Below are 48,675 nucleotides of genomic sequence, written 5' to 3'. Positions count from 1 at the left end.
GGCCCAAACGTCCGATAGCGTCCTAGCCATTTGTAGCCGTTCTTGCGTGAGATCCCGTAGGCCGCACAAAGCGCAACCATCGTCTCATCCCCAGAAAGACACTCCACAACAACCCGTAGCCGCTCGTCCATGATGCCAGTCTCTCGCCAAACCATAGCCGGTCCTCCGGCGGACAAGAAAACTGTCACCCATGCTATCGGTCCATTCTGTTACCTATCTATCCGGTTCGGACAGCATTTCCTCTCCCCCGTCGATCGGGGGAGAGGAAAGGTGCCAAGCCTGTCCCTGTTACTTCCAGTTCTTACGCCGCTCGAGCTCGGCCTCTGACGGCTTCTGCGTAGCGAACGACCCGACCTTGACCTCACCCCCGCGTTCGTAGGTCGCCATGATGACGCCTGTGGTAGTGGCCTGCGACTTGACCAGCTTGAAAGCGGCGGGCATCGCACCACCATCGAACAGCCGCTTGCCCTTGCCCAGCAGCAGCGGGAAGATCATCAACCGGATCTCGTCGATCAGCCCGTTGGCCAGCAAAGTCTGGATCAGCTCGCTCGAACCCTGGATGAGCAGGTCAGGCCCATCTTCCTTCTTGAGGCGGCGCAACGCCGCGACGATATCTTCTCCAAGCCATTGCGTATTTTCCCAGGTGAGCGAATCCGGCCGATGCGTCGCCACATATTTAGTCGCAGGGTTGAAGGCATCTCCGATGGCATCTTTCTGATACGGCCAGTAAGCGGCGAAGATGTCGTAGGTTCTGCGGCCGAGCAGCAGGGCGAAGGGTTTGGAGAACAATTCCTCCATGGCCACCCCCGCCACCTCGTCGAAGTAGTGGAACGTCCAGCCGCCGAATTCGAAGCCGCCAACCGGGTCTTCTTCCGGGCCGCCTGGCGCCTGCATGACGCCGTCGAGGCTGACGAAGGTGGAAGCGATGATCTTTCGCATTGGATTTTCCTTTTCCAGGATCCGCGCCGTCAGGGCCGGATTTCGATCTAAGGACGGACAGGCCGGCGGCCGCCCGACAGGCGTTGGCAAAAAAACGCTGCCGGCCGACAAGGGTACCTACCGCCGTCGCCCGCCGCCAAGCGCCTGCGACGAAAACCAGACGTCGCCGATGATGGCGGTGGCGGTCCGGTCCGGCGCCCTGTCTGACGTCAGCCAGATCGAACGGCTGCGCGCCGCCTTCTGGAGGTCGGGGATTTTGGCCGCCGAACCGGCCGCCGAGGCGCCGACGCAGGGGATGAACCACGAGCGCATGAAGGGGTCGCAGGCAAAGCCCTTGTCGTTGCGGGTTACCATCACGGCCAGGCCGACGCCCTGGGACGGACGCCAGGGAAAGATCATGCGGCCGCCCGCTTTCAGCGCCCGAAGCCAAGGAGCCGGCGGTGCGACGACACCGGCATTGACATAGATGATGTCGGACGGCGCCAGATCGCCGGTGACGGCATCGCCGTGGACGACGCTTACATTGCCGTAGGTCTCGAGATTCTTTGTCGCTCTGGCAGCAAGATAGGCCTCCATTTCGAAGGCGGTCACCGGGCCGGGCGCAACCAGCCGGGCCAGCAAGGCGGTGTAGTAGCCGGTGCCGGCGCCGATATGGGTGACGGCCTCGTCCGGTCTGGGAGCGATCCTGCCTATCCACATGGCGTGCAGGGAGGGTTCGCCATTGTTGATGCCCTTGTCGGCATCGAGCGCCACCAGCACGTCCTGATAGATGTGAACAGGATCGGCGCTCGGCGTCATGATCTTGCCGTTGCCGGTGGTGAGCGCCCTGCCGGCGACGACCGCCCAGGGTCCGGGACCGAGAAAGGCCTCGCGCGGCACGGTGGCAAACGCCTCTTCGAGGCGCGGGTCGGCCGAGCCGGCATTGGCCGCCATCAGTTGCGCGTAAAATTTCCTGGCGTCTTCGACACTTGTCATGATGGCGATCAAGATAGCGCAAGCGGCCGGTTTGTCGCGGTCGGGAATGAAACTCAGCCGACGCCGAAGACGGTGTCGTAGAGCAGCTTGAAGTTGAGCACCAGGATGACCGCCGCGACGACCCAGGCGAGGACCGCCACGCCGCGGGGAATGGCAAGGTTGCCCATCTTCTTCTTGTCGGAGACGAACTGCACCAGCGGGATGACTGCGAAGGGCAGCTGCATCGACAGTACCACCTGGCTGAAGACCAGCAACTGGCCGGTGCCCTTTTCGCCATAGAGCGCGGTGACGACCACCACCGGGACGATGGCGATGCCGCGCGTCAGCAGCCGGCGCGCCCATTGCGGAATGCGCAGGCGCAAAAAGCCTTCCATGACGATCTGGCCGGCAAGCGTTGCCGTAACCGTCGAGTTGAGGCCGGAGGCCAGCAGCGCCACCGCAAACAGGATGGAGGCGATGCCGAGGCCGAGCAGTGGCGACAAGAGCTCGAAGGCTTGGCCGATCTCGGCGACATCCTGATGGCCGGTGCCATGGAAGGCCACCGCCGAGACGATCAGGATCGAGGCGTTGACGAACAGCGCCAGGACGAGCGCGATGGTCGAGTCCGTCGTCGCCCATTTAATGGCGTCGCGCTTGCCTTTTTCGGTCCGTTCATAGGCGCGTGTCTGTACGATCGAGGAGTGCAGGTAGAGATTGTGCGGCATCACCGTGGCGCCGATGATGCCGATGGCGATGTAGAGCATCGCCGGATTGGTGACGATCTCCGTCGACGGCACGAACATCGAATGCAGGATCGAGCCGACCGGAGGGGCAGCGGCAAAGATCTGGATGGCGAAACAGCCGAAGATGATGATCAAAAGCGCGATGACGAAGGCTTCGAGATAGCGGAAACCCTTGTTCATCAAGAGCAGCACGATGAAGGCGTCGAGCGCCGTCAGCAACGCGCCGCCGATCAGCGGAATGCCGAACAGAAGCTGCAGCGCGATCGCCGTGCCGATCACCTCGGCGAGGTCGCAGGCGATGATGGCGAGTTCGCAGGCGATCCACAGCACGAAACTGACGGGACGCGGATAATAGGCGCGGCAGGCCTGGGCGAGGTCGCGGCCGGTGGCGATGCCAAGCCGGGCGGCAAGCGCCTGCAGCAGGATCGCCATCAGGTTGGACAGCATGATGATGAACAATAGCGTGTAGCCGAACTGGGCGCCGCCGGCGAGGTCGGTGGCCCAGTTGCCCGGATCCATATAGCCGACCGAGACCATGTAGCCCGGTCCCATGAAGGCGAACAGGCGACGGAACCAGACGCCGGACTGCGGCACCGCGATCGTGGAGTTCACCTCGCGCAGGCTGGGAGGATTGTCCTCCGGCCTGTCAAATCGCCAGGATGATCCCAAGGTAGCGTCAGCTTCGGACATGGAGGGCTTTCCACTGGGTGGATCGGTTGACGTCATCCTATCTATGCCAGGGCTCAACATTATGCAATAGGCTATATTTCATTGTATGTGCTTCCTGTTGCGCCGACCGGCAGGCCGGCCGGGGATCGCAAACGCCGGTTGCGCCTACCATGGAATGGAAATAAACGGCTGGAACAGTTAAGCCCGTGCTATGAATGGCAAAGGGCGATTGCTTTGCCCAAAGCCGATTCTTGTCAAAAGATAGGAAGGAGCGCGTGTTGGCGCTGAAGCACAGACCGGTTGGACGCGAGGAGCCGCTGCCTGACGCCGAGATTCATTCGAAAGGGTTCCGGCAGCAGCGCGAGGCGCGCCGCGGCGCGCTGGTCGAGGATTATGTCGAGCTGATCGCCGACCTGATCGAGGACGGCAATGAGGCGCGTCAGGTCGATATTGCTGCGCGGCTCGGTGTCGCCCAGCCGACGGTGGCCAAGATGCTGACCAGGCTGTGCGCCGACGGGCTCGTTTCCAGAAAACCCTATCGCGGTGTGTTCCTGACCGACGCCGGGCGCAAGGTGGCGGAAGAGAGCCGCATCCGCCACCAGACGGTAGAAGCGTTTTTGCGTTCGCTCGGCGTCAGCGCCGAGACGGCGCGCATCGATGCCGAGGGCATCGAGCACCATGTCAGCGCCGAGACGCTGGAAGCCTTTCGCAAGGCGATGATAGCGCCGCGCTGAGTCGCGTCGGCGCCGCACCACTGGAACCTCCGCACGTCAGGCTCGTTGCTCCTGACGATGCGCGTGATTGCTGCGCGCCAAGGAGGAAAACATGGGCGTCGAACAGGCACCGACCGCGAAGGGCAAGCAGGCGGCCGAGGGTTTGAGGCAGGCAGCGGCAAAGGACGAACGCAAGACCGAGGCCGAAGCCGGCCAGCCGCTGAAGAAGGGCGCCGCGCGTTTCGAGGAACGCTCCAAAAGCTCGGATGGCAGGAGCGCCGGCACCAAGCAGAAGATCTGAACCGGTTGAGACTACGGTTTATTCCTCCGTGTCCTGCGCCCAGCTGCTCGGATGGCCGTCGACGCGGAACTGGAAGATGAAATAGGGCGGAATGCAGGAGCCCTTGCCAGGCTTGGCTGCGGCCAGATCGTCGTAGCCAGCGGTGCAGATATAGTCCTCTCGGCAGGGATGCGCCTTGTCGCAGGCGCGCAGGCCGGCGGTCTTGGTGAATTCCTTGGTGCAGAATTTGTGGTCCTTGCCCGACGCGATGCAGTCGTTGAAACCGGTCTTGGCCAGGCGGCCGCAAGTCGCCTCGTCGGGAAGCTTGTCGCAGCTTGCCTTGCGCAGCATGCCCCCGGGAAAGCCACCGGTCTTCTGCTCGGGGTTGTCATAGCGTTGGCGCGCCGCGCCATAGCCGGCGAGCTTGATTACCGGTTTCTTGTCGCGCGCCGGATCGATGGCGCAGGCTTTTGCGGTGGCCGGCGACAGGCGGCAATATTTGTCGCTGCCCCAGCTCGACATCTTGATCTCGCCGAACTCGACGGGGTCGCCGACTGCGGTGGCCGCCTCGCTGACGCAGGTGCCGAAGCCCGGATGGATGTCGCTTTCATGGACGCCGGCGCAGCGCAGGCTTTCGCCGCAGTTCCAGTCCTTGAAGCTCGTATCCTCGCCACTGTAGCAGATCGACCCCCAGCCATTGTAGAGATCGGTGCCTTTCAGCGCTTCGGCGAGTTTGGCGTCCGGACGGGCGGCGAAGCCGCGTGAGAAATCCGGATGGCCGCCTGTGGCGAAGTCCTCGACGATCGCGCGGCGGCGCGGCAGGTCGGCGAAGAACACCGCCGAGCCGGGGACGAAGACGGCGTTGCGGCGCGGCTCGTTGGCCGGATCGGCGCCTGTATAGTGGAAGCCGGCAATGCCGTGCGTCTGGTGGCAGCCGGTGCAGGTCATTTCGTTGAGACGCAGATTGAACCCGGCCACCGATTTCACGCTGCGCAGCGTGTTGCCCCTGGCGACATATTCCTGCAACGCCCTGTCGATGTCAGCATCATCGAGCAGCCCATAGGCGATGTTGTTTTGCGATCTGGCCATGCCGCCGGGTGCGACCGAGACGGCGCTGGTCGCCAGGAATTTGTCGTCGATGACCAGCCGGCCGCGGTCGAGATCGTAGATGTTGCGGTCGGTGAGCAGCCATTTGGCGAAGGCCGGCCGGTCGGCCAGAACCACTTTCCGGTCGATCTGGTTCTCCATCTTCGATTCCTGGAAGGTGGACGTCGTTGGGTCCCATTTGAAAATCTTGAGGAGATATTCGGCGTGGCCACCGAAGTCGCGGCGGCTCGAGGCCGACAGCCGGAGAACCTGCATGTTCAGCTCAAGCCGCATGATCTGCGACGAATTCAGCATGGCGTTGGAGAGCGGCCCTTCGTCGGAGCGCAGCCAGGCTGCCAGTTGCTCGGGCGCAAGGTTCTTCTGGCCGGCGGCGAGCCAGCGCTTGGCGATTTCGGCACAGGAAACGGCGGTGGCGCTTGGACGGTCTCTCGAAGCGCGGGGGCGAGCCTCGCCGGGCCTGGCGTTGAAGACCAGACTCATGGTCAGCGGCAGCCGCGACGAGATGCGTTGCGCTGTCTTTCCCTTCGTGGGCTTCTCCGCCACCGAATAGTGGAAGCGGTAGATCAGCCTGATCTCGCCGCATTCGGTGTGGCCGAGATAGCCGCGGTCCATGCGGTTGACGACCCCGGTCAGGTCGAGCGTCGAGCCGTCATCGTCGATGTATTTCGGGTTGAATTTCTGGCTGGTGTCCTTCGACTTGGCCATGGCCGCGACGTAAGGATCGGGGCTATTGGCAGGCTCGTCGGCGATCTCCTGCTTTACGGCGTTGCGGACAGGGGTCAGCGCGCGCACCGAAAACAGGCCGCGATTGTCGACCTCGCGCGTGAGACCCAGCGCCGGGCCGAGCAGGCGGCTGATCGACAGGCCGCCACGCTCAAGCGCCTGCAATGTCTCGGGGTCGGTCACGGCGACGCTGGAATCGAGCGTCACGGCGCGCGCCGGCGACGGGCCGAGGCATAGCACCACGGCCAGCAGCAGAAATCGACCGATCGTCCGCAAGTCCCCGACACCCCCGTTCGAACCGGATGCTACAGCGCGCATGCCGCCTCGACCAGAGTGCGAACGCGATGCCGCCGCCACGAAAAATACTGTGACTTGGCGCAACCATTGCGATAATTGTCTGTTGGGTCGGACTGGGCCACGACAATCGGCCAGGCCAGCCGAAAATTTGCATACGGGGAGTTGCCATGCTCTGGAAGGGCCGCCGTCAGAGTGACAATGTCGAGGACGAGCGCAGCGACAGCGGCGGCGGTGGTGGTTTCGGCGGCGGCAGCCCTGGCCAGTTCCGCATCCCGATCGGCGGCCGCACCGGCGGCGGCGGCAGCATCCTGCTGGTTGTCCTCGTGGTGCTGGCCGGATGGTATTTCGGCTTCGATCCGTCGCAGATCCTGGGCACCGGCGAGGGCGGCGGCGTGCTGCCGGGTGGTGGTGGCCAGATTACCGACAACAGCGGCGGCCAGGACGACGGCGCCGGCACGCCTGCTTCCGACGAGATGAAGCAGTTCGTGGCGACCGTGCTGGCCGAGACCGAAGAGACCTGGACCGGCATCTTCCAGTCGCAGGGCCTGAAATACGAGGACCCGAAGCTTGTGCTGTTCAGCGGCCAGATCCGCTCGGCCTGCGGCTCCGCCTCGACGGCAGCCGGACCGTTCTATTGTCCCGGCGACCACAAGGTCTACCTCGATACCACCTTCTTCCAGCAGCTCGACCAGCAGTTCGGCGCGTCGGGGGATTTCGCCCAAGCCTATGTGATCGCTCATGAAGTCGGTCACCATGTGCAGAACCTCACCGGCATCCTGCCCAAGTTCAACCAGATGCGGCAGTCGATGGGTGAGGCGGAAGCCAACCAGATGTCGGTGCGCATCGAGCTGCAGGCCGACTGCTTCGCCGGCGTTTGGGCGCATTTCACCGCGCAGAAGGGCATTCTGGAACAGGGCGACATCGAAGAGGCGCTCAACGCCGCCAAGCAGATCGGCGACGATACGCTGCAGAAGAAGATGCAGGGCTATGTCGTTCCGGAAAGCTTCAACCACGGGACGTCGCAACAAAGGCAGACCTGGCTGGCGCGCGGCTACAAGAGCGGCAAGCTGTCGGACTGCAACACGCTGACCGGTCCGGTTTGAGGCGCTCGCAAGTTCCAGCCGACCGCGGTCCAAAGCGCATCCGTCGGCGGGCCGATTCACCACCGGCAACAGATGTCAGGAGGAGAACGCCTGAGGCGTTCTCCTATTGTTCCAAAGTGGCGCCTCGCCTATAACGGGCGCCCGCCCAAGGGCGGTCTCAGGGAGCAGACGCCATCATGATCGACCCCAAAACCGCCAGGCGGGGCCTTGCGCTCGTCTTCACCACGCTGCTGCTCGACATTATCGGCTTCGGCATGATCATGCCGGTGTTGCCGGCCTTTCTCAGGGAGCTTTCCGGCGTCGGCATCAGCGAAGCGGCGATCGAAGGCGGCTGGCTGTTCTTCGTCTATGCGGCGATGCAGTTCTTCTTCGCGCCAATCATGGGTGGATTGAGCGACCGCTTCGGGCGGCGGCCGATCCTGCTTGCCTCGGTGCTTACATTCTCGATCGACAATCTGATCTGCGCCATCGCCTGGTCCTATCCGATGCTGTTCATCGGCCGCGTGCTGGCCGGCGTTTCGGGCGCCAGCTATTCGACGACGTCGGCCTTCATTGCCGACATCTCGAACGACGACAACCGGGCGAAGAATTTCGGTCTGCTCGGCATCGCCTTCGGCGTCGGCTTCGTCATTGGGCCGGTGCTGGGCGGGCTGCTCGGCACGTTCGGGCCGCGAGTGCCGTTTTACTTTGCCGCCGGGCTTGCCTTCGTGAACTTCCTCATCGCCATGTTCTTCCTGCCTGAAACGCTCGATGAAAAGCACCGCCGCCGCTTCGAGTGGAAACGCGCCAACCCGGTCGGCACGCTGCTGCAGATGCGCCAATATCAGGGCATCGGCTGGATCGGGCTCGCCTTCTTCCTGATGACGCTCGGCCACATGATGTATCCTGCGGTGTGGTCGTTCGTGTCCAATTATCGTTATGGTTGGAGCGAGCAGCAGATCGGCTTCTCGCTCGGCGCCTTCGGCCTGTGTGGGGCGATCGTCATGGCGACGGTGCTGCCGCGCGTGATCCCCAAGCTTGGCGAATGGAGGACGGCGGTGATCGGCCTGACATTTACTGCGGCCAGCGCCTTCGGCTACGCCTTCGCCTCGCAAGGCTGGATGATCTATGCGGTGATCGTCGTCGGCTGCCTCGAAGCACTGGCCGATCCGCCGCTGAGAAGCCTTGCCGCCGCCAAGGTGCCGCCATCGGCGCAAGGCGAATTGCAGGGTGCGATGACGTCGATCTTCTCGATCACCTCGATCATCACGCCGCTGCTGTACACCGCGATCTTTTCCTGGTTCACCGGGCCGAATGCGCCCGTGGTGTTCGGCGGCGCGCCCTATCTGGTTGGCGCGTGCTTCCTGACGCTTGCCGTCATTGTCTTTGTAACGAAAGTTGCGAGGCCGACGGCGGTGAAAAGCGTTGCCACCGGCGCTGCGGAAGATGGAGCCCAGATATGAGCCATGACAGCCGCATAAAGCTGACCAAGGACGGTTTGTCGCTGTCGCGGCTGGTGTTCGGCGCCTGGCGCCTGCTCGACAGCGCCGCGCGCCCGGACGCCGATCAGGTCGCGCGGCTGATCGGCACTGCGGTCGATCTCGGCCTGACCAGCTTCGACCATGCCGATATTTACGGGCATTACCAGGTGGAAGCTGCCTTTGGCGCCGGCTTGTCACGCTGGAAGGGCAAGCGCGACAGCATCGAGCTGATCTCGAAATGCGACATCATTCTGGCATCGGCCAACCGGCCTCAGAACCGGCTGAAGCATTACGACACCAGTGCGGCCCATATTGCGGCCTCGGTCGACCGTTCGCTCGCCAATCTCGGCACTGACTATCTCGACCTGTTGCTGCTGCACCGGCCGGATCCGCTGATGGATGCCGACGAGACGGCGGCGGCCCTTGCCGGGCTGGTCAAGTCAGGCAAGGNCCGGCCGGATCCGCTGATGGATGCCGACGAGACGGCGGCGGCCCTTGCCGGGCTGGTCAAGTCAGGCAAGGTGAGGGCGGTCGGGGTCTCCAACTTCACGCCGTCGCAGTTCGACCTTCTGGCTTCACGGCTGCCGTTTGCCTTGGCCACCAACCAGATCGAGATGTCGGTGCTGAAAACCAATGCGCTGACCGATGGCAGCCTCGATCACGCGCATAGGCATGGTTATGCGCCGATGGTCTGGTCACCGCTCGGCGGCGGCTTGCTGTTCACCGGCAAGGAAGGGCGCGAGGCGCGGGTCAGGGCGGCAATCGCGGCGGTGGCTGCCGAGATCGGCGCCGGCGACCTCGCCGCCGTCGCCATCGCCTGGCTGCTGCGTCATCCGGCGCGGCTGGCGCCGGTGCTGGGCACGATGAAGCCCGAGCGGCTGGCCGCCATGGTCAAGGCGCTGGAGATCAGCCTCGACCGCCAGCAATGGTTCGCCATACTGGAGGCCAGCGAAGGCCGGCCGGTGGCGTAAGGTTACCCAGGCGCGAACTTCGAACCCGCCATAGGTGTGTGCTTCGTCCGTTAATGCGGCGCGCAAGCGAAGCGATGAGGAGGGCTTGGGCTCAGGGGATGCCGTCGGCGCTCTCGAAGCCTTCGTCGCTTCGCGCCGTCACAAACAGACCGGTTGACCGGTTTATTCCATTGACCCAAGACAAGGGCAATCGCGCCGCGTTTGTAACTCCGGCTATTCGGAGCATCACGATCTGGGCAACGGCTAGGCGAAGACCTGTAAAATCAAACCCGTTCGGCCAGCAGTTCCTCGCCGCGCTTTTCGCGGATCAGGTTGACGAAGCGGCGGAACAGATAGTGCGAATCCTGCGGGCCGGGCGAAGCCTCGGGGTGGTGCTGGACCGAGAACACCGGACGTCCGGTCAGCGCGATGCCGCAGTTGGAGCCGTCGAACAGCGAGACATGGGTTTCCTCGACGCCCTCGGGCAAGGAGTCGGCATCGACGGCAAAGCCGTGGTTCATCGAGACGATCTCGACCTTGCCGGTGGTATGATCCTTGACCGGGTGGTTGGCGCCGTGATGACCCTGGTGCATCTTGGCGGTCTTGCCGCCGAGCGCCAGGGCCAGCATCTGGTGGCCGAGGCAGATGCCGAACACCGGGATGTCGGTCTTCAGCAGGTTCTGGATGACCGGCACGGCGTAGTCGCCGGTGGCTTCCGGGTCGCCGGGGCCGTTGGAGAGGAAGATACCGTCCGGCTGCATGGCCAGGATCTCTTCCGAGCCGGTGCCGGCCGGAACCACGGTGACCTTGGCGCCGAGGCCGGAAAGCAGGCGAAGGATGTTACGCTTGACGCCGTAGTCGATGGCGACGACGTGCATCGACGGCTCGGCCTGTTCGCCAAAGCCTTCGTTCCACACCCAGGGCGTTTCACGCCAGACCGAGGACTGGCCGGAGGTGACTTCCTTGGCGAGGTCAAGCCCGATCAGGCCCGACCAGGCGGCGGCGCGCCGCTTCAAATCGTCGATGTCGAAGATGCCGTCGGGCACGTGCGCAATGACGGCATTGGGCATGCCCTTTTCGCGGATCAGCGCGGTCAGCGCCCGGGTGTCGATGCCCGACAGCGCGACGATGCCGCGCTTCTTCAGCCACTGGTCCAGCCCGGTGCCGGCGCGGTAGTTGGACGGGTTGGTGACATCGGCCTTGAACACCGCGCCGACGGCGCCGGCACGGGCGACCGGGTTCAAGTCCTCGATGTCCTCGTCATTGGTGCCGATGTTGCCGATATGCGGGAAGGTGAAGGTGACGATCTGGCCGGCATAGGACGGGTCGGTGAGAATTTCCTGGTAGCCGGTGAGCGCGGTGTTGAAGCAGACTTCGGCAACGGCGGAACCGGTGGCGCCGAGGCCGCGACCCTCGATGACGGTGCCGTCGGCCAGCACCAGGACGGCGGTCGGCTTTTCGGTTGCCCAAGGCGGGGTCAGTTCGGGGGTCATCTCGGCCATGGCGACGCTCCTGTCACGCTGCGCGCTTCGATGGCGGGCCATCTGCGCAGCAAACGGCGCGGCCGATCTCTCGAGCCTGCGCGCATCAATTCTTTGTCTTGTGCAAGGCCGAGTACATAGGGGAAGGCGCCAGAGCGGTCAATGATGCCCGTGCCAAAAACGGCGAGCATTTGTTTCGTCGAACGATATCAGGGCTTTGGCGCGTTTGCTTTGCGGATGGGCCGCGGTTATTGTCCGCGCCGTTCGAAGGAGAAAGCATCATGCGCGCAAAAATCGCCGAATCCCTGAAAAGCGCGATGAAGGCGCAGGACAAGCACCGCCTGCCGACGCTCAGGCTGATCCAGGCCGCCATCCACGACCGCGACATCGCCAATCGCGGCTCGGCCAAGGACCCCGCCAGCGACGAGGAGATCCTGCAGATCCTGGCCAAGATGGTGAAGCAGCGCGAGGAATCGGCCAAGGCGTTCGAGGACGGCAAGCGCCCGGATCTGGCCGCGCAGGAGCGTGGCGAGATGGAGATCATCCGCGGCTTCCTGCCGACGCAGTTGGACGACGCCGCCGTCACCGCGGCCGCGCGCGAAGCGATCGCAGCGACTGGTGCGGCGAGCCAGAAGGACATGGGCAAGGTGATTGCCGCGCTGAAGGCGAAATATGCCGGCCAGATGGATTTCGGCAAGGCCAGCGGCATCGTCAAGGGCCTGCTGCAGTAGCGACTTGGCTTCGGGCACTCGATGCCGATCAGGCCGTTGGCGCAATCTGGCGCAGGATCGAGGCGGTGACATCCTTGCCACCGGAGAGATTGGTGGCCAATACGGCCGGCGTGTAGATCACACCCCACGGGACACCCCACCATCCTGCGACCAGGGACAAAAGCGTATAGGGCAGATGATGACGGGAGGCGTTCTCCCCGGCTCGGATGAAGTAGACGTCGGTCGAGCGACGGAAGGTCAGCACGATGATCGAGAAGCAATATTGGAAACAGACGAACTTTCCGCCACGATTGATCTCGTCTAGGAGCTGCTGCCAGGTAAGATCGTCGATGCCACGTATCTTGGCCATGTAACTCGCCCTCGGTAAAGACCACAATGTTTACTTACAGAACGTGGCGGTGATCCGCAAACAGTCCCTCTCGAAAGGCGCCGCACACACGATTTTCGTTAAGCAGAGATTGCTCTATCATCTGATTCCGGCGCGCCCACGCCTCCTCCCTCCAGCGGGAAGCATTGTTCATGCGGGGCCATACGATCACCGAACCGACTGTTCGAGCACCATGCATAAGGAGGGGTTGCGAAGACTGCTCGCAATAGGAGGTTTTCGATGAGGCTGTCAGCGCCTGTCTACCATCTCAAGCGTGAAGCCAAACTCTTGTCGCGTAAAGACGATATTCCACTTCACGAAGCGCTCGACCGTATTGCGATCAAGGAAGGTTTTGACAGCTGGAGCTTGCTTGCGAGCAAAGCAGCCGCAGCGCCGCCTGCTAGAAAGATGTTTGCGCGGATGGCACCCGGTGACCTGGTTCTGATCGGTGCGCGGCCGGGCCAGGGCAAGACCCTGACGAGTATCAAACTCGCGGTCGAAGCCATGAAGGCCGGCAACAGAGCTGTTTTCTTCACGCTGGAATATACGCTGGCGGATGTCCTGGGCCGGTTCCACGCTATCGGGGTAGAGCCTGCGCAGTTCGATGGCCGGTTCGAATTCGACAGTTCCGACGCCATCAGCGCCGACTACATCATCGGCAGGCTGGGATCGGCGCCGCGCGGCACGCTGGTGGTCATCGATTATCTGCAACTGCTTGATCAGAGGCGGGAAAATTCGGAGCTGATGGTTCAGGTTCGCAACCTCAAATCTTTTGCGCGCGACGCGGGGCTGATCATGGTCTTTATCTCGCAGATCGATCGATCCTATGATCCGTCGAAGAAGCCATTTCCAGACCTTGCCGATGTCCGTTTGCCAAACCCGCTGGATCTCGCGCTGTTCGACAAGGCATGTTTCCTGAACAACGGCGAAATCCGGTTCAAGGCGGCACCGCAATTTCGGGGCTAAGTGGCCTCTGCCCGGTCGAGACCCACCATGATCGAAATCATCAAACCCACGCTCGAACATCTGCCCTCCTACAAGGCGGCGCTCGAGCGTGGCTGGTCGCCGGACAATGTCCGGCTGATGGAAGCGACGCGCGAGCAACTTGCGGCGATCGACGAGGATCCCGCGGCGTTCCTTGCCAGCCTCGACGATCCCGAGGCCAAAGGAGGCCCGATTACCTTGCCTAATGGCACGACAGTGCCGCGGCTGCCCGGCTTCCGGCGCTGGATCTGGGACGGCGAGGCCGCCGGCTCGATCGGCTTTCGCTGGCAGCCCGGTACGGCCGCACTGCCGTCGCATGTGCTCGGCCATATCGGCTATGCCGTGGCGCCGTGGAAGCGCGGACGAGGCTATGCGACCGAGGCGCTGCGGCTGATGCTGGACGAGGCGAGGGCTGTTGGTTTGCCATATGTCGAGCTCACCACTGACCTCGACAATCCGGCCTCGCAGAAGGTGGTGCTGGCCAATGGCGGCCGTGTGGTCGGTCCGTTCATCAAGGACGCCGCGTATGGCGGCGCCGAGAGTTTGTTGTTCCGGATCGATTTGTAGTCCGACGCTATTCGGCCGGTGCCGGCAGCGGCGGCGCTGCCCGGCTGCGCCCCTCCCAGATGTAGGAGGCAAGTGCCACCACCACCGCCACCAGCATGGCGGCAGCGCCCACAACCGGCAGGCTGCGATAGCCGTAGCCGGCATTGAGCATGGCAGCGCCCAGCGACGCGGCGAGCGCGATGCCGACATTGAAGCCGGAGGGGATGAGCGAGGAGGCGAGGTTGGAGGCGTCCGCCGTCCAGGCCAGGATGCGGGTCTGGATCGGCGTGCCTATGGCGAAGTTGAGGCCACCCCAGATAACGATGGCGATGACCATCGGCACGGGATAGGGGCTGACGGCATAGATCACGCCCAACATCACCGCCTGCAGCGCAAGCATGGTGATCAGCGACGGCATCAGCTTCCAGTCGGAAAGCTTGCCGCCGAGAAAAACGCCGACGGTGGCGCCGACGCCGTTGAGCAGCAGCACCCAGGGGATCAGGCTCTCGTCAAGATGGGTCACCTCAAGCAGGGTCGGGGTGATGTAGGTGAACAGGCCGAACTGGCCGATCATCAACATCAGCATCAGGATCAGCGAGGTCCAGACTTGCTGGCGCGCCAGCACGCGAACCTCGCTGCCAAGACTGGCGGATGGCCTTGATGCGCCTGTCGTGCGCGGCAAAAGCGCAGCCATGGCGGCAAACGCCACCACGCCCAGCGCGCACATCACCCAGAAGGTGGCGCGCCAGCCCCAGAGATTGCCGATTGCGGTGCCGGCCGGCACGCCGATGACATTGGATACGGTGAGGCCGGAGAGGATCACAGCCACGGCCATGCCGCGCTTGTCCTCGGGCACGAGGCCGACAGCCACCACCATGGCGACGCCGAAATAGGCGCCGTGTGCGACGGCGACCGCAATGCGCAAGAGCAGCATCGAGGCAAAATCGGGCGCCAGCGCGCAAGCGGCCTGGCCGATGGTGAAGGCGACGGTCAGGCAAAGCAGCAGCGTCTTGCGGGGAATGCCCTTGGTGGCGAGCGCCAGCAATGGCCCGCCAACCGCGATGCCGCCGGCATAGCCTGAGACGAGATAGCCGGAGGTCGGGATCGAAACGCCAAGGCCGTCGGCCACTTGCGGCAGCACGCCGGCAATGACGAATTCGGTGGTGCCGAAAGCGAAGGCGGCGATGAACAGGGCAATGAGCGGAAGCATGGCGCGGAAGCGATCCTTGAACGAGTTGGCCTCAAATCATGGATGGCGCTTGCCGGCAATGCAGAAATTTTTGCGGCCGGTTTAGGTTTTCTTGATCAGCTCGCCTTCAACCTGGAGCCGCCGAGCAGGCCGCGCTCTTCCAGCACCGGGTAGGCCATCGACGCCAGCAGCGAGTTGATCTGCTTCAGGTCGCGGATGGTGTCGAGGTGGATGGAGCTGGTCTCGACGCTCTTGGCGGTGCCGTCGCGCAGGCGCACGAAATGGCTGGCGCTGGTTTCCTTTTCGCGGTCGCGCAGCCGGTCCTTTTCCAGCACCAGCTGGCGGGCAGTCTCAGGGTCGCGCGACACCAGCACGTTGAAGGCAAGCCTGGCATTGGCCAGCACCGAGGTGTGAAAGGCGAGCAGCTCGCTCCAGCCCTCGGGCGTGAACTCCAGCCCGCGCTCGAACTTCTTCTTCACATGCACCAGCATGTTGCGCACGATGATGTCGCCGACCTGCTCAAGCTTGACGCAGGCGCCTATCAGCTCCTGGCAGCGCAGCGCCTCGTCCTCTGTGAGCGAGTTCCTGGTCAATTTGGCCAGATAGAGCTTGATCGCCGCGTGCTTCCTGTCGACGCGGTCGTCAAGGGCGGCCAGCGCCTTGATCTTGTCGCCGTCGGCGCTTTCATACAGCTCGATGATACGCTTGAGCATGATCTCGACCGTCTCGCAGACGCGGACCACCTCGCGGGTGGCGTTGGCCAGCGCCTGGCTCGGAACGTCGAGCGCGCCGTCGTTGAGGGCGGAGAGTTCGACCACATCGAGCTCTGTAGCCGGCGCCGGCTTGGTGCCCATTGCGACGATCTTCTCGGAAGCACGATAGATCAGGCTGGCAAGCGGCAGGCCGGCGAGCAGGATCAGCACATTGAACAGTATGTGGGCGTTGACGATCTGGTCGGGCACGGTGGCGCCGAGGAAGGCGACCGGTGGCTTCAGCGTCATGAACAGGATCAGCATCACCAGCGAGCCCATGCCGCGCATCAACAGATTGCCGATCGGCACGACGCGCACGCCAGGTTCGGCACTTCGGGTGAGCAGCGGCGCGATGATCGACGAGCCGAGATTGACGCCGAGCACCAGCACGATGCCGAGTTCGGGCGGGATGAAGCCGCGCCCGGCCAGCGTGACCATCAAAAGCACGGCGGCGATTGAGGAGTGGAAGAGCCAGGTAACGAGCGCGGCGAGCAGATAGGCGGTGACGTAGTCGCTGGAGAAATATTCGATGATGAGCGGCATCAGCGTGCTCTGGCGCAGCGGCTCCGAGGCCTGGCCGATCATCTCCAGCGACAGTACCAAAAGGCCGATGCCGACCAGGATGCGGCCGAACTGGCGCCAGTCGCGCCGCTCGGTGGCCATGAACATGACCGTGCCGGCGACGAGGCAGATCGGCACCAGCAGCGTCAGATCGAAGGTCAAGAGCTTGACCACCAGCGCCGAGCCGATCTCGGCGCCGCGCACAGCCAATTGGCCCGACATGCCCGAGACGATGCCGGCGCCGGCGAAGGAGCCGACGAGAAGCGTGACGGCGGTCGAGCTCTGCAGCGCGATGGACAGGCCGCAGCCGGCCAGCACCGCCATGATCGGATTGCGCATGGTGGAGCGCAGCCGGTGACGCAGCACGTCGCCATAGGCGCGCTCGACGCCTGTCTTGACCATGCGGGTGGCAAACAGCATCAGCGCCACCGAGCCCGNGAGCCCGCCAGATGCAGCAGAACGACGGAGCCGCTCATTTCGAAACCCGCACGCAGACAGCTACCGCGACGCGGAGGGCGCGCAGTGCAGGGATGAAAACGGGGCTGCGAATCATGGTCATGACAGTCTTGAACAATATCCGGAATATTTTAGCCGGGTAATAAAATCTTGTCGATTTCAAGAGCCGTCGCGGCGCGACAGGGCGTGTCGGAAAATGGACGGATGCGCAAATGGTTGCATGGCGGATCCCTGGTGATGGCAGCGGATCGTCCCGGTTTGCCGGACTCCCGGCAATCGCCTTTGCGATGATGTTCAAATATCCAGGATAAGCGCCGGATTTCATTGCGTAAATGTAATGCTAGTGTTCAGTTTCGGTTCATCCTTCGGGCGCTATTCCCTAGGCATCGACAACCAAGGAGCCCCGCTATGAAACGTGTTGTTCTTTCCGCCCTCGCTTTCTCGATGCTGGCCGCCACTTCGCTTACCGGCCAGGCCGCACCGGTGAACGCACCGGTCGCACCGCAGTCGAATTACACGCGGGTCGACTGGCAGAGGCCCGGCAAGCATGTCGATGTCAGGAAGCGCGTCGTGAAGAAGACGGTGGTCGTCAAGCGCAGCCATTGGCGCAATGGCCAGAAATATTCCAGCTGGAAGCGGCACCAGCCGATCCGCGATTATGGCCGCTACGGCCTGCATCGCCCCGGCCGCGGCCAGGAATGGATCCGCGTCGGCAACGACTATGTGCTGGTCAGCGTCCTGTCCGGCATCATCTTCGGCGCCATTGCCGCGCATTAAGCCCGGCCTCGCCGGCGCAATGCAGAGACTTGAAAGGAGGCGGCCCGAAAGGGCCGCCTTTCTTTTGGCTGTAGAACCGGGCTTTTTGGCTGTGGAAACCGGGTATGGTCCGCAATAAGGGTCGTCGGATTCCGCGAGCATGATTATATGAGGGACAAACGAGTTCCCCAATGCGCTTTCCGCCCGCCTTTCTCGATGAGATACGCGACCGTGTGCCGATTTCATCGGTCATCGGCCAGCGCGTCGCATGGGACAGGAAGAAGACCAACGCCTCGCGCGGCGACTATTGGGCCTGTTGTCCGTTCCATGGCGAAAAGAGCCCCTCCTTCCACTGCGAGGACAAGAAGGGCCGCTATCACTGTTTCGGCTGTTCGGTGTCGGGCGATCATTTCAAGTTCCTGACCGAGCTCGACGGATTAAGCTTTCCCGAAGCGGTCGAGAAGATCGCCGACATGGCCGGCGTGCCGATGCCGGTGCGCGACGAGCGGGAAGAACAGCGTGAGAAGGAACGCGCCAGTCTGACCGACGTCATGGAGATGGCGACTGCCTTCTTCCAGGAGCGGCTGCAAGGACCGGAGGGTGCAAAAGCCCGCGCCTATCTCAGGGATCGCGGGCTGACGCCGGCGACGCAGCAATCGTTCCGGCTGGGCTTTGCGCCCGACAGCCGCAATGCGCTGAAGGAACATCTTGCCGCCAAGGGTGTGCCCAAGGCCGACATCGAGGCCTGCGGGCTGGTGCGTCATGGCGACGACATCCCGGTCTCCTATGACTGGTTCCGCGATCGCATCATGTTCCCGATCCCGGATTCGCGCGGCAAGATCATCGCCTTTGGCGGCCGCGCACTGGCGCCCGATGCGCTGGCCAAATACATGAATTCGCCCGACACGGAGCTCTTCCACAAGGGCAACGTGCTCTACAATTTCGCCCGCGCCCGCAAAGCGCTGGCGAAAGGCGGCACGGTGATTGCCGTCGAAGGTTATATGGACGTGATTGCGCTGGCGCAGGCCGGCTTCGAGAATGCCGTGGCGCCGCTCGGCACCGCGCTCACCGAAAACCAGCTCGAACTTCTGTGGCGCATGGCGCCTGAGCCGATGCTGTGCTTCGACGGCGACCAGGCCGGGCTGAAGGCGGCGTGGCGGGCCGCGGATCTCGCGCTGCCGTCGGTGCAGGCCGGGCGGTCGGTGCGCTTTGCGCTGTTGCCGGAGGGCAAGGATCCCGACGATCTGGTCAAGGCAGAAGGGCCGGACGCGTTTCGTGCCGTGCTGGCGGAAGCGCGGCCTCTCGCTGATTTGTTGTGGATGCGTGAGACATCCGGTGGCGTCTTCGACACGCCGGAGCGGCGGGCGGGGCTGACAAAGACGCTGCGCGAACTGACCAGCCGCATCCGCGATGAGAGCCAGCGCTACCACTACCAGCAGTGGATGCGCGAGCGGGAGCTGACCTTCTTCAGCGCCCAGCGCGAAGTGCGGCAAGGTCGCCAGGACTGGAAACCGGGGCAGGGCAAAACGCCCGCACCCGGCGGACAGTTCGCCAAAGGCAGCGGGGCAGGCGCGCGCGCCGCGATCACCGAAAGCCTCGGCCGCTCCGCCATGGTCAAACGCGGTGGCGAGATGATGTCGGTGCGCGAGGCGACGATCATCGTAGCCCTCGTCAACCATCCGGCGCTGATCGACGAGAACTTCGCCCATGTCGAGTTCCTCGATCTCGCCAACACCGATCTGCAGCGGCTGCACGCCGCCATCCTCGATGCGATGGCGCACGACATGGCCAATGACCGTAGCGCGGTGATCGCCACCATCGAACGTGCCGGCTGCAGCGATATCTGGGGGCGCGCCGTGGCGCTCATCCAACGGGCCAGGCAATGGCCCGCGCTGGAAACCGCAGCGCTTGACGATGCCCGCGACGCCTTCAACCAGGCGCTGCACTTGCAGCGCAGCGCGCGCACCTTACATAAGGAGCTGAAACAGGCGGAAGCAGCGCTCGCCAGCGATCCCACTGACGAAAACTACCGGCACCTCATCGAGATTCAGGCGCAGTTCCGTGATGTACAAGCAACGGAAGCGCTGATCGAAGGCTTCGGTGTGTCCTCGGGCAGGGGTGGGCGCGTGTAGGTCGAAACCTGCGCAAGAATGGATGATGTACGTGCTGCGCGTCGAATCGACGCCTCTAAGTCGGGTAATTGATTCGCTTTTTTGATGCGAATCATGCGAGAGGCGCTTGACCTTCTGGCAGAATGACGGAATCAGGACGATTCGAAACCTTAACCCGTGCCGGCGTCGATGGAAATGCACTGACGCGAGGTGCTGATCACTGGACAGGCTGTCAGCCTGCCACAGATATCAGGGTTAATCTGGACTTAATGCATATCGCCCAAAAGTGAAAACCGGTTTTGGGGGCACGATATGAACAAACAAAAGAGTTGATTCGGTTACCGGCCCGGTTAAGCGCCACCAGCGCATGTAGTTTGACCGGTGCGGCAGCTACGCGGCTTCGATGCTCGGCCGCTAGGAGAAGATAAAGACTATGGCGACAAAGGAAAAGGAAGAGGTCGAGACCGAACGTGAAGGCGCCACCGATGGGCCTCTGCTCGACCTTTCCGATGATGCTGTCAAGAAGATGATCAAGGCCGCCAAGAAGCGCGGCTATGTGACTCTCGACGAACTCAACGCGGTGCTGCCGTCGGAAGAGACCGATCCGGATCGCATCGAAGACATCAATGCGATGCTGTCCGACATGGGCATCAACGTGGTCGAGGACGACGATCAGAGCGAGGAGCCCGAGGCCGCCGACAGCAATGCCGACGCCGAGGAAGACGCCAACGAGCTGGCCGAGCAGACCGGCACCGCCGTCGCCGCCACGACCACCAAGAAAGAGCCGACCGACCGCACCGATGACCCGGTGCGCATGTATCTGCGCGAGATGGGCTCGGTCGAGCTCCTGTCGCGCGAGGGCGAAATCGCGATCGCCAAGCGCATCGAGGCCGGCCGCGAGACGATGATTGCGGGCCTCTGCGAAAGCCCGCTGACCTTCCAGGCCATCATCATCTGGCGTGACGAGCTCAACGAATCCAAGATCCTGCTGCGCGAGATCATCGACCTCGAAGCCACCTATGCCGGCCCCGAAGCCAAGCAGGCGCCGGTGGTCGAGCGCATCGAGGAGGCGCCCAAGGCCGAGGACAAGCCGAGGCGTGGACGCGACGAGGAAGACGACATCACCAATGTCGGCGCCGACACGCGCGGCCTGGTCGATGACGACGAGGAAGACGAGGATGAGGCGAGCCTGTCGCTGGCGGCGATGGAAGCGGAACTGCGCCCGCAGGTGATGGAGACGCTCGACGTCATCGCCGACACCTACAAGAAGCTGCGCAAGCTGCAGGACCAGCAGGTCGAGAACCGTCTGGCCGCGACCGGCACGCTGTCGCCAAGCCAGGACCGCCGCCTGAAGGAGCTGAAGGACCAGCTGATCAAGGCGGTGAAGTCGCTGTCGCTCAACACGGCGCGCATCGAGGCGCTGGTCGAGCAGCTCTACGACATCAACAAGCGGCTGGTGCAGAACGAAGGCAAGCTGCTGCGCCTGGCCGAAAGCTATGGCGTGCGCCGCGAGGAGTTCCTCAAGGAATATCAGGGCTCCGAGCTCGACCCGAACTGGACACGCTCGATCGGCAATCTCACCTCGCGCGGCTGGAAGGAATTCACCAAGAACGAGAAGGACGCGATCAAGGATCTGCGTTCGGAAATCCAGAACCTCGCCACCGAGACGGCGATCTCGATCCTGGAATTCCGCAAGATCGTCAACCAGGTGCAGAAGGGCGAGCGCGAAGCCGCTATCGCCAAGAAGGAAATGGTCGAGGCCAACCTGCGCCTCGTCATTTCCATCGCCAAGAAATACACCAATCGCGGCCTGCAGTTCCTCGACCTGATCCAGGAAGGCAATATCGGCTTGATGAAGGCGGTCGACAAATTCGAATACCGCCGCGGCTACAAGTTCTCGACCTATGCGACATGGTGGATCCGGCAGGCGATCACGCGTTCGATTGCCGACCAGGCGCGCACCATCCGCATTCCGGTGCACATGATCGAAACGATCAACAAGATCGTGCGCACGTCGCGCCAGATGCTGCATGAAATCGGCCGCGAGCCGACGCCGGAGGAACTGGCAGAAAAGCTCGCAATGCCGCTCGAAAAAGTGCGCAAGGTCTTGAAGATCGCCAAGGAGCCGATCTCGCTCGAAACCCCTGTGGGTGACGAAGAGGATTCGCATCTGGGCGATTTCATCGAGGACAAGATGGCGATCCTGCCGATCGATGCGGCGATCCAAGCCAATCTGCGCGAGACCACCACGCGGGTGCTCGCCTCGCTGACGCCGCGCGAGGAGCGGGTGCTGCGCATGCGCTTCGGCATCGGCATGAACACCGACCACACGCTGGAAGAAGTCGGCCAGCAGTTTTCGGTCACCCGCGAACGTATCCGCCAGATCGAGGCCAAGGCGCTGCGCAAGCTCAAGCACCCGAGCCGGAGCCGCAAGCTGAGGAGCTTCCTCGACAGCTGATACCGGCAACAGACCAGCATTCGAAAAGGGCGCCGATGGCGCCCTTTTTGTTGCCGGGTGAAGGCTCTTGTCGCCCATCTCCGTCGGGAGGATACTTGCCTGGTCGGATGCATGTTCTGGGCGAAAAACCGGATGTCCGCCCCGGCTGATGTCCTCAGCCGTGCTCCGTGGCGCCGGAGGGAGGTGTGTGATGACAACCTACATCCTGCTGATGAACTGGACAGAACAGGGCGCCAGAAATATCCGAGAGTCGCCGAAGCGGCTCGATGCCGCCAAGAAGCAACTGGCCGACATGGGCGGCTCGTTCAAGGCGTTTTACCTGACTATGGGCGAATATGACATGGTGGCGATTATCGAGGCGCCCGACGATGCTGTGCTTGCTCGTTTCGCCCTGATGCTGGCAACGGGTGGCAGCGTCAAGACGCGAACGCTCAAGGCTTTCCCGGAATTTGCCTATCGCGAGATCGTCACTTCGCTTGGATAGCGCTGGGCGTGGGTCCGTGCGGCTCGGCGTCATATTGCGGGGCCGTGCCGTCAAGGCGATAGTCGCGCCATGTCCAAGCCTGCGCTGACCGTCTGGTACAACACACGCTGCCCGGTTTGCGATGGCGGCATCACCCGGCAGAAACGGCGGCTGATCGAGGCGATCAAGGCCGGGCGGATCGAATTCCGCGACATCAACCTCGAACCGGCGGCGCTCTCTGGCTACAGCGCCTCGCTGGAGGACATACGCCGCCGGCTGCATGCCACCGATGCCGAAGGCAGGCTGCTGGTCGGCGCCGATGTCGCGGTTGCCGTCTGGCGGGCGACGCCGGGCGAGGGCTGGCTGGCGACGCTCTTCGGCAATCCGGTCGCGCTGCCGCTGACGCGGTTCGCGTACAATCGCTTCGCCGATCTTCTCTATGCCTGGAACCGGCGCAAGGGCCGCTGGTAGCGAGGCAAGGCCCGAAGATATCTGCGGGCCTTACCGTCATGGGCGTTACCGGGACGCCGGCTCGCAAAGCCAGCCGACAATGCGGCGCACCGCCGGCAGCACCATGAGCAACGTTGGGAACGCTACCAGCCAGGACAGGCCCCAGGCAGTGAGCCAGACAGCCGGCAAATCAGGTTGCAGTCCAAGGCTTTTCAGCGTCGATATGAACGAGACGATGAAGGTCATCAGCAGCGACAGCACCAGCGGGCTGACGATCGCGGCATAGCGCGCCGGCAGCTTGCCGCGCTTACGGTTCGTGGTCATTTTTGGATTTTCCTGAAACATCCGGTCCGTCGCATTTGGCATCCATTGCGCCGGGTTTCCGGCGGAACTGCCCGGAAAGACCGGGGTGGATGCGTTGCTTGACGTCAGACGCTTACGGAGAGGTTTTGGCCCTCACGCGCTTTCTAGCTGCCGGCGGCGGCGAAATCAACCTTCTGGCGCCGCCTTTAGATACATCGTAAGATATATCTTGACTCGTCGGCGGGGCAAGCCTAATTAAGATGTATCGTAAGTTATAACTCAAGGAGCAATTCATGCACAGACATCATCCCTTTGGCGAGCGCGCCGAGCGCGCTTTCCTGCATATGGCCGGCAAATTTGGTGGCAGAGGGGGCGGCTTCGGGCCGTTCGGCCACGGCGGACGTGGCGGTGGACGCGGCGGCCCTGGCGACATGTTTCGCGCCGGGCGCATGCTGGCCGACGGCGATCTGAAGCTGATCACCCTGTCGCTGCTGGCCGAGGCGCCGCGCCACGGCTACGACATCATCAAGGCGCTGGAAGAGCGCACCAGCGGCATCTACAGCCCGAGCCCGGGCGTCGTCTATCCGACGCTGACCTTCCTTGAAGAGGCCGGCTATGCGGCTTCAGCCGCGGACGGCAACAAGAAGGTGTTTTCGATCACCGAGGCGGGGCAGGGGCATCTCGCCGAGAACCGCGAGATGATCGACGGCGTGCTCGAGCATCTGGAGCGCTTCGGCCGCAAGATGGCGAAAGCGCGGGACTGGTTCGGCTGGAACGACGACGGCGAGGAAGGCGGACGGCGTGGTGGACGGGGTCGCTCGGAAGCCCGCGAGGAGTTCCGCGCCGTGCGTCACCGGCTGCGTGCCGCGCTCGGCGATCTCGTCGACGCGCCGGCTGAAAAGCAGGCCGAGGCGATTGCAGTCCTGGAAGCCGCCGCTGAAGCCCTGGAAGCGCTATCGCGCGGTTGACCCCTGGCGAGAACGCTTGCCCGTTCGACTGAGGAACGGTACTGAAAATCATCCTGCACCGCGAGACGTGGTGCAGGATGATTGCCGTTGGAGGAAGCCCCATGTCTTTTCTGAAGCGTCTTTTCGGTGGTGGCGGTGAGGGGGGCGAGCCCAAGAGCGCAGCACCGGCAAAGCAGGTTGAGCACAAGGGATTTTTGATCAGCGCCACGCCCTACAAGGCGGAGGGCGGCCAGTACCAAACTTGCGGCGTGGTTTCGAAGGAAGTCGACGGCGTGATGAAGGAACACAAATTCATCCGCGCCGATCGCTTTGCCGGACTGGACGACGCCGTCGACATCTCGATCAAGAAGGGCATGCAGTTGGTCGACGAGCAAGGCGAGAGGATGTTCGGGTAAGGGCCGAACTGGTCGAGGCGCCGAACATAGGTTTTGCGCCGGTCATCCGTCGCCAGAATCTCGAATAACGGCAGTGGGCGGCAAGCAGAAAGTATCGACAATTGAGCGTAGCGTTTGCCAAGGAGGAAAGCGCCGAGGCAGCATCGGAAACCATCCTGCCGGCTCGCCCTGTCTCCGATCGGGTCAACCTTGTCACGGAAGCGGGCCTCAAGACGCTGCAGGTTGAATTGACTCGCGCCCAGCAAGCTCTCGAGGCCGCTAGCGTGCTGGAAGATGTCAATGAGCGGCGACGCCAGTCAGCGGTTCCGGTTCGAGATATGCGTTACTATGCCGAGCGCGTCCGTACGGCACAGCTTATGCCGGTGCCCACCTCTAATGAGGTGATCGCCTTCGGGCACACCGTTACCTTCAAACGTGATGATGGCCGCACTCAGACCTTCCGCATCGTCGGAGAGGATGAGGCCAACCCGTCTGAAGCTTCCATATCGCATGGTTCGCCGGTTGCCATCGCGCTGACCGGAAAAACCGTTGGCGACTTTGTCCAGCTAGGGCCGCGTTAACTTGAGATCCTGTCCATTTCCTAGGACGCAGGTATGATGCGCGACCGAGGCCGGTGCACCTTGAGACGTGATCAGATGCCCGCAATTGCCAAAAGCCAAGCCAGGATGTCGAGCAGCAGAAAAACCAGCGCAATCTGCAACGCCAGCCGGAGCCGCTGGATAATTCGCCAGTTGCCGGCCATGTCCGCCTTGATCCGAAGGGCAAGCGCGCGGCGCATGGCCGACATTGTCGTCGGCCTGTCGCCGTCGACATATTGATCAAGCAGATCTTCCGGATCGAAGCGGAATGTATATTGGTGATAGGGCCAAAGCATGAAGACGATCAGCCCGCCGATGCCGAACAACAGGGCCACTGCGGTCCAATCCCAAAGCCCAAGCCCGTTGGAAAGCGCCGCACCGCCGAGTAGCGAGTTGGCAAATGCGATGGCAAAGACAAGGCTGCCGGCGCGGGTGCTCATGTTCTCCACAAGCGTCTGCTGTTGAGTGAGACCTCTCACCGCCTCCTGATAGATGAACGCGAGACGCGGATCATCGTCGGCAACAGCGCTTGCGACAATTCCGTTGTTCTCTCCTCCACTCGGACATTCGGCCATAAGTTGCCTCTCTGTTTTGACAGGGTTGCACGAGTTTAGCCCGATCCGTCGGTGCAAAAACAGATTGGCCGTGGACCAACGGCAAATCCGATGGCGATGCCGGGGGCTCCAAGCCTATGAGGGCCAGCTGATGAACGGGCAAGAATAGTTGGCAGCCATCGAAAACCCCGCCACGAACACCACGCCATCTGCCGGTGGACCCTGCTCTCGGCCCCGGACAGCAAGAAGGCAGGCGCCGAAGCGCCCGCCTTTTCAATGCGAATGACGGGGTGTGCTTACGCGGCGATTTGCGCGCTCGCGGTCTTGGCCACCACGGCATCGACCTTGGCGGTCGCCTTGGCAAGTGCGGCGGTGACGGCATCAGGGCCCATGCCGACGCCTTCGATGCGGATGACGTCGACATCGGTCATGCCGAGAAAGCCGAGCACGCCGCGCAGATAGGGGATGGCGTGATCGAACTGCACGGCCGCACCTTCGGAATAGATGCCGCCCGAGGCGAGTACGATATAGACCTTCTTGCCGGTGACGAGGCCCTTGGGACCACCCTCGCCATAAGAGAAGCTCTTGCCGGAGCGGGAGATGTGATCGACCCAGGACTTCAGGGTTGAGGAGATGTTGAAGTTGATGAAGCCGGTGGCCAGGATCACGGTGTCGGCTGCGAACAGTTCGTCAAGCACGATGTCGGAGACGCCGACGACTTCGGCCTGGCGCGGCGTGCGGGCTTCAACGGGGGTGTAGATGCCGGTCGCATAATCGGTGTCGATGTGCGGCAGCGGGTTGGCCACGAGGTCGCGTACGACGAGCGTATTCGACGGGTCGGCGGCGACGAGCTTTTCAGCGAATTCGGTAGCGATACGGGTCGAGTGCGAGGCAGCGCCGCGCGGGCTCGAGGTTACAAGCAGGATAGACATAGCGGTTCTCTCCAGTGGGAATTGATTTCTCCCGACTGATATGGGCCTACCGACCCATTCAAAAAACTGGTATATTATCTATATGATCCATCCATAAAGTAGGTATACCGTGCAGCCCAATCCGACGCTCGACCAATTGCAGATCCTGGTTGCGGTCGCCGACACCGGCAGCTTCTCAGCCGCAGGCCGCAAGCTTAACCGCGCGCAGTCCGTCATCAGCTACGGCATCGCCAATCTTGAAGCGCAGCTTGGCCTGAAACTGTTCGAGCGCGAGGGCACGCGCGAGCCGCAGCTGACCGAAATCGGCCGGGCGATGCTGGAGGACGCCCGGCGCATGGTCGGCATGCTGCAGCGCATCCGTTCGCGTGCCGACGGTCACCATCAGGGGCTGGAGGCTGAAGTTGCGCTGTCGGTTGACGCGGCGCTGCCCTCGCCAGTGCTGGTGCGGGTGCTGAAGGCGTTCGAGGCGCAGTTCCCGACCGTGATGATGCGACTGCATATCGGCACGCTCGGTCTGATCCCCGACCATGTCGTCAGCGGACAGTCGGATCTTGGCATCGGTGGCTTGCTGGGCGAGGTCGACGTGCATCTCGTGCGCATCGGCTTCATGTCGATCGTGCTGGCTGCCGCCCCCACCCACCCTCTGGCACTGCTGCCGAAACCGGTGGCGCTCGAGGATGCGCGAGAGCACACCCAGCTGGTTGTCAGCGACCAGTCGGAACGCACCAAGGGACGCGACTTCGGCGTCTTTGCCTATCGTACATGGCGGCTGACAGATGTGCGTATCAAGCATACGTTGATGCGCGAGGGGCTGGGCTGGGGCGGGTTGCCGCGCTGGCTGATCGCGGACGATTTGGCCAGCGGCAGGCTGGTCGAACTCGACCTTGAACCCTTTAGCGAGGTGCGCTCATCGCTCTATGCCATGCACCGCGCCGACCGCAGCCCGAAACCGGCGGCGGCCTGGCTGATCGACCAGTTCAAACGCCAGCTCGGCTGCTTCAACGAGTTCGACCCGGACGACCTGCCTGAGGATGAGCCGGAGACAGCCCATCGATCAGAGCCATGAGCACGGCGCGATAGTCTTCGGCCGAGGCGCCGGCCTCGACGGCAAGTGCTGCGCGGTCGAAGGCAGCGGCGAGCAAAGCGGTCAGCGCATCGGCCGGCAGTCTGGTCATCGACTGTTCGCGCATTGCCGCAACCAGGCCTTCGCGCAGCGACCGGTTGCCGTGGCGATTGTCGATCGCATCCATGGCGGCGCGGCCAAGCACGGCCGGCCCGTCGAGCAGCAAAAGCCGCGTGCGGCCGGGCGCGCGCATGGCGGCGAGATAGGCGTCCGAGCCGGCAATCAGCGCATTGCGGGCAAACAAAGAAGGCGGCGAGGCGCGCTCGATCTCTTGCGCCACCGCCGCCGCCTCCTGCTCGACCACGGCGGCAAACAGCGCCTGCTTGTCGGCAAAGTGGTGATAGAGCGCGCCGCGGGTGACGCCGGCGGCCGCAACGATCTCCGGCGTGCCGGTCTCGGCATAGGACTTTTCGATGAACAGTTTGCGCGCCGCAGCGATCAGGTCGGCGCGCGTCGCTTCGGTGCGGTCGCGGTTGGAGCGGCGCGGGGTTTCTCGTTGCATACATGCAGCCTGTATGTTATTTCGAATTACATGCAAACTGTATGTTGGCTAACGGGAGAAAGAAAGATGAAGACGACGAGCTATTATCCGGTGCTGATGACGGGCGACGTAGCCGGCACAAAAGCCTTCTATATCAATCACTTCCGCTTCAAGCCGCTGTTTGCGAGCAACTGGTATGTGCATCTGCAGTCTGCCGAGGATCGCCGGGTCAATCTCGGTATCGTCCAGGGCGACCACGAGACGATCCCCGAGGGGGGGCGCGGCCGCACATCGGGGCTGCTGCTCAATTTCGAGGTGAGGGATCCTGATGCTGTCTATGAACGGATCGTTGCGGCCGGCCTGCCGATCCTGTGCCCGCTGCGCGACGAACCCTTCGGCCAGCGCCATTTCATCACCAGGGATCCCAATGGCGTGCTGATCGACGTCATCAAGCCGATCCCGCTCAGCCCGGAATTTCAGGCGCAATTCGCGGCGGGCGCGGCGGGCGCCTGAACAATGGCAGCAAATGTCGGCAGCGGCTCCGGCCGCTGTGGCCGGACCCGCACCATGCGGTCTATGTTGGTGATGTTGAAGCTGGGCCTGCCGCATGCGTGACATCTGCCTTGTTCGTGCGCCATCCAATCTCGGCCTTCGGCCCTTGGAGCCGGGCCATGTGCCCGGCACCTGGCGTGCGCCGCAGGCGCTGAGCGAAGCTGGTTTGATCGAGTCGCTGGCGCCGGGGCGGGTGGTCGATCTCGACAGACCCGCCTACAGTACCGAACCGCAACCGGGCACTAGGCTGCGTAATGGTCCGGCGATCCGCCGCTTCAACCTCGATCTTGCCGAGATCGTCACCCGTGCGCGTGGGCAAGGCGAGTTCCCGCTGATCATCGGCGGCGACTGCTCGATCCTGCTTGGCGCACTGGTCGCCGCGCGGCGCTCGGGCGCAGTCGCCCTGATCCATTTCGATGGCCACAGCGATTTCCGCCATCCCGGCAACTACGATGTCAATGCCTCACTCGGCTCGGTTGCCGGCATGGATCTGGCACTTGCCACCGGACGCGGCGAGGCTTTGCTGGCGCAATGGCCAGGTGTTGTCGGTCCGCTCGTCGCCGACGAGGCGGTGGTTCAGATCGGCGAACGCGAGAGCCGCGATGCCGATTTTGCCTGGCCCGACATCAATGCGACCGCCGTGACGCGCATCGACGTCTTTGCCGCGCAGGAACTCGGCGCGGCTGGAGTGTTGCAAAAGACAAGAGCGACGCTGGCGCGCGCCGGCTGTCCCTACTGGCTGCATCTCGATGTCGATGTGCTCGACCAGACGGTGATGCCGGCGGTGGATTCGCCCGGCAGCCCCGGCATCGACCCCGATGAACTCGTTGCCATTCTGTCGGCGCTGGCAGCGGACCAGCGCTGCACCGGCTTGGACATGACGATCTACGATCCCGACCTCGACCCGACCGGTGACCTTGCGCGACTGCTGGTGTCGCTGCTCGGGCGGGTGCTCAAGCCTCGATAAAGGCTCAGCTCGCCCTTGCTACCGGCGTCACCGTCACCTGGCTGACGCCGGTGCGGCGCACCACTGTGCATAGCGTCTCGCGGCCGATGCGTTCGGCGTCGAGCATGCGCACGAGGTCGTCGACGCCGGTGACCGGGCGACCGTCTATCGCCGCGATGATGTCGCCTTCCCTGAGGCCGGCCTTCGCCGCGGGTCCGTCTTTCTCGACGCTGCGCAGCCGCACCGCAGTACTGGTGGTCACCTGCGACAGGAGCGCTGCGCGGCGCGGCAAACTGGTGGTGTCGGCCGAGATGCCGATGAAGGCGCGCCGCACGCGGCCGAAGCGGATGATCTCCGAAATGACGAAGTTGGCGGTGTTGGAAGCGACCGCGAAGGCGATGCCTTGCGCGCCGTGGATCATGGCGGTGTTGACGCCGATGACTTCGCCTGCCGACGACACCAGCGGTCCGCCGGAATTGCCGGGATTGAGCGCGGCATCGGTCTGGACGACATCGTCGATCAGCCGCCCGGTCGAGGCGCGCATCGAACGGCCAAGTGCGGAGACCACGCCTGACGTTACGGTCCATTCGAAGCCGAGCGGATTGCCGATGGCAATGGCGATCTGGCCGCGCCGCAGCCGCTTGGAATCGCCGAGCGGCGCGACTTCGGTGAAGCTGCCATCGGCGCGCACCAGCGCGATGTCGGTGTCAGGGTCGCGGCCTAGCACGCGGCCTTCGCTGGAGGCGCCGTCGGGCATAGAGACGCGCACCGTTTTGGCATCGCCAACGACATGGAAATTCGTAACGACCAGCCCGTCCGGGGTGATGACGAAGCCGGAGCCATGGCCACCTTGGCCACCGACGCGCTCGATGCGGCAGACGGCTGGGCCGATGCGGTCGACGGCGTCGGCGACTGTCGTCGAATAGGCGTCGAGCAGTGTGTCGTCGGTCTCGAATTTGTGGGCGGCGAGGGCCATTGGCGGGGCTCCGTGTTTTCAGGCGCGATGATGACTATATGTGCGGAGCGGCTCGAACTGCCGCGACCTGACCAGATGGCCAGTCAAACCAGTAACTAGCCGTCAGACGAGTACCTCCGGGCGCACTGCCGAGCGATATCTGGGGCATGAGAAAACCCAGGAGATCATCATGAGTGACTTCAACCTTAATGCATTTTCCGAGGCCATCGCCGATCTCGCCGCCAAGGCTGCGCCGGCAACGGCAAGTTTCACCACCCATCACCATCGCACCGCCAGCGTCTTCCACTGGCGTGACGGCTATTTCGTCACCGCCGAGGAAGCTGTCGAGGCCGGTGAGGAGATCGAATTGACATTGGCTTCGGGCGAAGCGGTGAAGGCCGAACTGGTCGGTCGCGATCCGTCGACCGGCGTAGCGCTTCTGAAGCCGGCCGGCGCGGTCGCGGCGCCTGCGCTCGCCAAGGCTGACGCGGTACGGCCCGGCAATCTTGCCATCGCCATCGGCAGCAGTCAGGGTTCGGCGCTGGCCGTCTCGGGTTCGGTCGGCGAGGTCGGCCCCGCCTGGCGCTCGATGCGCGGCGGCACCATCGATCGGCGCATCAATCTCGCCGTCAATGCCGGCGGCCGTTTCGAGGGCGGGCCGGTGCTTGACGCCAAGGGCGCGCTGATCGGCATGCTGCTGTTCGGGCCGCGTGGTCGTGCGCTGGTCATGCCTTATGAGACGGTCGAGCGGGCCGTGGCGACGCTGCGTGAAAAGGGCCATGTCGCGCGCGGCTATCTCGGCGCCGGCCTGCACCCGATCCGTGACGGCGCGGCGCGCGGCGCCATGGTCATGAGCCTCGACGACAATGGTCCGGCCAAGGCCGCCGGCCTTGCGCTGGGCGACATCATCGTGGCGTGGAATGGCGAGGCCGTGCACGGCCCGCGCGAACTGATCCGAAAGCTCGGGCCGGATAGCGCGGGTGCCGCGGTGACGCTCGGCGTGGTGCGCGGCGGCGAGCAGCGCGATGTCGCGCTGACCGTCGGTGAAAAGCCGCTGAGCTGAGAGGGCCGATGGAAAGCGAGACGCTGACAAGGCCGGAGGCGAGTGGATCGGAGGCGGGTGGGCCGGAGGTGGCGGGCGGCGGACGCCAGCTCGTGGTGCTGATCGCGCTGCACGATGCCGCGCGTGCCGAGCGCCTGTCGGCTTCGCTTGCGATGGCGGACGATCTGCTTCCGGTCGTGGCCGGCAGCGGGATTGTCGACGTCGCTGTCGTCGATGACGCTGTTGCGAACAGTGCGGCCTGGCTCGATCGGGCCGATGGTGGCAACAGCGCAATCCCACGGGTGCTGCTATCCGCGAGCGCTGGCCGGCCGGAAAACCGGGTGCTTGCCGTGCTGCCTTTGGCGTCGGATGCGAATCTGATCGCGGCTGCCGTCAGACTGGCGGCGGCCGGCTACCGGGTGTCAAGGGATGGGCGTTCGACGCCGGATCGTCATGGCGGTTTCGATCACATAGCGAGCGGAACTGAAACCGATAGCGGGCTGTTTGGCGAGGAATCTTTTGACGACGGCGCCGCCCTCCGACCAGCGCTGTCACCGCGCGAGACGGAAGTGCTGGCGCTGCTCGCCGAAGGCGCGCCCAACAAGGTGATCGCGCGGCGGCTGAACATCTCCGTGCATACGGCAAAGTTCCACGTCGCCGCGATCCTGATCAAGCTGGGTGCTGCGAACCGCACGGATGCCATCGCGATCGCGATGCGGCAGGGCCTGGTGCTGGTCTAACCCCCTTTTCCGTTTGAGCCTACGTTGCGTAACCCGTTGCAGGCTGCCGAGGCCTTGCGCAGTGCATTGCCGCCGCGCAATGGTTCGCGTCAGTGATGTAGCAAGGGAGGTGCCAAGACATGTCGCTCAAGGGAAAGACGCTGTTCATCTCCGGCGGGTCGCGCGGCATCGGTCTTTCGATCGCGCTGCGCGCTGCGCGCGACGGCGCCAATGTGACGATCGCGGCCAAGACCGCCGAGCCGCACCCGAAGCTGCCGGGCACGATCTACTCGGCAGCTGAGGAGATCGAGCAGGCCGGCGGCAAGGCGCTGCCTGTTTTGTGCGACATCCGCGAGGAGGCGCAGGTGGCCGAGGCGGTTGCCAAGACCGTCGAAAAGTTCGGCGGCATCGATATTTGCGTCAACAATGCCAGCGCCATCCAGCTCGCCAGCACGCTGGAGACCGACATGAAGCGCTACGATCTGATGCACCAGATCAACACGCGCGGCACTTTCCTGGTGTCGAAAATGTGCATTCCGCACCTGAAGTTGGCTGAGAATCCTCACATTCTGAATCTGGCACCGCCGCTCGATATGAAGGCCAAATGGTTCAAGAACCACGTCGCCTACACCATGGCCAAGTTCGGCATGTCGATGTGCACGCTGGGGATGAGCGCCGAGTTTGCCAAGGACGGCATCGCGGTCAATTCGCTGTGGCCGATCTCGACCATCGACACGGCGGCGGTGCGCAATCTGCTCGGTGGCGCGACGGTCGCGGCGATGAGCCGCTTGCCCGACATCATGGCCGATGCCGCACACGCCATCTTCCTGCGGCCATCGCGCGAGACATCAGGCAATTTCTACATCGATGAAGAGGTGCTGCGGGCCGAGGGCGTGACCGATTTCGCGGCCTACGCGCCAGGCGCGACCGGGCCGCTGGCCGGAGACTTTTTCGTGCCGGACGCGGTATTTGCCAATTCGCCGACGAACGTCAAAAGCATCTACTGACGGAAATCACGGGCCGACGGCGCTGCTTCCTCATCCACCTGCCGGCGTTGTTCGAAAAACCAAGCAATTGGCTTTTCGCCCGCTGTGCGGACCAGCCTCACCTCCCCATGAACGGGGAGAAAGGGGCTCATCACTCCTCGCCCTTCTTGCCTTTGCTCAGTCCCATCAGCCGGTCGATATAGGCCAGCATCAGCGCCGAAACGACGAAGGCGAGGTGGATGATGGTCAGCCACATCAGCTGGTCGATCGTATAGGAAGACGAATTCAGGAACACCTGCAACAGGTGGATCGAGGAAATAGCGACGATGGTCGAGGCGACCTTGACCTTCAGCGAACCGACATCGATCGTACCCAGCCAGTGCACACCGCCATCCTGGTCGTCGAAGCGGCTGACGAAATTCTCGTAGCCGGAGATGATCACCATCACCACCAGCGAGGCGACAAGTGCGGCGTCGATGAGGCCGAGCATCTTCAGGATGGTGTCGGTGTCGTCGAGTGTGAAGGCGACCATGACGAACTCGTAGAGTTTTTTGCCGAAGGACAGCGCATAGACGGCGAGCGCCAGGGCCAGCCCGATGTAGAAAACCACCAGCAGCCAGCGTGAGGCGAGGATGATCGATTCGATGGCGAGTTCGAGACGTTTCATGCAGCGGTTCCGGTCAGCTTTCTGAGGTCGACTGGGGTATTTCGGTCAGCTTGCCGCGGTTTGCAAGGCAAATTGCGGCGCAAAAAACCCCGCCGGGAGGGCCGGCGGGGTTCAATGCATCCCGCTGGAGTCGGGACGGGGCAGGGAACGCCCAGCCTCGAATCTGGGGAGGGCGGCCGCTCTATTCAATGAGCCGGTTCTAATACCAATACAATTCTTGTTGAACCGGGATTGCTGTCCGCAGCTCGACCCATCCCGGTCTGCCGGGATGGGTCCTTGTTGTTGATCTGATTCCAGAAAGCTGCTCAAGCCATTGGAAAGCAGATCAATTGTTACTCGCCACCGGTGCCACCAGCGAGGTGATGCGACGGATGCCGACGCGGCGGTTCTCGCGGTTGGGCGCCGTGGTGTTGACCTTGAGGTATTCCTCGCCATAGCCCTGAGTGGTCAGGTTTTCCGGCGGGATGCCGAAGGCATTGGTCAGCGCTTCGGCGACAGACTCAGCGCGCCGGTCGGACAGAGCAAGGTTTGCCTCCGGCGTGCCAACCGCATCGGTGTGGCCTTCGATCAGGAAGGTTTCGGCCGGGTTCTTCTTCAACAGTTTCTCCATGGCCGTGGCGACGCCTTCCAGTTTCTGCACTTCGGTGTCGGATATCGAGGCCGAGCCGAACTCGAAGTTCAATGTGTCGAGGTCGACGCGACGGGCAATGTCTCGCACGCGCGCCGAACGCTTCACTTCGTCGATGGAATAGAGGCGCTGGACCTTCTCCACCGGCGGTTGTTCGAGGAACTCGTAATAATCGTCCGGGCTTTCGACATCTTCCGAATCGAGGATGTACTCGCGGCGCGGGATGGTGAGCCGCATCGGCGGCAGGTCGTCACCGGGATCGCGCCAGTCATTGTCGTCGTCATAGCTGCGCTCGTCGACATAGCTCAGCACATATTCGTGCCCATCCGGCGTGATGCGCGATCGCCTGATGACGTCGCCATTGCGGTTGCGGATGGTGACGATCTGGATGCCATTGTCGCGCTCGACGATTTCCCGAGAGCGATCGCCCGACAGTTCCTCATAGTAAACATTCCTGGCGCCGCGGTGCATGCGCGGAGCGTCATTGCTTTCCACGATCGTCTGGTTGTTGAACTGCAGGATGACGCGGTCGCCGAGTTCCTTGACGACGTCGACGCCTTTCGGACGCCGGCGGTCGCGGACGTTCTCATCGGGTGCACGCTCGACGCGTTTGCCTTTTTCCTCCGTCACCGGGGCGATCTTTTCTGGCTGAATTGCCTGCTGAGCTGACTTGTCGTCGGTGGGCGGCGGTCCCTGGTCGACCGGAGCCGGCTTCGGGGCTTGCGCCTCGGTGCCGCCCTGCGCGGGCTGCTCGCCCGTCTGGCCGCCAGCATTCTGGCCGTTCCCATTCTGGCCGTTCCCATTTTGGCCGTTCCCATTTTGGCTGTTGCCGCCCTGGTCCTTGCGGTGCTTGCGCCTGGCATCCTTCTGGCTGTCCAGGATGGGTGCTTCGTCGGGGTTGGCCGTGGCTTCGCCTTGCGCCGGCGTCTCACCTTGCGCTGGCTGCTCGGCATTGGCCGGTTGCTCCGCAGGCTGTGGTTCACCGGTCGCAGGCTGCTGTTCGCCCGTCACCGGCTGTTCGCCGACAGTTTTTTTGCCGTGCTTTTTCGCCTGATCCTTCGGCTGTTCACCTTCGGCGGGAGCCGCTTGCTGATCGGCCGGGGGCTGAATCGGCTCGGCCTGCGGCGCGGGCTCTCCGGCAGGCGCAACTTTGACGTCTGGCGCTTTGTCGGCAGGCGCGGCCTCAATCTGCTGATCCTGCTTGCGCTTTTTCTTGCCCGACTTGTTGTCGTTTGCCGGCGCCACCTGTTCGGTGGGCGCTGCCTGCTCGGCAGGCTGCTGGGCCGGCTGTTCAGCGGGCGCCGCTTCGATCTGCTGTTGGTCGCGCTTCTTCTTGCGTGGCTTTAGCGGCTGTTCTTCATTTGCCGGAGCTACCTGTTCGGCCGGTTGTTCAGCCGGTGCTGCCTCGATCTGCTGCTGGTCACGCTTCTTCTTGCGTGGCTTGAGCGGCTGCTCATCGGTCGCCGGCGCTGCCTGGGCGCCGCCCTCATCCGCAGGCGCCGCCTCGATCTGCTGCTGTTGATTGCGCTTCTTTTTGCGCGGCTGCTGTTCCTCGGCGGCAGGTGCGGCCTGTTCGGCCGGGGCCTGCTCGGTCTGCTGCTGATCCCGCTTCTTCCTGCGCGGCTGTTGTTCCTCGGCGGCAGGGGCGGGTTGCTCTGCAGCCGGTGCAGGCTGCTCGGCGGCCGGCGCTGCCTGTTCGGCCTGCTGGCGTTTCTTTTTGCGCGGCAGTTCCTGGTCGGTCTGCTGACCATCTGCAGCAGGGTCGTCCTGGACCAGGATCAGTGGCGCGGCCGTGTGCTGCAAGGGGCCGAAAACGGCGTTGCCCTGCAACGGGGATGCGCCCAACGGCGCGGATGCCATAAGCAGGCCAAGTGCCGTACCTGCCAGTACCCGTGGTTGGCGTTTCATCTTAAATTCTCCTTGTGGGGTCCCATCCCTGCCCAAACTGTCCTTGACCGGATTGGTTCCGGTTTGCGGGCATTACCCGCACCCAAGGACGATTGACCGGCGTTTTGAAGGCAACTTCATGTTTTTCCTATGGTGCGGCCGGAATTTGAAGTCACACAACAGCTTGACCTTGCCGCATGCGGAGGCCACATCTCGACCCATAATGGAAACGCCGTTCTGGAAGACCAAGACGCTGGAAGCGATGACGCCCACCGAGTGGGAATCGCTGTGCGACGGCTGCGGAAAATGCTGCCTGTCTAAACTCGAGGACGAGGATACCGGCGAGATCTACTGGACATCAGTCGGCTGCCGGCTGTTCGATGGGCAAAGCTGCCGCTGTTCGGACTATGCCAACCGGCTGGCGCGCGTGCCGGACTGTGTCGGGCTGACGCCGCAGAATGTGCGCACCATCACGTGGCTGCCGAAAACCTGTGCCTACCGGCTGGTTGCCGAGGGGCACGACCTCTATTGGTGGCACAGGCTGGTGTCGGGAAGTGCCGAGACTGTTCATGATGCCGGCATCTCCATGCGCGGCCGCGTCCGCGCCAGTGAGACCGATCTGGCCGAGCCGGACGACTATTTCGACTATATGCTCGATGACGAGCCCTGAGCATTCTGGAACGGACGCTGCCATAGGGCGTTCTGCGCCATTGGACGTTTTTGACGGTCAGGATCGTTTGCAGCGGTGGAAGGGGCGGTTGCTTTCAACCTGTCGGGCAGATTAACCGAAAATGAACGGCCGGTTCGCGAAGAGTTCAGATTGCAAGGAGCATTCTCCCCCCATCGGTTCGACCAAGACGGGCGCAAGCCCTCAACAAGGAGAGAAGACAATGTTCAACTCATTCAAGACGGCAGCCCTTTCGGGTCTCGTAGCTCTCGGCACGCTTGCCGCAGTGCCCGCCCAGGCGGACTCGATCTATCTCGGCTTCGGCAACAACCATGACCGCCGCGTCGGCGTCTACACCGGCGACGATGAGGACGGCTTTCGCCGTGACCGCAATTGGCGCCGCTGCTCGCCGGATCGCGCCCTCGACAAGGCCGAGCGCATGGGCCTGCACCGCGTCCGCATCGTCGATGTCAATCGCCGCGTGGTGAAGGTCGCCGGCCGTCAGTATGGCGATCGCGTTGTGATCGTGTTCGCCAATGAGCGCGGCTGCCCGGTTATTTATCGCTAACAGAACCAGACTGATCTTCTGCGAAGATCAGTCTGGGATACGACCTTCTGCGAAGGTCGATCCGGAGGCATGTTCCTCCGCGAGGATCAGCCTGGAGTAGCGGCATGACCCTTCTAGGGTCAGCCAGGAGCCCCTTTCCCTCCGCGGAAGGGTGCGGCTCGAAAAAACCCCGGAGGCCAGTCCTCCGGGGTTTTTCATGTCGGCGATAGCGGTTCCGGCCGACGGGTTCAGCAGAACCGCACCCGGCCCGGCGGCCTGCTACTTAAGCTCGAATGTCACTGTTACCTGCACGGCGTAGGCATTCTCGCCGGCCTGCACGGGAACCGCGGCGCCTGCCGCATCGAAGGCCTTGGCATTGATCGGCATCGGCGCCGGCGCAACGTTCTGGTCGGTGATTTCCAGCACCCGGCCGATGCTGACGCCGGCGGCTTCGGCCAGCGTCTTGGCCTTGGCCATGGCATCGGCGACCGCCTTCTTGCGGGCTTCGGTGACGGCAGCCTTCGGATCCTCGTTGGAGAACGAAATGCCGCCGCCCTGGTTGACGCCGAGCGACACAGCCTTGTCGAGAACCTCACCTGTTTTGTCGATGTCGCGAATGCGCACCGAGAGTGTGTTGGTCACCTGGTAAGCGACAAGCTCGGCTTCCTGGCTGCCGTCGGGCTTGTTGGTGTAATTGTAACGCGGGTTGATCTGGATGCCGGCGGTCTGCAGGTCGCGATCCTTGATCCCTGCCGACTTCATTGCCGCGATCACGGCGGCCATGGCGTCGTTGTTGGCGTCGAGTGCCGCGCGTGCGGTCTTGGCCTCGCGCATGACGCTGAGCGTCAGCAGCGCCAGGTCGGGCGCCACGGTCGACTGGCCTTCACCCGACACGATGATCCGGGGCGGGGGCAGCGAATCGGCAGCGCTTGCCATCGCCGGAAAAGCGATCGCGGCGGCAAGTGCGAGCGGCAAAATATGTCTGGTCATGAAAATCTCCTCGATGTGCGATCCAGTCGCGCCTGTCGACTAGGGCGCGAATATGGGCTGATTTGGGCGATCTCGGCCAGCCCGTCCGGAAAGCCTTGTGCCGCGCAAGGAAAAACACTAATCCAGCGCGCGTGGGGCCTGTAGCTCAATGGTTAGAGCCGGCGGCTCATAACCGCTTGGTTGGGGGTTCGAGTCCCTCCGGGCCCACCATTCAGTCCGCCCGATTTCCGGGTTTTTCATCCGTCTCAGGATAGCGTCGACATTTCCGTAGGTTAGCGGCGGGTTGTCCGCAACACTTGGCTGAGACGCCGGGGTGAGCGCGCAAAACACCTGATTTTTGGTGATCCGTCTCAGTCGGGTGAATTCCGTAGCCAAGTGTTTGGCAGAGCGATGGTTTAGGCTTTGGCTTGATGCTTGCTCGATGGTGCTAGAAGCCCAGGAGCGCAGCCTGGCTGATCCAAGCGTGGGGCAGGTCAGAGGCGCGCGAGAGCCTGTGCGCCGTTAGTTCGACAGGTTGATCACCTGCAACGATGCTAGCCGCAATTTTCGGGGCAAGGAAAGCGAAGGGCAGCAGGCGGCTTACCTCAGATGTATCTGTGCCGTTGAGCATGGCAACATCGGTGAGGCTGCGGTTGGCTCCGTCCGTAAGCTGATCTAGGTACAAGTGGGCTCGACGCAGAAGGTCGATCAAGGCGCCATCGGGTTCTCGGCTGCTTCTAGATCCATCTGTAAGCACGATGCGTGTTTCGACGCCGCGCCGCCTCATACCGATTGGACATTCGATGGAAGTCAATTGCGCCCCATCGCTGTGCGGCAGAATCCGGTCGAGAAGCAATTCCGATAGCGAGCGGCAATCCAGTTCGATGGTCAGTGATCCCGGCTTGAGGGTGATCTTGCGAACGATCTTTTGGAGCAGGGATCGCTTTGCGTTCGCAGTGGCCGATGCCCAGCACGTCCGCATCACTTCGGCTCGCCGGATCGCCGCCCCGATTTCGCCAGCGTCGACCGATTGCCGAATCCAATCGGACAGTTGGGCATGATCGCTGAGAATACGATTCAGGCGATGCTCAACAACTGACTCAACGGCCTGAGCGGGAAGACGCCAACCCTCGGACCCGTTTCGCCGCCGGTCGACGAATTGCTTCGAGACATAGTAGCGGTTTTGGCGTGAACCGATCGCAATTTCTCGCCCGCTTCATCAAAGAGCAGACCGGAGAGCAGATGCGGTTGCGTGACATTGGAATCGCTTCGCCGCGGCGGCGCCTGCGAGGCGAGCAGCGCCTGGGCCTCTTCGAACGTGGCCGACGTGACGATCGGCTTATGCTCTCCATCGTAAACCTGACCCTTGTGCCTGATCTTGCCGACGTAGACCGGGTTCGAAAGCAGGTGATAAAGATTGCCGCGACCAAACGGCATGGTGACTGCAACTGATCCGTCTTTGCGCTGTCGCGATCGTGTCGAGAGTCCCTCGCTCGCCGCCTCATCAACGAGGTCCCGGACCGACTTCAGAGTGAGATAGCGGGCGAAGAGGTGTCTGACTGTTTGTGCCTCGGTTTCGTCAATCACCAGCTTGCGGCTTTCGACGCGATAGCCCAGTGGCACCACGCCGCCCATCCACATGCCTTTCTTCTTCGATGCAGCAATCTTGTCCCGGATACGCTCGGCTGTGACCTCTCGCTCGAACTGAGCGAAGGACAAAAGCACGTTGAGGGTGAGCCTGCCCATCGAGGTCGTGGTGTTGAACTGCTGGGTCACCGAGACAAACGAGACGGAGCTGGCATCAAAGATCTCGACGATCTTGGAGAAACCATCAGCGAACGGGTGAGGCGGTCGATCTTGTAGACGACCACCACATCTATCTTTTTGTCCCGGATGTCCTGCAGGAGACGCTTCAGGGCAGGGCGCTCCATCGTGCCGCCCGAAATGCCGCCGTCGTCGTATTGGTCTGGCACCAACTTCCAGCCAAGACCTACCTGCGAAGCAATGAAGGCCGTACAAGCTTCGCGCTGTGCATCCAGCGAATTGAATTCTTGTTCCAATCCTTCTTCGGTCGACTTGCGAGTGTAGATCGCACAGTTGAGGCGAGGGGTCGCTGTCATAGCCCAAAGAACCTCGGGCCAGACCAATGGGCGCCGGTGATACGGCGAGCGACAGCTGACAGCGATCCGTAGGTCTTGCCATCAAGCACGAAACCGTAGTCGACAACTTCGACGATGTGCATCCGGCCATTCCACTCCCGCATCAGGCGGGAGCCGGCCTTGGGTGGAATAGATCGCGGCGGCGAGGCGGATGCCTGATCCGATGATGCGGGCCGGAGCGACGGAACTCCGTCTTGGCGATCCGACCTAGTGTTGCCCGGTTGGAAAGCATTCACTTTGGTCCTCCGCGCGTTGCCTGTCGCGACTGTTTTCTTGACGGTCGAAGTCAAACCACCCAAGCGCTTGGCTTGAAGATGCCAGGCGGCCGACCGTTCAAGCAGCCCACGTTTGACCCCTTTGGGCGGCGGGCAGCCATAGGCCTTTGTCCAAGCTGCTGTGAGTTCATCACGCGTGAGATCGCCGACCTCGGCGATCTCACCATCCAAATCAAGTCGCTTGCGCATAGAGATCAACCGGCGGTCTTCGCCTCGGCGATGCGGTATCGTCGTTGTCCGTCCTTGCCGGTTTCGCTGAGGATTTCGTGGCCGAGCTTCTTCTTGACGGTGCCGGAGAGGAAGCCCCGCACCGAGTGCGCCTGCCATCCCGTCGCTTCCACGATGGCTTGGATCGTAACGCCCTTGGCCGACTTCAGCTTCTTAATGACAACGTCGGTTTTTGTCGGCGCCGCTGGCGGCTCGTCCTTAGCTTTCTTGGCCATCACAGAGGTGGTCATACCGGACCTTTGGCGCGGCTTGCGGGTCGAGCTGCTCTGGTTGAGATTAGTTGCCGTTTCGCCGGACTGGGCGTCGTCGGCATCGGTCGTCATGTCATTGAGGATAGCCATTTCAAATCTCCGTCAGTTCGAAGCCGCCCGGACCATTCCGGCGCTTGTACTGACCGAAGCCCGCTGTCCTGGCGGGCTGGAGATTCTGCTCGGTCTTAATCCGCTGCTCTTCTGCTGCGCGGAAACAGCAATGCTTCCTTGCCGTATGAAGTCCAGTCGAACGTCGCTCCCTCGTGGTTATTCGACAGGTCCCCGAGAGCACCTTTGCGTCTCATCCCAGACGTTCGAATGATCATTTGGTGATCCCAAGAGCGGTCGTCGATCAGCAGCGGCCAGTTTGGCAACTATGACAGCGCGCATTTTATGAACCGGTCCGCTATGTCTCCTAGGAACATCTGATTCACATAGTGCCCGGTCGCTTCAGCGTGCGAGCGGGCCAAACGCGGCAGCTCCGTTACCGCGCGCTCGACATCATCGAGACCGATCGGCTTTTCCGACTCTGGCGGATCGATGCGAATGACATTCTGCTTGCCGACGAGAAGGTAGGCCTGGCCAAGGGCGTTGTGAGACTGCGCCTTCGCCGCTGCGCGAAAGATCATCGGCGCCTTTCCCAGGCCGGGAAAGATCCAGCGCCACAGTCCACCGTTCCGAACGCCTTCGTCCAGCCCAAGGACCTCGTCACCGGTGCCGATGGACAGAATGCGAATGTTTTCTCGCGGAAGATCATAACAGGCGAGCGCATCGACCACGGCGTTCATGACAGGGTTGTTCGCCCAGATGCCCCCGTCGATCATTATGTGGCCGTCGTTCTCGACCCCCGGGTAGTATCCCGGAGCCGCTGAAGTGTGGAGTGCCACGTACGCTGCCTTCGCGTGCCGATCCTTCTTGTAATCGGGGTGGTGCGGGGTCTTGTAGATGTAGGGCTCGCCGTAACGGCCCTCGAAGCTCGGAATCACAAGACGCGTCGTCGCATCATCCAGAAGACGCTCGCCGAACACGTTCAGAAGTTCGTCCTTCAGGACGCTCTGGTCGTGCTTCGGACGCTGCAACCACCGTGGGAGATCGAAGATCCCTTTGCCCTTCGGAAAGATGACAGATCCCCGCTCGGTGTAGATCGCGGCAGCCTGCCGAGCCGTCATGCCTACGGCGAGTGCCAGCGCGATGATGCCGCCAGTTGAGGTGCCGGTGATCATGTCGAAATGATTGGCGATCGACTGCCCGTTCAGGAAGTGCCTTTCAATCTCGGCGAGATAGGATGCGCCGAAGACGCCCTTGATGCCGCCGCCATCGATTGACAGGATGCGGAAGATCCGACCTTCCGGCCACGGCTCCCTTTTCCGCGTTTGCTGAAGAGTGCCGTCTGAACGGCGAGGCGGATGATAGGTCATGGTGCAACTCCTGCTGTAAGAGGGGTCGGGTGACGCCCACCGCCGGTCCAGCGCCCGGTCATGAGCCACAACTCGTAGCAGGCGAGCCAATCGGCACTCCAGGGGACGATCGTCTGGGACAGGTGCATGGTTGCATCCCATTCACCCGCAGGCGGGTCGTAGAGGCAGAGTCTCGGGTCGCTGTCACGGTCATAGACATGGGGAAGCGAGCCTCCGGATTTTCCGGCAGCCTGATCAAAGCCGGAGACAGAACCCGCACCTCGGGCGCATAGTCCACCCGGTAACGGATCTCGATCCGATGGATCTGGAATTGCTTCAGGTCACCGGTCCAGCGAGCCGCCCTGTCGCGGCGGGAAAGGTGACTGACCCGAAAGCCGGGCCAGTCACGCTTCATTGAAGCGACCTGCTCCTCGATCGAGATTGGTCGACTATTCATCAACCGGATCTCCGAAGAAGGTGTGCGGCTTGGCGACGACCGGAGCCACCGATGTGACGATCGTGGCCGCAGCCGGCAGGAGAATGCTGCCCTTCTTGCTGTAGACCTGCGACCCTGCCACGATCCCAGCGCCGGTGGCGTCCGCCATTCTGTCAGCCGCGCGCGTCACCACGCGGTCGCCAAACATCTCGCGCAGCCAGTTGCGAAGCTTGACGGGGTCCAACTCGCCGCGCTTGGCGCGCTCGATGCCGGCCACGAGATCGTGGAGATAGCGGGCGAACTGGTTCTGCTGATCCAAGTTCTCGGGCCAGCGGTCGGTGAAGACGTCGGCGCTGTAGGTCGGATTGACGACGTGAAGCTTCTGACGGTTGATCGTCGCCCGCTCGATCTCGCCGATGATCCACCGGCAGATGCGGATCAAGATGTCCGAGAGATTCATGTCGGGAAGCGCCGCCGCGCCGGCAAAGTACGACAGCATCACCGACGGCGGGATGCGGCCACTGTAGTTTGCATAGCGAACGTTACGATAGCGCTTCAGCAGTTGCAGTGCGACGGTTGCCATGTTCTTCACAACGAACTGCGTCTGATCGGGAACTTCGTCGACATCGGCGTCCGCGCGGATCCTCATACGATCGTCGCCGGACCAGCGGTCCTTGAAGGCTTCGATCACACGCTCTTCGTTCGGAGTCGACGCCATGTACCATTCCGCATGGCCGTATGCGTTCATCGGTACCATGCAGTCGTCATTCGACGGCAGCGGCCCTTTCGCATGGGTGATCGCCGACTGGCGATCGGTGGTGCCGTAGTCGCGAAGCGCCGGCGTCACATCGAGATGCATGTTGTCGGCGTAGAACAGCGTGATGCAGCGGGTCTGCTGAACGATCTTCTGAACTGGATAGTCCTTCAGGGCCGCGGCGAGCGCCTTGAGGATCCCGAGCGGCGTCATGTGACGATATTGACTGCCGAGCTGGGCTACGATGTCGATATCGTATTCATCGTCGGTACCGCGCGTGGAGATAGTCGCGTCGATCGCCATCGATCCCTGTACATAGAAGTGCTCGATCTGATCATGGAACGACGTCGTGCCTTCCAGGTACTCGCGCACAGCCTTGTAGCGCTGGCAGGCCTTGCCATGGAGGAACGGCGGCAACTGAACGCTGAAGGCGATTTCCGCCAGGATGCGATCAAGCGGATCTTCAAAGGGGTTCTTCCCCTGGTATGCGAATGTAGTCATAGTTATGTTCCTGAATTCGAAGGTTTCGGAAATGCTTGGGGGCGCTCTAAAAGAAAGGCGCGGGACCTCGGAATTCAGACAATTTTATTTTTTGTCTGAATCCGTTTTGGTGCGCGCATAACATTCATGAGGAGAGCCGACGGGATGTTGTGGGAGACGTCGAATGGATGCCGAAATCGGCATTAAGCGCATACCTTGCTCGGAAGAGGAGGTAAGCGAGTTCTTTGATCGGATGACGTCTGTCCAAAAGCGGGACGCTTATCAGTTTGCCGTCAATGTTCGGCGGCGTGCCTTGCCGACGCTCACGAACTGATCAACGAGGCCTTCGTGAGGATGTGCGACGGGCGCCGTACGCGCCTAAGCGACAATAACGACCTGTTTCCGGTTCTGATGGGCACGATCAAGAGTCTGGCTTCCGACCGTCACTTCGTCACGGAACGCGCACGGATCCGGCGCATGGGTTCCGGGAAGGAAAAGGGCAAGTATGGCGTCGTCGAACACGACGCCGATCATGGGAGCATTAAGATCGACAAGGCCATCGCCGATACCGACGAAGTCACCGATCGAATGGATCCAGACGAATATCGGAAGGCGCTGCTTGCCGACATCGCCGGCGATGCGGAGTTCGAGTTGCTTTTCGAGGGCATGTCCGCCTCGTTCATCGGAAAGGACTTGGCCGAATGGATGGGTATGGACACAGTTGCGCTGGCGACGGTTCGCAGGCGCTTCAGGAGGCAGATGCTACAACTCGGTAAGAGGCTGTCAAGGGTAGCGCGCTAGCGCTAAGCAGATTGGAAGGTCCGCATGTCAGGGAAAGATAGAGAGTGGCTCGGCCACCTGCACGAGTTCCTGATCGACGAGATCGTGCATGGCAAGGATGACGAGCCGGTAGATGAAGCCGAAGTCAGAGCCTTCGACGCTGCGGTTGCAGCCGGACGCTCGCAGCTGGCCAAACGTAAGCTCGAAGCGGCACGACAGGCAGTTCGTTCGGACGTGTTCGCGTCCGCCCCAATTTCCGACTCGGAAATGGGACACGCAAAGCGGCGGCTCACCTCGCTGAGGACCGGAGCCAATGATGACGACGCTAATCTGACGCTCGCCGCCCGCTTTGGTCAGGGTGGCAATGAGGACGATGATGGTATGCTCGAAGACATTGCCGAGCTTGAGCGCGATCGCGACGACAATAGCGGCAAATGATGAAACGGCCAACAAGAGCCGAAGGCCTGCTTCAGTCTTTGGGCATCGACGAGCCCAAAGATATTGATCTCGAAGCGATCGCGTGGCACGTCGGTGCCAAGATCAAGGTTCGTCCCTTGGTTAATTGGGAGGCCCGCATCATCGGGCTTGACGACAAGGCGATCATCTCTGTGAACGCCGCCTCGCCTCCAGAGCGGCGGCGATTCTCGATCGGACACGAACTTGGGCATTGGGCGCATCATCGCGGACAGTGTGCCGTGTGTCGCGCGGCTGATATCGGGAACTACAGGAACGAACAAGCGACAAAAGAGCGGGCCGCCGACGCATACGCCGCCGATCTTCTCATGCCGTGGTATCTCTTCAAGCCTGCGGTGCGCCTGCACAAGCGCTTGGACATCAATGCGCTGCGGGCCGTAGCCGCGCTCTTCTCAGCGAGCCTGACCGCAACCTTAATCAGGATGATCGATAGCGATCAGTTCCCTTGCAGCATGGTCGTCACTCACCGCGCATCCGGCAAGCCTTGGGTCACGCGGGCTCCCTCGATGCAGCGTCGCTGGTTTGCTCGCGAGGACCTCGATTCGGGCTCGTTCGCGTTCACAATGATGTACGGCAATGATGCTCGAACAGAGGGTTTCCCGCGGAAGATCGGCGCGGACGCATGGTTCGATCATCACTCGGCAGCTGAGTTCGAGATCACCGAGCAATCATTCAAGCTACCAACTGGCGACGTGGTTACGATCCTGAATCTGCCCGAAAGGATGGCTGGCTGACCGAGTGCCAATTATTCGGTGGTTGACCGCATTTCCAGGATGATGATCAGTTATTTTCTAAGCTACGGTACCAAAAGCGCACCTTCCGCTGACGGCCCCACCCAGTCATGGCCGCGGGACATCACATTCATCGGCATCGACTATGGCGGCCATAACCTCGGACCGATGAGGTCCGGGATCCGCCGCCCTCGAAATCTAGACGCGGAAACCGTTCTCCGCCGCCTCCGCGAGCTCTCTTCGGATGCTTGATCGGATTTCCGACGCTAGCCGGTCTTGCAGGCCTTCGTCGACGTCGTCGAAGTAGATGCGATGGATGTTAAAGCTGGCGGCGCTGGCGACGATCGGCGAGATCGACGCGATGTCGACGATCTTGCCGCCGACTTCCACGTTGATCTGCTGCGGGTGCCCGCCTTCGGCGCCAAGCGGCTTGTAGATCGGGCGCGGATACCTGTCGTAGTAACATGCTTCCGTCCACAGCCCGTCCTTCTTGCGAAGGTCTTGCGAAACTTTCTCGCAGACCTTGTGCAGCACGCCCACGCGCTTGGCGGCGTCGAGACCTTTCATCGTGCCGTCCTTGGCTGCGACCTCGTCCGCGAGTTTCCAGACATCGAGCATGGGGTAGAATTTGCGCGATGTGATGCGGTCGGCAACCGTGCTGATCGACTTGTCCCTCGCTTCCTGGAAGAGGTGCAGCGAGCCCCAAAACAGTGTGTCGTCGAGAAGCAGTGCATTCTCGAGCCGCTCGGGATCCCTGAAGAAGCGGACAAGCGGGTGGCTCGACGACAGGCCGGCGAGCTTTTCGTCGCCCTCCGCGAAACGCTCAAATACGCGACTCATCAGCAGTGAGAACATGTATTCAAGACCCCGCGTCCTCTTGTGCAGGTACAGGGTGGGATACAGTTGGAACAACGTCACTGTGAACTGTTCTAACGAGATGTAGGCTTTGCTGTTTACGTACAGGAATTGGCCGTTCTCTCCGGAGCCGACCTGGAAATTGCGGATCAGCCAGTCGAGATCAAGGCCGCCCGAGGAAACGCCGGCAAAATAGGGGTCGCGCTTGGCGTAGTCGAGGCGATCGGCGTCCAACTGGCTGGAAACGAGCGAGGTGTATACGCACCTCTTGTCTGCCTTATTGATCATGCCGGCCACCATGGAAGGAAAGTCGGGGCCGCCCATCTCGGTCAGCGTCATGGCGATGGAAGAATCCGTGATGATCTTTTGACCGACCTTTTCGTGGTTCACCGCGGCTTGAAGGGCGCCGTCCTCCGGTTGTGGATTGCGCTCCACGAACAGCTCCATCGCACTTTCGAACGCATGGCTGAACATGCCGTGGCCGATGTCGTGGAGAAGAGCAGCCGCCAAGCAAGCCCGTCCTTTCGGGGTCCATTCGCCGTTCCGTGCCTCCGGCTCCACGACGGACAACATGCGCTTGGCTACCGAGTAGACACCCAGCGAGTGGGCGAACCGGGAATGGGCGGCCGAGGGGAAGACGTAGTCGGAAAAGCCGAGTTGCTTGACACGGCGCAGACGCTGGAAAAACGGGTCGGCGAGCATTGACTTTAGCT

General features: G+C 62.5%; 54 protein-coding genes, 1 tRNA gene and 1 pseudogene (1 of these 56 running past the window's edge). 31 read left to right on the top strand and 25 right to left on the bottom strand.

What is annotated here, in order from left to right; genetic code table 11:
• From X757_RS1000000169465 to X757_RS140735, 4 genes are all read right to left on the bottom strand, one after another.
• Positions 1 to 155 (bottom strand): helix-turn-helix domain-containing protein (locus X757_RS1000000169465; protein ID WP_023727459.1); only part of this gene is annotated, 155 nt, incomplete at its 3' end.
• 133 nt (positions 156 to 288) lie between these two features.
• Positions 289 to 939, bottom strand: coding sequence for a dihydrofolate reductase family protein (locus tag X757_RS140725; protein ID WP_023727458.1), 651 nt, complete (start codon positions 937 to 939; stop codon positions 289 to 291).
• Positions 940 to 1,056: 117 nt separating this feature from the next.
• Positions 1,057 to 1,914 (bottom strand): protein-L-isoaspartate O-methyltransferase, encoded by an 858-nt coding sequence (locus X757_RS140730; protein WP_023727457.1) that lies wholly within the window; start codon positions 1,912 to 1,914, stop codon positions 1,057 to 1,059.
• A gap of 53 nt (positions 1,915 to 1,967) precedes the next feature.
• Positions 1,968 to 3,326: an Nramp family divalent metal transporter gene (locus X757_RS140735; protein WP_023672432.1), complete on the bottom strand. Its 1,359-nt coding sequence runs from the start codon at positions 3,324 to 3,326 to the stop codon at positions 1,968 to 1,970.
• 257 nt (positions 3,327 to 3,583) lie between these two features.
• Between X757_RS140735 and mntR the strand changes: the two genes are divergently transcribed.
• Both mntR and X757_RS140745 read left to right on the top strand, forming a co-directional pair.
• Positions 3,584 to 4,039 carry a manganese-binding transcriptional regulator MntR gene (gene mntR / locus X757_RS140740; protein WP_023672433.1) on the top strand — a complete coding sequence of 152 codons (456 nt, stop codon included), beginning with the start codon at positions 3,584 to 3,586 and terminating at the stop codon, positions 4,037 to 4,039.
• Positions 4,040 to 4,130: 91 nt separating this feature from the next.
• Positions 4,131 to 4,319 (top strand): hypothetical protein, encoded by a 189-nt coding sequence (locus X757_RS140745; RefSeq protein ID WP_023697073.1) that lies wholly within the window; start codon positions 4,131 to 4,133, stop codon positions 4,317 to 4,319.
• An 18-nt stretch (positions 4,320 to 4,337) separates the two neighbouring features.
• On the opposite strand, the gene X757_RS140750 is transcribed toward X757_RS140745, so the two are convergent.
• Positions 4,338 to 6,404 (bottom strand): hypothetical protein, encoded by a 2,067-nt coding sequence (locus tag X757_RS140750; RefSeq protein ID WP_031251575.1) that lies wholly within the window; start codon positions 6,402 to 6,404, stop codon positions 4,338 to 4,340.
• Positions 6,405 to 6,592: 188 nt separating this feature from the next.
• Between X757_RS140750 and X757_RS140755 the strand changes: the two genes are divergently transcribed.
• From X757_RS140755 to X757_RS140765, 3 genes are all read left to right on the top strand, one after another.
• Positions 6,593 to 7,528 carry a neutral zinc metallopeptidase gene (locus X757_RS140755; protein WP_023705842.1) on the top strand — a complete coding sequence of 312 codons (936 nt, stop codon included), beginning with the start codon at positions 6,593 to 6,595 and terminating at the stop codon, positions 7,526 to 7,528.
• Between the two features lie 176 nt (positions 7,529 to 7,704).
• Complete coding sequence (locus tag X757_RS140760; RefSeq protein WP_023689748.1) at positions 7,705 to 8,970, top strand: TCR/Tet family MFS transporter; 1,266 nt, start codon at positions 7,705 to 7,707, stop codon at positions 8,968 to 8,970.
• Entirely contained in the window at positions 8,967 to 9,959 is a 993-nt protein-coding gene (locus X757_RS140765; RefSeq protein ID WP_023727455.1) for an aldo/keto reductase family oxidoreductase, read from the top strand. The genes X757_RS140760 and X757_RS140765 overlap by 4 nt, the downstream gene beginning before the upstream one ends.
• 263 nt (positions 9,960 to 10,222) lie before the next feature.
• On the opposite strand, the gene carA is transcribed toward X757_RS140765, so the two are convergent.
• On the bottom strand, positions 10,223 to 11,440 hold the full coding sequence (gene carA, locus X757_RS140770; RefSeq protein WP_084629662.1) for a glutamine-hydrolyzing carbamoyl-phosphate synthase small subunit: 1,218 nt from the start codon (positions 11,438 to 11,440) through the stop codon (positions 10,223 to 10,225).
• A gap of 260 nt (positions 11,441 to 11,700) precedes the next feature.
• Here carA and X757_RS140775 point away from each other — a divergent pair, with 260 nt between their 5' ends.
• Positions 11,701 to 12,150 carry a GatB/YqeY domain-containing protein gene (locus tag X757_RS140775; protein WP_032996366.1) on the top strand — a complete coding sequence of 150 codons (450 nt, stop codon included), beginning with the start codon at positions 11,701 to 11,703 and terminating at the stop codon, positions 12,148 to 12,150.
• A gap of 28 nt (positions 12,151 to 12,178) precedes the next feature.
• On the opposite strand, the gene X757_RS140780 is transcribed toward X757_RS140775, so the two are convergent.
• On the bottom strand, positions 12,179 to 12,499 hold the full coding sequence (locus X757_RS140780; protein WP_031251574.1) for a hypothetical protein: 321 nt from the start codon (positions 12,497 to 12,499) through the stop codon (positions 12,179 to 12,181).
• 258 nt (positions 12,500 to 12,757) lie between these two features.
• Here X757_RS140780 and X757_RS140785 point away from each other — a divergent pair, with 258 nt between their 5' ends.
• Entirely contained in the window at positions 12,758 to 13,483 is a 726-nt protein-coding gene (locus X757_RS140785; RefSeq protein ID WP_023727451.1) for a DNA helicase, read from the top strand.
• A 27-nt stretch (positions 13,484 to 13,510) separates the two neighbouring features.
• Positions 13,511 to 14,068, top strand: a complete 558-nt coding sequence (locus X757_RS140790) for a GNAT family N-acetyltransferase (RefSeq protein WP_023727450.1) — start codon at positions 13,511 to 13,513, stop codon at positions 14,066 to 14,068.
• Positions 14,069 to 14,075: 7 nt separating this feature from the next.
• Here the strand turns inward: X757_RS140790 and X757_RS140795 are convergent, their stop codons facing one another.
• Positions 14,076 to 15,257 (bottom strand): MFS transporter, encoded by a 1,182-nt coding sequence (locus tag X757_RS140795; protein WP_023727449.1) that lies wholly within the window; start codon positions 15,255 to 15,257, stop codon positions 14,076 to 14,078.
• Between the two features lie 95 nt (positions 15,258 to 15,352).
• Positions 15,353 to 17,025, bottom strand: a pseudogene (locus X757_RS01000000165325) (Na/Pi cotransporter family protein).
• Positions 17,026 to 17,413: 388 nt separating this feature from the next.
• Here X757_RS01000000165325 and X757_RS140800 point away from each other — a divergent pair.
• The 5 genes from X757_RS140800 (at position 17,414) to X757_RS140820 (ending at position 23,264) form a co-directional block, all read left to right on the top strand.
• Positions 17,414 to 17,782: an RcnB family protein gene (locus X757_RS140800; RefSeq protein WP_023672444.1), complete on the top strand. Its 369-nt coding sequence runs from the start codon at positions 17,414 to 17,416 to the stop codon at positions 17,780 to 17,782.
• Between the two features lie 170 nt (positions 17,783 to 17,952).
• The gene (gene dnaG, locus X757_RS140805) at positions 17,953 to 19,893 is read left to right on the top strand and encodes a DNA primase (RefSeq protein ID WP_023683795.1); all 1,941 of its coding nucleotides are present in this window, start codon (positions 17,953 to 17,955) and stop codon (positions 19,891 to 19,893) included.
• 412 nt (positions 19,894 to 20,305) lie between these two features.
• Positions 20,306 to 22,330, top strand: a complete 2,025-nt coding sequence (rpoD, locus tag X757_RS140810; protein ID WP_023672446.1) for an RNA polymerase sigma factor RpoD — start codon at positions 20,306 to 20,308, stop codon at positions 22,328 to 22,330.
• Between the two features lie 190 nt (positions 22,331 to 22,520).
• A complete protein-coding gene (locus X757_RS140815; RefSeq protein ID WP_023672447.1) occupies positions 22,521 to 22,814 on the top strand; it encodes a GYD domain-containing protein in 294 nt (97 codons plus the stop codon).
• A gap of 69 nt (positions 22,815 to 22,883) precedes the next feature.
• A complete protein-coding gene (locus tag X757_RS140820) occupies positions 22,884 to 23,264 on the top strand; it encodes a DUF393 domain-containing protein (protein ID WP_023683796.1) in 381 nt (126 codons plus the stop codon).
• Between the two features lie 45 nt (positions 23,265 to 23,309).
• On the opposite strand, the gene X757_RS140825 is transcribed toward X757_RS140820, so the two are convergent.
• Positions 23,310 to 23,567, bottom strand: a complete 258-nt coding sequence (locus tag X757_RS140825) for a DUF2798 domain-containing protein (RefSeq protein ID WP_023683797.1) — start codon at positions 23,565 to 23,567, stop codon at positions 23,310 to 23,312.
• A 272-nt stretch (positions 23,568 to 23,839) separates the two neighbouring features.
• Here X757_RS140825 and X757_RS140830 point away from each other — a divergent pair, with 272 nt between their 5' ends.
• The 3 genes from X757_RS140830 (at position 23,840) to greA (ending at position 25,469) form a co-directional block, all read left to right on the top strand.
• A complete protein-coding gene (locus X757_RS140830; RefSeq protein WP_023727448.1) occupies positions 23,840 to 24,514 on the top strand; it encodes a PadR family transcriptional regulator in 675 nt (224 codons plus the stop codon).
• Between the two features lie 101 nt (positions 24,515 to 24,615).
• Positions 24,616 to 24,909, top strand: a complete 294-nt coding sequence (locus tag X757_RS140835; protein WP_023672451.1) for an HlyU family transcriptional regulator — start codon at positions 24,616 to 24,618, stop codon at positions 24,907 to 24,909.
• 101 nt (positions 24,910 to 25,010) lie between these two features.
• Positions 25,011 to 25,469 (top strand): transcription elongation factor GreA, encoded by a 459-nt coding sequence (gene greA / locus X757_RS0134935; RefSeq protein WP_031251573.1) that lies wholly within the window; start codon positions 25,011 to 25,013, stop codon positions 25,467 to 25,469.
• A 71-nt stretch (positions 25,470 to 25,540) separates the two neighbouring features.
• On the opposite strand, the gene X757_RS140840 is transcribed toward greA, so the two are convergent.
• On the bottom strand, positions 25,541 to 26,119 hold the full coding sequence (locus X757_RS140840; RefSeq protein WP_245260622.1) for a hypothetical protein: 579 nt from the start codon (positions 26,117 to 26,119) through the stop codon (positions 25,541 to 25,543).
• A gap of 218 nt (positions 26,120 to 26,337) precedes the next feature.
• On the bottom strand, positions 26,338 to 26,973 hold the full coding sequence (locus X757_RS140845) for an FMN-dependent NADH-azoreductase (protein ID WP_023689756.1): 636 nt from the start codon (positions 26,971 to 26,973) through the stop codon (positions 26,338 to 26,340).
• Positions 26,974 to 27,082: 109 nt separating this feature from the next.
• On the opposite strand from X757_RS140845, the gene X757_RS140850 reads away from it, so the two are divergent.
• Positions 27,083 to 28,039: a LysR family transcriptional regulator gene (locus X757_RS140850; RefSeq protein ID WP_023727447.1), complete on the top strand. Its 957-nt coding sequence runs from the start codon at positions 27,083 to 27,085 to the stop codon at positions 28,037 to 28,039.
• Here X757_RS140850 and X757_RS140855 read toward each other — a convergent pair.
• The gene (locus tag X757_RS140855; protein ID WP_023672456.1) at positions 27,972 to 28,598 is read right to left on the bottom strand and encodes a TetR/AcrR family transcriptional regulator; all 627 of its coding nucleotides are present in this window, start codon (positions 28,596 to 28,598) and stop codon (positions 27,972 to 27,974) included. The genes X757_RS140850 and X757_RS140855 overlap by 68 nt on opposite strands.
• Before the next feature lie 66 nt (positions 28,599 to 28,664).
• On the opposite strand from X757_RS140855, the gene X757_RS140860 reads away from it, so the two are divergent.
• Both X757_RS140860 and X757_RS140865 read left to right on the top strand, forming a co-directional pair.
• Positions 28,665 to 29,090 carry a VOC family protein gene (locus tag X757_RS140860; protein ID WP_023711210.1) on the top strand — a complete coding sequence of 142 codons (426 nt, stop codon included), beginning with the start codon at positions 28,665 to 28,667 and terminating at the stop codon, positions 29,088 to 29,090.
• Between the two features lie 94 nt (positions 29,091 to 29,184).
• Entirely contained in the window at positions 29,185 to 30,096 is a 912-nt protein-coding gene (locus X757_RS140865; protein ID WP_023727446.1) for an arginase family protein, read from the top strand.
• 4 nt (positions 30,097 to 30,100) lie between these two features.
• On the opposite strand, the gene X757_RS140870 is transcribed toward X757_RS140865, so the two are convergent.
• Positions 30,101 to 31,051: a S1C family serine protease gene (locus tag X757_RS140870; RefSeq protein ID WP_023705829.1), complete on the bottom strand. Its 951-nt coding sequence runs from the start codon at positions 31,049 to 31,051 to the stop codon at positions 30,101 to 30,103.
• A gap of 169 nt (positions 31,052 to 31,220) precedes the next feature.
• On the opposite strand from X757_RS140870, the gene X757_RS140875 reads away from it, so the two are divergent.
• The 3 genes from X757_RS140875 to X757_RS140880 all read left to right on the top strand — a co-directional run bounded on the left by X757_RS140875 (position 31,221) and on the right by X757_RS140880 (position 33,798).
• Positions 31,221 to 32,093: a S1C family serine protease gene (locus tag X757_RS140875; RefSeq protein WP_023727445.1), complete on the top strand. Its 873-nt coding sequence runs from the start codon at positions 31,221 to 31,223 to the stop codon at positions 32,091 to 32,093.
• A gap of 8 nt (positions 32,094 to 32,101) precedes the next feature.
• Positions 32,102 to 32,812 (top strand): helix-turn-helix transcriptional regulator, encoded by a 711-nt coding sequence (locus X757_RS1000000168665; protein WP_198020319.1) that lies wholly within the window; start codon positions 32,102 to 32,104, stop codon positions 32,810 to 32,812.
• 119 nt (positions 32,813 to 32,931) lie between these two features.
• Positions 32,932 to 33,798: an NAD(P)-dependent oxidoreductase gene (locus X757_RS140880; RefSeq protein WP_023705827.1), complete on the top strand. Its 867-nt coding sequence runs from the start codon at positions 32,932 to 32,934 to the stop codon at positions 33,796 to 33,798.
• A gap of 130 nt (positions 33,799 to 33,928) precedes the next feature.
• Here X757_RS140880 and X757_RS140885 read toward each other — a convergent pair whose 3' ends face one another.
• Positions 33,929 to 34,444, bottom strand: a complete 516-nt coding sequence (locus X757_RS140885; RefSeq protein ID WP_023672463.1) for a TIGR00645 family protein — start codon at positions 34,442 to 34,444, stop codon at positions 33,929 to 33,931.
• A 325-nt stretch (positions 34,445 to 34,769) separates the two neighbouring features.
• Positions 34,770 to 35,702: an OmpA family protein gene (locus tag X757_RS1000000169595; RefSeq protein WP_245259835.1), complete on the bottom strand. Its 933-nt coding sequence runs from the start codon at positions 35,700 to 35,702 to the stop codon at positions 34,770 to 34,772.
• 90 nt (positions 35,703 to 35,792) lie between these two features.
• Between X757_RS1000000169595 and X757_RS1000000169590 the strand changes: the two genes are divergently transcribed.
• The 4 genes from X757_RS1000000169590 to X757_RS01000000165320 all read left to right on the top strand — a co-directional run bounded on the left by X757_RS1000000169590 (position 35,793) and on the right by X757_RS01000000165320 (position 38,194).
• On the top strand, positions 35,793 to 36,419 hold the full coding sequence (locus tag X757_RS1000000169590; RefSeq protein ID WP_306413640.1) for a hypothetical protein: 627 nt from the start codon (positions 35,793 to 35,795) through the stop codon (positions 36,417 to 36,419).
• A 39-nt stretch (positions 36,420 to 36,458) separates the two neighbouring features.
• Positions 36,459 to 37,076: a hypothetical protein gene (locus X757_RS1000000169160; protein ID WP_245275119.1), complete on the top strand. Its 618-nt coding sequence runs from the start codon at positions 36,459 to 36,461 to the stop codon at positions 37,074 to 37,076.
• A gap of 106 nt (positions 37,077 to 37,182) precedes the next feature.
• Positions 37,183 to 37,629 (top strand): YcgN family cysteine cluster protein, encoded by a 447-nt coding sequence (locus X757_RS140895; protein WP_023672465.1) that lies wholly within the window; start codon positions 37,183 to 37,185, stop codon positions 37,627 to 37,629.
• A gap of 220 nt (positions 37,630 to 37,849) precedes the next feature.
• Positions 37,850 to 38,194 carry a hypothetical protein gene (locus X757_RS01000000165320; RefSeq protein WP_023713887.1) on the top strand — a complete coding sequence of 115 codons (345 nt, stop codon included), beginning with the start codon at positions 37,850 to 37,852 and terminating at the stop codon, positions 38,192 to 38,194.
• A 258-nt stretch (positions 38,195 to 38,452) separates the two neighbouring features.
• Here X757_RS01000000165320 and X757_RS140900 read toward each other — a convergent pair whose 3' ends face one another.
• Positions 38,453 to 39,163, bottom strand: coding sequence for an SIMPL domain-containing protein (locus X757_RS140900; RefSeq protein WP_023705824.1), 711 nt, complete (start codon positions 39,161 to 39,163; stop codon positions 38,453 to 38,455).
• A 134-nt stretch (positions 39,164 to 39,297) separates the two neighbouring features.
• Between X757_RS140900 and X757_RS140905 the strand changes: the two genes are divergently transcribed.
• Positions 39,298 to 39,373, top strand: a tRNA-Ile gene (locus tag X757_RS140905).
• A 217-nt stretch (positions 39,374 to 39,590) separates the two neighbouring features.
• Here the strand turns inward: X757_RS140905 and X757_RS1000000169155 are convergent.
• The 7 genes from X757_RS1000000169155 to X757_RS140920 form a co-directional block, all read right to left on the bottom strand.
• Positions 39,591 to 40,124, bottom strand: coding sequence for a hypothetical protein (locus tag X757_RS1000000169155; protein WP_023727442.1), 534 nt, complete (start codon positions 40,122 to 40,124; stop codon positions 39,591 to 39,593).
• 95 nt (positions 40,125 to 40,219) lie between these two features.
• Positions 40,220 to 40,918 (bottom strand): recombinase family protein, encoded by a 699-nt coding sequence (locus tag X757_RS1000000169150; protein WP_050593975.1) that lies wholly within the window; start codon positions 40,916 to 40,918, stop codon positions 40,220 to 40,222.
• Positions 40,915 to 41,262 carry a recombinase family protein gene (locus X757_RS1000000169145; protein WP_050593974.1) on the bottom strand — a complete coding sequence of 116 codons (348 nt, stop codon included), beginning with the start codon at positions 41,260 to 41,262 and terminating at the stop codon, positions 40,915 to 40,917. Before X757_RS1000000169145 ends, X757_RS1000000169150 begins: the two co-directional genes overlap by 4 nt.
• Positions 41,259 to 41,765, bottom strand: coding sequence for a DUF2924 domain-containing protein (locus X757_RS140910; protein ID WP_023727441.1), 507 nt, complete (start codon positions 41,763 to 41,765; stop codon positions 41,259 to 41,261). Before X757_RS140910 ends, X757_RS1000000169145 begins: the two co-directional genes overlap by 4 nt.
• A gap of 5 nt (positions 41,766 to 41,770) precedes the next feature.
• Entirely contained in the window at positions 41,771 to 42,127 is a 357-nt protein-coding gene (locus X757_RS01000000165310; RefSeq protein ID WP_084014406.1) for a DUF3489 domain-containing protein, read from the bottom strand.
• A 302-nt stretch (positions 42,128 to 42,429) separates the two neighbouring features.
• Positions 42,430 to 43,473 carry a CBASS cGAMP-activated phospholipase gene (locus X757_RS140915; RefSeq protein ID WP_023727439.1) on the bottom strand — a complete coding sequence of 348 codons (1,044 nt, stop codon included), beginning with the start codon at positions 43,471 to 43,473 and terminating at the stop codon, positions 42,430 to 42,432.
• Between the two features lie 428 nt (positions 43,474 to 43,901).
• Complete coding sequence (locus X757_RS140920; protein WP_245275114.1) at positions 43,902 to 45,059, bottom strand: nucleotidyltransferase; 1,158 nt, start codon at positions 45,057 to 45,059, stop codon at positions 43,902 to 43,904.
• Positions 45,060 to 45,306: 247 nt separating this feature from the next.
• On the opposite strand from X757_RS140920, the gene X757_RS1000000168660 reads away from it, so the two are divergent.
• The 4 genes from X757_RS1000000168660 to X757_RS140935 are packed head-to-tail and all read left to right on the top strand — an operon-like array spanning position 45,307 to position 47,110.
• Positions 45,307 to 45,456 carry a hypothetical protein gene (locus tag X757_RS1000000168660; RefSeq protein WP_023727437.1) on the top strand — a complete coding sequence of 50 codons (150 nt, stop codon included), beginning with the start codon at positions 45,307 to 45,309 and terminating at the stop codon, positions 45,454 to 45,456.
• A 20-nt stretch (positions 45,457 to 45,476) separates the two neighbouring features.
• A complete protein-coding gene (locus X757_RS1000000168655; protein ID WP_023727436.1) occupies positions 45,477 to 45,923 on the top strand; it encodes a hypothetical protein in 447 nt (148 codons plus the stop codon).
• Between the two features lie 24 nt (positions 45,924 to 45,947).
• Entirely contained in the window at positions 45,948 to 46,340 is a 393-nt protein-coding gene (locus X757_RS140930; RefSeq protein WP_023727435.1) for a hypothetical protein, read from the top strand.
• On the top strand, positions 46,337 to 47,110 hold the full coding sequence (locus X757_RS140935; protein WP_245275113.1) for an ImmA/IrrE family metallo-endopeptidase: 774 nt from the start codon (positions 46,337 to 46,339) through the stop codon (positions 47,108 to 47,110). The genes X757_RS140930 and X757_RS140935 overlap by 4 nt, the downstream gene beginning before the upstream one ends.
• Positions 47,111 to 47,305: 195 nt before the next feature.
• On the opposite strand, the gene X757_RS140940 is transcribed toward X757_RS140935, so the two are convergent.
• Positions 47,306 to 48,675, bottom strand: the 3' portion of a protein-coding gene (locus X757_RS140940) for an HD domain-containing protein (RefSeq protein ID WP_023727433.1). Its footprint extends 64 nt past the window's final position; the window shows 1,370 of its 1,434 coding nt (coding positions 65-1,434); its start codon lies off the right edge, out of view; it ends in the stop codon at positions 47,306 to 47,308.

This window comes from Mesorhizobium sp. LSHC412B00 (genome assembly GCF_000503035.1).
Taxonomy (GTDB): Bacteria; Pseudomonadota; Alphaproteobacteria; order Rhizobiales; family Rhizobiaceae; genus Mesorhizobium.
Note: the sequence above shows the minus strand (reverse complement) of the source record. Positions and strands in the feature narration are given on the sequence as shown.

What these genes read in the sequence shown, in the direction of transcription:
- dnaG (WP_023683795.1), top strand. Translation starts at nt 17,953, where the DNA reads ATGCGCTTTCCGCCCGCCTTTCTCGATGAGATACGCGACCGTGTGCCG.
- X757_RS140875 (WP_023727445.1), top strand. Translation starts at nt 31,221, where the DNA reads ATGAGTGACTTCAACCTTAATGCATTTTCCGAGGCCATCGCCGATCTC.
- X757_RS140910 (WP_023727441.1), bottom strand. Translation starts at nt 41,765, where the DNA reads ATGCGCAAGCGACTTGATTTGGATGGTGAGATCGCCGAGGTCGGCGAT.
- X757_RS140775 (WP_032996366.1), top strand. Translation starts at nt 11,701, where the DNA reads ATGCGCGCAAAAATCGCCGAATCCCTGAAAAGCGCGATGAAGGCGCAG.
- X757_RS01000000165320 (WP_023713887.1), top strand. Translation starts at nt 37,850, where the DNA reads ATGTTCAACTCATTCAAGACGGCAGCCCTTTCGGGTCTCGTAGCTCTC.
- X757_RS140735 (WP_023672432.1), bottom strand. Translation starts at nt 3,326, where the DNA reads ATGTCCGAAGCTGACGCTACCTTGGGATCATCCTGGCGATTTGACAGG.
- X757_RS140865 (WP_023727446.1), top strand. Translation starts at nt 29,185, where the DNA reads ATGCGTGACATCTGCCTTGTTCGTGCGCCATCCAATCTCGGCCTTCGG.
- X757_RS140915 (WP_023727439.1), bottom strand. Translation starts at nt 43,473, where the DNA reads ATGACCTATCATCCGCCTCGCCGTTCAGACGGCACTCTTCAGCAAACG.
- X757_RS140895 (WP_023672465.1), top strand. Translation starts at nt 37,183, where the DNA reads ATGGAAACGCCGTTCTGGAAGACCAAGACGCTGGAAGCGATGACGCCC.
- X757_RS140790 (WP_023727450.1), top strand. Translation starts at nt 13,511, where the DNA reads ATGATCGAAATCATCAAACCCACGCTCGAACATCTGCCCTCCTACAAG.
- X757_RS1000000169145 (WP_050593974.1), bottom strand. Translation starts at nt 41,262, where the DNA reads ATGACAGCGACCCCTCGCCTCAACTGTGCGATCTACACTCGCAAGTCG.
- X757_RS140860 (WP_023711210.1), top strand. Translation starts at nt 28,665, where the DNA reads ATGAAGACGACGAGCTATTATCCGGTGCTGATGACGGGCGACGTAGCC.
- X757_RS01000000165310 (WP_084014406.1), bottom strand. Translation starts at nt 42,127, where the DNA reads ATGACGACCGATGCCGACGACGCCCAGTCCGGCGAAACGGCAACTAAT.
- X757_RS140730 (WP_023727457.1), bottom strand. Translation starts at nt 1,914, where the DNA reads ATGACAAGTGTCGAAGACGCCAGGAAATTTTACGCGCAACTGATGGCG.
- rpoD (WP_023672446.1), top strand. Translation starts at nt 20,306, where the DNA reads ATGGCGACAAAGGAAAAGGAAGAGGTCGAGACCGAACGTGAAGGCGCC.
- X757_RS1000000168665 (WP_198020319.1), top strand. Translation starts at nt 32,102, where the DNA reads ATGGAAAGCGAGACGCTGACAAGGCCGGAGGCGAGTGGATCGGAGGCG.
- X757_RS140820 (WP_023683796.1), top strand. Translation starts at nt 22,884, where the DNA reads ATGTCCAAGCCTGCGCTGACCGTCTGGTACAACACACGCTGCCCGGTT.
- X757_RS140870 (WP_023705829.1), bottom strand. Translation starts at nt 31,051, where the DNA reads ATGGCCCTCGCCGCCCACAAATTCGAGACCGACGACACACTGCTCGAC.
- X757_RS1000000169155 (WP_023727442.1), bottom strand. Translation starts at nt 40,124, where the DNA reads ATGCGGACGTGCTGGGCATCGGCCACTGCGAACGCAAAGCGATCCCTG.
- X757_RS140815 (WP_023672447.1), top strand. Translation starts at nt 22,521, where the DNA reads ATGACAACCTACATCCTGCTGATGAACTGGACAGAACAGGGCGCCAGA.
- X757_RS140930 (WP_023727435.1), top strand. Translation starts at nt 45,948, where the DNA reads ATGTCAGGGAAAGATAGAGAGTGGCTCGGCCACCTGCACGAGTTCCTG.
- X757_RS140725 (WP_023727458.1), bottom strand. Translation starts at nt 939, where the DNA reads ATGCGAAAGATCATCGCTTCCACCTTCGTCAGCCTCGACGGCGTCATG.
- X757_RS140760 (WP_023689748.1), top strand. Translation starts at nt 7,705, where the DNA reads ATGATCGACCCCAAAACCGCCAGGCGGGGCCTTGCGCTCGTCTTCACC.
- X757_RS1000000168655 (WP_023727436.1), top strand. Translation starts at nt 45,477, where the DNA reads ATGTGCGACGGGCGCCGTACGCGCCTAAGCGACAATAACGACCTGTTT.
- X757_RS140900 (WP_023705824.1), bottom strand. Translation starts at nt 39,163, where the DNA reads ATGACCAGACATATTTTGCCGCTCGCACTTGCCGCCGCGATCGCTTTT.
- X757_RS140880 (WP_023705827.1), top strand. Translation starts at nt 32,932, where the DNA reads ATGTCGCTCAAGGGAAAGACGCTGTTCATCTCCGGCGGGTCGCGCGGC.
- X757_RS140755 (WP_023705842.1), top strand. Translation starts at nt 6,593, where the DNA reads ATGCTCTGGAAGGGCCGCCGTCAGAGTGACAATGTCGAGGACGAGCGC.
- X757_RS140800 (WP_023672444.1), top strand. Translation starts at nt 17,414, where the DNA reads ATGAAACGTGTTGTTCTTTCCGCCCTCGCTTTCTCGATGCTGGCCGCC.
- X757_RS1000000168660 (WP_023727437.1), top strand. Translation starts at nt 45,307, where the DNA reads ATGGATGCCGAAATCGGCATTAAGCGCATACCTTGCTCGGAAGAGGAG.
- X757_RS140780 (WP_031251574.1), bottom strand. Translation starts at nt 12,499, where the DNA reads ATGGCCAAGATACGTGGCATCGACGATCTTACCTGGCAGCAGCTCCTA.
- X757_RS140795 (WP_023727449.1), bottom strand. Translation starts at nt 15,257, where the DNA reads ATGCTTCCGCTCATTGCCCTGTTCATCGCCGCCTTCGCTTTCGGCACC.
- X757_RS140855 (WP_023672456.1), bottom strand. Translation starts at nt 28,598, where the DNA reads ATGCAACGAGAAACCCCGCGCCGCTCCAACCGCGACCGCACCGAAGCG.
- X757_RS140785 (WP_023727451.1), top strand. Translation starts at nt 12,758, where the DNA reads ATGAGGCTGTCAGCGCCTGTCTACCATCTCAAGCGTGAAGCCAAACTC.
- X757_RS140835 (WP_023672451.1), top strand. Translation starts at nt 24,616, where the DNA reads ATGTCTTTTCTGAAGCGTCTTTTCGGTGGTGGCGGTGAGGGGGGCGAG.
- X757_RS140825 (WP_023683797.1), bottom strand. Translation starts at nt 23,567, where the DNA reads ATGACCACGAACCGTAAGCGCGGCAAGCTGCCGGCGCGCTATGCCGCG.
- X757_RS140845 (WP_023689756.1), bottom strand. Translation starts at nt 26,973, where the DNA reads ATGTCTATCCTGCTTGTAACCTCGAGCCCGCGCGGCGCTGCCTCGCAC.
- X757_RS140745 (WP_023697073.1), top strand. Translation starts at nt 4,131, where the DNA reads ATGGGCGTCGAACAGGCACCGACCGCGAAGGGCAAGCAGGCGGCCGAG.
- X757_RS140830 (WP_023727448.1), top strand. Translation starts at nt 23,840, where the DNA reads ATGCACAGACATCATCCCTTTGGCGAGCGCGCCGAGCGCGCTTTCCTG.
- carA (WP_084629662.1), bottom strand. Translation starts at nt 11,440, where the DNA reads ATGGCCGAGATGACCCCCGAACTGACCCCGCCTTGGGCAACCGAAAAG.
- X757_RS140885 (WP_023672463.1), bottom strand. Translation starts at nt 34,444, where the DNA reads ATGAAACGTCTCGAACTCGCCATCGAATCGATCATCCTCGCCTCACGC.
- X757_RS140935 (WP_245275113.1), top strand. Translation starts at nt 46,337, where the DNA reads ATGATGAAACGGCCAACAAGAGCCGAAGGCCTGCTTCAGTCTTTGGGC.